Origin of the sequence: Colwellia sp. MB3u-8 (assembly GCF_014076985.1) — a bacterium.
Lineage (GTDB): Bacteria > Pseudomonadota > Gammaproteobacteria > Enterobacterales > Alteromonadaceae > Cognaticolwellia.
The window spans coordinates 1-49,038 of sequence record NZ_JACGVA010000071.1 but is presented as its reverse complement, the minus strand read 5'-3'; the positions used below and the strand labels follow the sequence as shown (position 1 = coordinate 49,038).

The 49,038-nt window shown below is 35.4% G+C and carries 36 protein-coding genes and 1 pseudogene; 11 read left to right on the top strand and 26 right to left on the bottom strand.

The features are described 5' to 3' along the window. Positions 1–219: 219 nt before the first annotated feature. From H4J54_RS15980 to H4J54_RS15970, 3 genes are all read right to left on the bottom strand, one after another. Positions 220–1,725 (bottom strand): YdiU family protein, encoded by a 1,506-nt coding sequence (locus H4J54_RS15980; RefSeq protein WP_182191997.1) that lies wholly within the window; start codon positions 1,723–1,725, stop codon positions 220–222. 275 nt (positions 1,726–2,000) lie between these two features. Further along, entirely contained in the window at positions 2,001–2,732 is a 732-nt protein-coding gene (locus tag H4J54_RS15975; protein WP_220464151.1) for an EAL domain-containing protein, read from the bottom strand. Then, on the bottom strand, positions 2,717–3,148 hold the full coding sequence (locus H4J54_RS15970) for a BLUF domain-containing protein (protein WP_182191996.1): 432 nt from the start codon (positions 3,146–3,148) through the stop codon (positions 2,717–2,719). The genes H4J54_RS15975 and H4J54_RS15970 overlap by 16 nt, the downstream gene beginning before the upstream one ends. Before the next feature lie 1,775 nt (positions 3,149–4,923). On the opposite strand from H4J54_RS15970, the gene H4J54_RS15965 reads away from it, so the two are divergent. The 6 genes from H4J54_RS15965 (at position 4,924) to H4J54_RS15940 (ending at position 11,727) form a co-directional block, all read left to right on the top strand. Further along, positions 4,924–5,289, top strand: coding sequence for a response regulator (locus H4J54_RS15965; RefSeq protein ID WP_182191995.1), 366 nt, complete (start codon positions 4,924–4,926; stop codon positions 5,287–5,289). After that, positions 5,286–5,915, top strand: coding sequence for a hypothetical protein (locus H4J54_RS15960; RefSeq protein ID WP_182136347.1), 630 nt, complete (start codon positions 5,286–5,288; stop codon positions 5,913–5,915). Before H4J54_RS15965 ends, H4J54_RS15960 begins: the two co-directional genes overlap by 4 nt. 5 nt (positions 5,916–5,920) lie before the next feature. Beyond that, complete coding sequence (locus H4J54_RS15955) at positions 5,921–6,871, top strand: diguanylate cyclase (RefSeq protein ID WP_182191994.1); 951 nt, start codon at positions 5,921–5,923, stop codon at positions 6,869–6,871. Positions 6,872–7,215: 344 nt separating this feature from the next. Next, positions 7,216–7,368 carry a hypothetical protein gene (locus tag H4J54_RS15950; RefSeq protein ID WP_182191993.1) on the top strand — a complete coding sequence of 51 codons (153 nt, stop codon included), beginning with the start codon at positions 7,216–7,218 and terminating at the stop codon, positions 7,366–7,368. A gap of 300 nt (positions 7,369–7,668) precedes the next feature. Beyond that, positions 7,669–8,367 (top strand): hypothetical protein, encoded by a 699-nt coding sequence (locus H4J54_RS15945; RefSeq protein WP_182191992.1) that lies wholly within the window; start codon positions 7,669–7,671, stop codon positions 8,365–8,367. Between the two features lie 150 nt (positions 8,368–8,517). Beyond that, a complete protein-coding gene (locus tag H4J54_RS15940; RefSeq protein ID WP_182191991.1) occupies positions 8,518–11,727 on the top strand; it encodes a DUF3427 domain-containing protein in 3,210 nt (1,069 codons plus the stop codon). 425 nt (positions 11,728–12,152) lie between these two features. Here the strand turns inward: H4J54_RS15940 and H4J54_RS15935 are convergent, their stop codons facing one another. From H4J54_RS15935 to H4J54_RS15925, 3 genes are all read right to left on the bottom strand, one after another. Continuing rightward, positions 12,153–13,433 carry a PrsW family intramembrane metalloprotease gene (locus H4J54_RS15935; RefSeq protein ID WP_182191990.1) on the bottom strand — a complete coding sequence of 427 codons (1,281 nt, stop codon included), beginning with the start codon at positions 13,431–13,433 and terminating at the stop codon, positions 12,153–12,155. Positions 13,434–13,437: 4 nt separating this feature from the next. Then, positions 13,438–14,568, bottom strand: coding sequence for an RDD family protein (locus H4J54_RS15930; protein WP_259366975.1), 1,131 nt, complete (start codon positions 14,566–14,568; stop codon positions 13,438–13,440). Between the two features lie 337 nt (positions 14,569–14,905). Then, positions 14,906–16,687 carry a methyltransferase domain-containing protein gene (locus tag H4J54_RS15925; protein WP_182191988.1) on the bottom strand — a complete coding sequence of 594 codons (1,782 nt, stop codon included), beginning with the start codon at positions 16,685–16,687 and terminating at the stop codon, positions 14,906–14,908. Between the two features lie 193 nt (positions 16,688–16,880). Here H4J54_RS15925 and H4J54_RS15920 point away from each other — a divergent pair, with 193 nt between their 5' ends. Further along, positions 16,881–17,087: a hypothetical protein gene (locus H4J54_RS15920; protein ID WP_182191987.1), complete on the top strand. Its 207-nt coding sequence runs from the start codon at positions 16,881–16,883 to the stop codon at positions 17,085–17,087. Positions 17,088–17,131: 44 nt separating this feature from the next. Then, positions 17,132–17,275, top strand: coding sequence for a hypothetical protein (locus H4J54_RS15915; protein WP_182191986.1), 144 nt, complete (start codon positions 17,132–17,134; stop codon positions 17,273–17,275). 469 nt (positions 17,276–17,744) lie between these two features. On the opposite strand, the gene H4J54_RS15910 is transcribed toward H4J54_RS15915, so the two are convergent. The 20 genes and pseudogenes from H4J54_RS15910 to H4J54_RS15815 form a co-directional block, all read right to left on the bottom strand. After that, a complete protein-coding gene (locus tag H4J54_RS15910) occupies positions 17,745–18,866 on the bottom strand; it encodes a hypothetical protein (RefSeq protein WP_220464152.1) in 1,122 nt (373 codons plus the stop codon). A gap of 333 nt (positions 18,867–19,199) precedes the next feature. Beyond that, positions 19,200–19,895 carry a hypothetical protein gene (locus tag H4J54_RS15905; protein WP_182191985.1) on the bottom strand — a complete coding sequence of 232 codons (696 nt, stop codon included), beginning with the start codon at positions 19,893–19,895 and terminating at the stop codon, positions 19,200–19,202. Between the two features lie 219 nt (positions 19,896–20,114). Continuing rightward, a pseudogene (locus tag H4J54_RS15900) lies at positions 20,115–20,213 on the bottom strand (tyrosine-type recombinase/integrase); the annotation flags it as partial. A gap of 138 nt (positions 20,214–20,351) precedes the next feature. Beyond that, positions 20,352–20,891, bottom strand: coding sequence for a DUF4157 domain-containing protein (locus tag H4J54_RS15895; RefSeq protein WP_182191983.1), 540 nt, complete (start codon positions 20,889–20,891; stop codon positions 20,352–20,354). A gap of 95 nt (positions 20,892–20,986) precedes the next feature. Continuing rightward, positions 20,987–23,584 (bottom strand): hypothetical protein, encoded by a 2,598-nt coding sequence (locus H4J54_RS15890; protein WP_182191982.1) that lies wholly within the window; start codon positions 23,582–23,584, stop codon positions 20,987–20,989. Positions 23,585–23,649: 65 nt separating this feature from the next. After that, positions 23,650–25,032 (bottom strand): ATP-binding protein, encoded by a 1,383-nt coding sequence (locus H4J54_RS15885; RefSeq protein ID WP_182191981.1) that lies wholly within the window; start codon positions 25,030–25,032, stop codon positions 23,650–23,652. A gap of 2 nt (positions 25,033–25,034) precedes the next feature. Next, positions 25,035–29,882, bottom strand: a complete 4,848-nt coding sequence (locus H4J54_RS15880; protein WP_182191980.1) for a contractile injection system tape measure protein — start codon at positions 29,880–29,882, stop codon at positions 25,035–25,037. Next, positions 29,869–32,409, bottom strand: coding sequence for a hypothetical protein (locus H4J54_RS15875; RefSeq protein WP_182191979.1), 2,541 nt, complete (start codon positions 32,407–32,409; stop codon positions 29,869–29,871). Before H4J54_RS15875 ends, H4J54_RS15880 begins: the two co-directional genes overlap by 14 nt. Positions 32,410–32,420: 11 nt before the next feature. Further along, positions 32,421–33,296: a hypothetical protein gene (locus H4J54_RS15870; protein WP_182191978.1), complete on the bottom strand. Its 876-nt coding sequence runs from the start codon at positions 33,294–33,296 to the stop codon at positions 32,421–32,423. 7 nt (positions 33,297–33,303) lie between these two features. Continuing rightward, on the bottom strand, positions 33,304–37,296 hold the full coding sequence (locus H4J54_RS15865; protein WP_182191977.1) for a hypothetical protein: 3,993 nt from the start codon (positions 37,294–37,296) through the stop codon (positions 33,304–33,306). A 9-nt stretch (positions 37,297–37,305) separates the two neighbouring features. Then, positions 37,306–37,725 carry a GPW/gp25 family protein gene (locus tag H4J54_RS15860; RefSeq protein WP_182191976.1) on the bottom strand — a complete coding sequence of 140 codons (420 nt, stop codon included), beginning with the start codon at positions 37,723–37,725 and terminating at the stop codon, positions 37,306–37,308. 3 nt (positions 37,726–37,728) lie between these two features. Next, positions 37,729–38,028 carry a PAAR domain-containing protein gene (locus tag H4J54_RS15855; protein WP_182191975.1) on the bottom strand — a complete coding sequence of 100 codons (300 nt, stop codon included), beginning with the start codon at positions 38,026–38,028 and terminating at the stop codon, positions 37,729–37,731. A 25-nt stretch (positions 38,029–38,053) separates the two neighbouring features. Further along, entirely contained in the window at positions 38,054–39,841 is a 1,788-nt protein-coding gene (gene vgrG, locus H4J54_RS15850) for a type VI secretion system tip protein VgrG (protein WP_182191974.1), read from the bottom strand. A gap of 8 nt (positions 39,842–39,849) precedes the next feature. After that, positions 39,850–40,545, bottom strand: coding sequence for a peptidoglycan-binding protein (locus H4J54_RS15845; protein ID WP_182191973.1), 696 nt, complete (start codon positions 40,543–40,545; stop codon positions 39,850–39,852). Continuing rightward, a complete protein-coding gene (locus H4J54_RS15840) occupies positions 40,546–40,728 on the bottom strand; it encodes a DUF5908 family protein (RefSeq protein ID WP_182191972.1) in 183 nt (60 codons plus the stop codon). A 2-nt stretch (positions 40,729–40,730) separates the two neighbouring features. Next, positions 40,731–41,219, bottom strand: coding sequence for a phage tail protein (locus H4J54_RS15835; RefSeq protein ID WP_259366973.1), 489 nt, complete (start codon positions 41,217–41,219; stop codon positions 40,731–40,733). Positions 41,220–41,286: 67 nt separating this feature from the next. Beyond that, a complete protein-coding gene (locus H4J54_RS15830; RefSeq protein ID WP_182191971.1) occupies positions 41,287–41,745 on the bottom strand; it encodes a phage tail protein in 459 nt (152 codons plus the stop codon). A gap of 41 nt (positions 41,746–41,786) precedes the next feature. Continuing rightward, positions 41,787–43,358 (bottom strand): phage tail sheath C-terminal domain-containing protein, encoded by a 1,572-nt coding sequence (locus H4J54_RS15825; RefSeq protein ID WP_259366974.1) that lies wholly within the window; start codon positions 43,356–43,358, stop codon positions 41,787–41,789. Between the two features lie 15 nt (positions 43,359–43,373). Next, entirely contained in the window at positions 43,374–44,276 is a 903-nt protein-coding gene (locus tag H4J54_RS15820; protein WP_182191970.1) for a hypothetical protein, read from the bottom strand. Further along, positions 44,276–44,851: a DUF4255 domain-containing protein gene (locus H4J54_RS15815; RefSeq protein ID WP_182191969.1), complete on the bottom strand. Its 576-nt coding sequence runs from the start codon at positions 44,849–44,851 to the stop codon at positions 44,276–44,278. Before H4J54_RS15815 ends, H4J54_RS15820 begins: the two co-directional genes overlap by 1 nt. A 593-nt stretch (positions 44,852–45,444) precedes the next feature. Here H4J54_RS15815 and sbcB point away from each other — a divergent pair. The 3 genes from sbcB (at position 45,445) to H4J54_RS15800 (ending at position 48,959) form a co-directional block, all read left to right on the top strand. Continuing rightward, a complete protein-coding gene (sbcB, locus tag H4J54_RS15810; protein WP_182191968.1) occupies positions 45,445–46,902 on the top strand; it encodes an exodeoxyribonuclease I in 1,458 nt (485 codons plus the stop codon). A 460-nt stretch (positions 46,903–47,362) separates the two neighbouring features. Then, on the top strand, positions 47,363–48,226 hold the full coding sequence (locus tag H4J54_RS15805) for an NAD(P)-dependent oxidoreductase (RefSeq protein ID WP_182191967.1): 864 nt from the start codon (positions 47,363–47,365) through the stop codon (positions 48,224–48,226). A gap of 250 nt (positions 48,227–48,476) precedes the next feature. Continuing rightward, positions 48,477–48,959: a glutathione peroxidase gene (locus tag H4J54_RS15800; RefSeq protein ID WP_182191966.1), complete on the top strand. Its 483-nt coding sequence runs from the start codon at positions 48,477–48,479 to the stop codon at positions 48,957–48,959. The last annotated feature ends 79 nt before the right edge of the window (positions 48,960–49,038 follow it).

Sequence of the window (49,038 nt, the reverse complement as noted above, 5' to 3'; positions counted from 1 at the left end):
AAAATCAAAAAAAATTCACAAAAAAAATCAAAAAAATCACAAAAAAAAGCCCAACTCCCACATCATCACCCGCAGGCCCTTTGTAGGGTGTACTTCAGTCCAACAAGTTAAATGAAATTTAACCGTCAATAGCACATTAACCATACTTGTCTGAGTTGTTACTCTTGGTTATTGGTTATTGGTTATTGGTTATTCATCATGCAAACCTTATAGCACAGCTTAGGTACCGCAATAGGTATGATAAGATTTATCGCCATCAACAGGTGCATCTTGATAGTGTTTAGTATCAGTAAGTTCTGTATAAGGTTGTCGCAATACCGCCAAAAATTTATCTAGCGCCGTTAAATCACCATTTTCTTGGCAAGACGCTAACAGTGCTTCAACATGATGATTTCTTGGAATAACAACAGGATTAGTGCTTACCATTAATGTGTGCGCAGCCGTTTTAAATAGCTCAATTCGAGCATACCAGCGAGGTAACCATTCATTAAGCATATCGGCTAGTGGCGCTTCAATTTCACTTTTGTTCAGTGCCTTGGTTAAAGCAGTAAAGGTTTGGGTGTAATCTAACTTCTGCTTTTGCATAATAGCCAGTAAATCATTAATCAACTGAGCATCACCTTGCTCTGGTTCATCAATGCCAATTTTAGCCGCCATCATAGTCAAGTAACCTTGCTGAATATCTTGATGAAATTGCGCTAATAAAGGCTCCATTTTCGCTACTGCATCATCTTCATCGCTAGCCACTAAAGGTAATAAGGTTTCGGCTAGTCGTGTCATATTCCACTGAATAATGCCTATCTGTTTACCAAAAGCATAACGACCATTACGATCAATTGAGCTAAAAACAGTGTCTAAATCATAAGCATTCATCATGGCACACGGGCCGTAATCTATGGTTTCTCCTGAAATAGTCATATTGTCGGTATTCATCACACCATGAATAAAACCCACCCTTAACCATGACAGTACTAAAGGTATTTGCTTTGACAACACAGCAGAGAAAAATTTAAGCACTTGTTCGCTACTAATATCATCAGCCGTTGTTTTATCATCAGGGCTTGTCGTTGTTGCTACCTTATGTTCAACCAGCAATGCTGGAAAATGTCGATTAATAGCATAATTTGTCAACTTTTTAAGCGAGTCAGTATCGTTACGCGCCGAAAAATATTGAAAAGTGCCCACTCTGATATGGCTTGTGGCAACACGGGTAACAACAGCGCCATCATAAGGTCGCTCGCGATATACATTTTCACCGGTAGTAACCACAGCTAAACAACGTGTAGTTGGCACACCCAGCGCAAACATAGCTTCACTCATCATATACTCGCGCAGCGCTGGGCCAAGCGCACAACGACCATCACCTTGACGTGAAAAAGAACTAACGCCTGAGCCTTTAAGTTGAATATCCCAGCGTTGCCCCTCGGTATCAGCAATGTCACCTAATAAATGTGCACGACCATCACCAAGATGCGGATTAAAGTTACCAAACTGATGCCCAGAATAAGCTTGTGAAACCGGCTTGCTTCCTTCAATTAATTGATTACCTGAGAAGTATTGTGCGATAAGTTCAGCATCATCTTTTTGACTAAAAGGGATAGTTAAGGTTTTTGCTAAGGTTTCATTCCACAATAATAATGAGGGCGCAGCCACAGGTGCAGGAAATGTTTGCTCTGAAAAGCTAGTGCCAAGTGCTTGGTAGTTATTAGACAGGTTTATAGTCATTTATCTCTCTGGGTAAAATTTTTATTCATGGGTTGATAACAATTAAAGATGCTAATTTACTATCAAACTTACTGCAAATTCACTGTAAATTCACTATGCCACCCATAATAACTATAAGCAATAATGGCGTACTGATTGGAGGGTTTTGTTTGCACTCAAACATACAACGAACACTAAACTCTCCTTGCTTTATAACGTCAGCTGTAACAAGCGGATTTGCAGTGAGCGCAGCGAACGAAAAACGCGTCCGAGTTAACGCCATTGTTCGAGTTTGCTTATCTTTTCAGATATTGAATTGAAACAGGCGGAAAGCACTCAAACCCTGGCTTTGAAAAAAGATATCCCTGATATAAGGACACCCCTAATTTATTTAAAAAGTCGAATTCCTCTTCGGTCTCAACTCCTTCAGCGAGCACATCTATGCCAAGGTCAAGACAGACATCAGATATAGCCCTGACGATTGATTGCCGTGGACCATTTTTATCAATATTCCTCAGCAAATACATATCCAGTTTTATCAAGTCAGGCTGCACATCTGCCAGCAAGTTTAAACCGGCATATCCTGCACCAAAATCGTCAATTGCGATTGTAGCCCCTATTCTACGCAACTTATTTAGTGCATTCCACAATTCACTGGAGCTAATAATTGCTTCGCCTTCTGTAATCTCTATGATGAGTTTTTTGGCATCTATACCGTGATGTTGAGAAACGGCAACTGTGTTTTCCACATATTTCCCGCCTTCAAATAAAATGGAACCAGGTGTAAAGTTTAAACTTAAACCGCACTCAAGCCCAAGGTTAGAAGCTAACTTTATAGCGCGCTCTCGACTGGCTTGATCGAATTCCATTAAGCGTGCAGTGGGCACTTGGTCAAAGATGAAACCGGGAGGTTCATTATTTTTTCCTCTCAACAACACTTCATAAGAAACCACTTTGCCAGCGTCAATATTAATGATTGGTTGGAATGCGTGAGTATATTTAATATCTTTGATTATTCCAATCTCCATCGCCCTTGCGCAAAAGCATCAAGAATCTTCTTTGCTCTACCTTTGCTAATATTGACCAGACACGTATTTTCAGTAAAAAAATCGTTTGTTCCGTCAATTTTCGCCAACTCCTGTCTCGATAGCGACGCAGCGCCCATGGTCCAATCATTAAATCGGCGCTCTGGTATAACTTCAGATATTATCTTTACAATATTGCCATGTCGACCGTCTCCGCTTATAGTCGAAAACAGTTGGTTTATGGTTTTTTCTTCGCCTTCTAAAACCTGCAAAAAACTACCGCTATCAGAGACTAACATTCCGGTGACATCCAGAGATTTGTTCTTATTCCTAGCTTTTTCCAACAAAAAAGCTATATCGTGTTTGGAAAAGTCGATATAAGCTTTACTTGCGTAGATCAAATGTATGAGTTCAGTCATTATTGCCTCCTGATTTTCTATTCGCTCTACACGCCAAATAACAGGCTAAGTAATGGTTAGCTAAAATTGTGTAACCAACTATTGCGTATTCTTGTTGATTTTATTGCTATATTTCGTACTCTATACCATGACTTGGTTACTGTAAACGCCAAATAATTTTCATGCTTCTTACTTGCTTGCAACACCTGAACTAAACAGGTTTATTCAAAAAAATAGTTCTTCCGGTACCTATCCTTCAATTGATCAGCATGCCGCTTCAGAGTTAAATAATGCTAATAATCATATCTGTAAAAGACACGGCTAGCCTGTGATTTCATTATTAATGGTTATGAAAAGTAAATGGATCAAGTTATGCAATTTATAGTGAACAATTTAAGCTTTGATAAAATTGACTCTTACGGAAATGATAAACCACTACATGTAAGCGTAAGGAATGAATCAGAAAGGCACTTATAAATCATGAATATCAGCGACAAGGGCAGGCGTATTCCTGGAAGAAAAGCTTACAGCAATGAAGCTAAAATATTAGCGGAAAAATTAATACAATGAATGGAGAAATTTACCGCAACTCTGGTATCTTCTCACACGCTTGTTGCAAAGAAATATCAGGACATCTGCCTAGTGTGCTGCGAGTCGCTTTATTATGATACCTATAACGATACTGAACAGTTAATCAAGATGAACTGAAATACGAATACTAAGTCTATCTCGGTCAGCTATTATATTGAAACGTTTAGGATGTTTTTTACTTAATAAAAACTTTAATTTCCAGTCACTTTTTTTAGTCACTTAGTGCCATTTTACTGCCCTATAAACTTTTATAACTGGGACACACAAAAATCATTTCCGCGGGTCACAACTGGCGACACTTTTATTTATAACGGTAGAAAACACTATGATACCCAAGGTTACACAACAACAGATAAAGCTGGGTTGAACGGTTGATTTATACAAACAAAAAAAGAGCGTAAAGTTACACAGAGTAACAAGATAAACCAGCCCAGTATTTTGTGGCACTATGATGAAAAATAGCCGCTATAACTAGCCTTTGAAGTACAACAACCTATTCTTTACACCTCCATATACACGTTTTTATTTAGTGCGGATTAAACAAGAGGTGAATGAGCTAATTCGGGCTGGATCGTTCTGCTTTTAATAAGCTGTGGGTAATATCGATTGTTTTTTTGAGTTCGGTCTAGTTCGGTCTAGACCGGTGATTTGCAAAAATGGCGTCCTCGGCGGGATTCGCCCCGCAATACATCGCCCTTAGCTTTTCCGCGCTTAGTGTTTTCCGCATTTATATAGAATGTTCATAATCACAAGTTAACCATTACTATAAAAATTTATTAATAAAAGATTCCTGAAACTACGGCAAATTTTTTCAGCTAGAACTCTGAATATTCAGTGTCAGCAACAGAACGAGATCAATCAATACTTATCTGCAATTATGCTGCCCTGTTAGATAGTAACCCATATTATTTAACCAATATTCCGACTGATTTTCTTACATTATGTACATAAAGTCATTGATTAACATGTTAAACGGCCTTAGTTTTATCTGAACTATGATTCAAAGCCAATAAAATCACCTATTTTCCACGTTGGGTGGTATTATGGCCGGTAACCTTACATTTATGCCTTCAAAACTAATTAGTAATTGATTTTTCATCTGTATATTAATTTTATTGATATCTAACTTTAAGACAATCTTGAGTTAAATCTAGGGGTTATTATAACCCTCTGCGCTTTTACTTTACGAACTCAACAGGATAAAAATGACAATTTCTATATTAATTTGTGATGATTCAAATGTGGCACGAAAACAACTCCAAAGAATACTTCCTGAAGGTTGGGCCGCAAACACACAACTAGTAAAAAACGGCCAAGAAGCACTTGATGTGCTTCGTACTGAGGAAATAGATCTTTTATTTCTAGATTTAACCATGCCGGTATTAGATGGTTTTAGCGTATTAAAAATAATGCAAGCTGAAGCTATCGTTATTAATACCATTGTTATTTCTGCGGATATTCAAGACGAAGCGAAAAAAATAGTTGAGGCCGCCGGAGCATTAGATTTTATTAGAAAACCTATTTCGGCAACCACATTAATAGAAGTTTTAAAAAAGCATAAGTTACTATGAAAAATAGTTTCAACTTTACCGAAGATCAACGAGACTATTTGCAAGAAATTTGTAACATAGGCATGGGGCAGGCAGGCAAATCACTTTCTGTGCTATTTGAGCAATATGTGACTTTATCTGTACCTTCGATTGAAATTTTTTCAGCGAAAAATTTAATTACGACATTAAAACGATTGATACCCGCTGAACAAATATCGGCGGTCCGCCAGGGGTTTTATACTCATGTAGTAGATCCTAATATTTGTGGTGAATCCATTACCATCTTCAGCAACACCGACTTCGAACAGCTGGCACAATTAATTGATTTAGATGAGGAAGTAACATTTGAAGTTGAGCAGGAAATATTGCTTGAAATTTCAAATATTATCAATGGTGCTTGTTTGTCCGGTATTGCGGAACAAATATCAGAACGTTTTTTTAGTACGCCGCCATCTATGATGGGGCAATCCATCATAATAGAGAATTTACTCAATCAAGATCACTTGATATGGGATCATGCGCTTTCTATAAAAATACAATACAGTGTTGAACAGCATTCATTTCAGTGCGACTTATTGCTTTTGATGCCAGATTCTTCGGTTGAATACTTACAAAATGTTTTAAACCGGCTTATTGATGAGTTGTAAATATTATGACTAATAAATTTTCTTACACTAATAATGTTATTGATTGCGTTGATAGTGGCGTTTTTGTTGTAGATAAAAATTTCACTGTGCATCTGTGGAACGACTACATGGCTATTCGTTGTCAGTTCACCTCTGATGATATTGTTGGTTTAAATATCTTTGATTGCTTTCCTAACTTAGCTCAAAAATGGTTTAAAAGAAAAATTAAAAGTGTGCTCATTTTAAAGAGCCCGTCTTATTCTGGATGGGAACAAAGAGCTTACTTATTTAAGTTTCCACATGGCCGCTCTGTCACCGGTGGTGTTGATTTTATGTATCAAAATTGCTGTTTTACGCCCATATTTGACCAAGATAATAATGTTGAGTATGTTTGCGTTACCATTAAAGACGTGACCGATATCGCAATAGCAACCATGAAACTCAAAGATACTGTTATGGAATTAAAGCGTATCAACAGTATTGATGGTTTAACACAATTGTATAACCGATCTCATTGGGAAAAATGTTTCCGAAATGAAGTGAGTCGAGTTAACAGATATGAACACCAAGTTTCTCTTATTATGTTTGATATGGACTTTTTTAAAAAAATCAACGATCGGTACGGCCATTTGTGTGGTGATGAAGTACTGAGGCAAGTGGCGATACGCTGTACTGAATCATTACGTTTAAGTGATGTTATAGGGCGTTATGGCGGTGAAGAATTCTGTGTATTTTTACCTGGGACCGATTTAAGTGGTGCAGCCTATATAGCAGAAAAGCTGAGGCATATTATTTCCGATACACCTGTTTATTATAACTCAATAGCCGTTTCTATATCGATCAGTATTGGTTTTACCTGCTCTCGTTCATCAGACAATAATTACGAAACACTTATTCATGAAGCAGACACAGCTTTATATGCGGCAAAAAACAATGGCCGTTCTCAATGTGTTGACTTTTTTGATTGCGATGTTTAAGTTAGCCACAAAAACTAACGGCTAGCCTTATTATTCGTCTAACAGATTAAAACAGTTAGCAGCTCCTCTTGACTCTTGATATATAGGGTAACGCACTAAAGCATAGCTCGCTAACATTTACCCTAACTCGTCATACAGCGCGCTCTATATTCAAAGGTTTTTCCTGTACTTATGACGGGCAGTAAGAGGTAAGTATTAAAAAACAGCTTAAAATTTTCTTTGCTGCTGTTTTTTTATATTTTCTTGATTACTAACTACTTTATCAAAAATATAAATCCTCATTTATCTCTTTCTTAATTTACTATAGCCTACAGCAAGTAAGCGTTTAAATTAAAAGGATTTTCATGAGCACCACAGGTATCTACGAGCAGTTAATTACGCAGTTAGTTGAGCAAAACTTAGATCGTGAATCCTTTTATGTTGTATACCTTTCCTCAGTAAATGAAAGTCAATCAGTGAATGGAAAACAGATGGCCATCGCGCTTTGGCGTGGTTGAATGATGAAGTTAATGCTGTTTCTAAGAGGAATAAAGGAGATAAAGTGCCTTCTTTACCAAGAACAAAAGCTTATCGCATACACCGCAGCTAACCTGCCTTTTAAGTTAACCAGACGAGTTTGTACTTTGAATTCACTACTGATTTAGGCCATTAAAATAAAAAATAATATTGATATAAAGTTTTATATTTTTCATTACTTACTTATTTTTACTTATGCCCTTTTTCCCTATGTTCACTATAGATTTAGTTACCATTTATTTGTAATGTAGTTATTATCTGACATCTCATATACTCAAGCTATGCAACAAGAACTATTATTTTCCTCTAAAGAATTCAAACAACTATTAGGTGTTTCAGATTGTGAACTGATGCACTTGCGAGTATCAGGTAAATTAATATTTGTAAAAAAAGGGCATACCTTTTTATACCAACTTGAGGATAAAAACGTATTACTGAAACATCCTTTAGCTAACCAACTGGTAAACTGGTATCGAGAAAAACATAATATATCCATAGATAACTATCCCAAAGAAGTTGAATCAATCAATTCTACTCTAGATCTTATCGAAACAGTTTTACTACCAGTAAGTAAAAATTTTGGTGATGTTAAAATCACATATGGCTTTGTCTCACCTGAACTAAACAGGTTTATTCAAAAAAATAGTTCTTCCGGTACATATCCTTCAATTGATCAGCATGCAGCTTCAGAGTTAAATAATGCTAATAATCATATCTGCAAAAGACACGGCTTAGCCTGTGATTTCATTATTAATGGTTATGAAAAGCAAATGGATCAAGTTATGCTATTTATAGTGAACAATTTAAGCTTTGATAAAATTTACTATTACGGAAATGATAAACCACTACATGTAAGCGTAGGGAATGAATCAGAAAGGCACTTACAAATCATGAATATCAGCGACAAGGGCAGGCGTATTCCTGGAAGAAAAGCTTACGGCAATGAAGCTAAAATATTAGCGGAAGAATTAATACAATGAATGCAGAGCAATTTAAAGAATTAGTCAACTCACTTAGTGTGGGTAAGAAGCTACCTGATTCACCTTTATCAAAAATATAAATCCTCATTTATCTCTTTCTTAATTTACTATACCCTACAGCAAGTAAGCGTTTAAAATAAAAGGATTTTCATGAATACCACAGGTATCTACGAGCAGTTAATTACGCAGTTAGTTGAGCAAAATTTAGATAGAGAAACTTTCCATGTTGGCGAACGGTTATTAGAGGCTGGCGAAGCAGCTACTTGGTTATCTCGTTTTTTAACCCGTCTTATCGAAATTGCTATGGACTCAGTGCCCAATGGCGAGTCTAGAATTCATAATCAAATAAATCTCGCAAACACTATTGTTCAGTGGCTTAGCACGCACATTAAAGATGAAGCCTTAATCACTGATAATTTACTTGATAGCCAAGGCAAAATTCTTACCGCGTTATTTGATAAATCAAACCCCATTGCTGCTGACCTACCTAAATACGTAGATGCGATTATGCCAATAACCGGACTCACGCAGAGTGAGTTGTTTTGCGGCAGTAATGTCGGTGTTTCACTAGAGACTGAAATTAAAAGAGAGATCCAATCGTCAGATAAAATTTATTGGCTGGTCTCCTTTATAAAATGGACTGGCATTCGAATATTTAAAAATGAATTAGCGTCTTTCGCCCGTAGCGGCAAACAATTAAAAATAATCACCACCTCGTACATGGGCGCTACTGATGCAAAAGCGGTAGAGTTTTTAGCTTCATTACCCAACACCGAAGTTAAGCTTAGTTACAATACTAACCGTGAACGACTGCACGCAAAATCGTATTTATTCATCCGCAATACTGGCTTTCATACCGGTTACATTGGCTCGTCTAATTTATCACATTCGGCCTTAACCAGTGGTTTGGAATGGAACCTTAAAATTACCTCACAAGAAATACCGCATATCATTGAAAAATCGCTCAGCACCTTTGAAACCTACTGGGAATCACCTGACTTTGAGCACTTTGATGGTAAAGCAGCAAGCCGTGAAAAGCTAAACACAGCACTGCAAGAAGCAAAAGGCACGTTCAATAACGCAACGCCAAGTTTTTATTTTGATATCAAACCACACTCGCATCAGCAAACCATATTAGAAAAATTACAGGTTGAGCGAAACTTGCATAATCGCTACCGAAACTTAGTGGTTGCCGCAACAGGCACAGGTAAAACCATTATTTCGGCTTTTGACTTTGCGCGTTTCTATACTAAAAATCCCGAAGCAAAGTTTTTGTTTATTGCCCACAGAGAAGAAATACTAAAGCAGGCATTGGGTGCTTATCGTGGCGTATTAAAAAATAGCGCTTTTGGTGAGTTGTGGGTTGGTAATAACAAACCCAGCAAATATCAGCACCTCTTTGCCTCTATTCAATCGTTAAATAATCAGCTTAACAGTCAAACGGAACAGTTAGCCTTAAGTGAAGATTACTTTGATTACATTGTTATTGATGAAGTTCATCATATTTCAGCGAGTAGTTATCGCACGGTATTAAAACACTTTAGCCCACAAATACTCTTGGGATTGACGGCAACCCCCGAGCGCCATGATGGTACTGATATTCTAAGTGATTTTTGTAACGTTATTGCCGCAGAAATACGCTTACCTGAAGCGATAAATCAACGCCATCTTTCACCCTTTCAATACTTTGGTATAGATGATGATACTGATCTGACAAAAGTAAAGTGGTCTAAAGGCCGTTATGATATTGCCGAATTAACTCATCTTTATACCTATAACGACCAAAGGGTTTTGCGCATTATACAAAGCTTACAAGAGGTAGTTACCGACATATCACAAATGCGCGCCCTCGCCTTTTGTGTTAGTAAAGAGCACGCAAAATTTATGGCACAAAAATTCACCCTGCATAATATTGCTTGTGGTGTATTAACCAGTGATAACAGTAAAGACCGAGAAATTCAGCAGCAGCGACTTAAATCAAAGCAAATAAATGTACTGTTTGTCGTTGATATATTTAATGAAGGTGTCGATATTCCAGAGCTAGATACTTTGCTGTTTTTACGCCCAACTGAAAGCTTAACTATTTTCCTACAGCAACTTGGTCGAGGTTTGCGCTTAACTGACAATAAAGAATGTTGCACTATTCTCGATTTTGTCGGTAATTCACGACCAGAATACGACTTTTCTAGCAAGTTTAGAGCCTTAGTAGGGAAAACTAATCAAGCCATTGGCAAAGAAGTGAAGCAAGGCTTTCCTCACTTACCGTTAGGTTGCCGCATTGAATTGCAAGAAAGAACGCAAACCATGATCTTGAAAAACATTAGCCAAGCGTCGCTAAACAGAAATAGGCTATTCAGCTTAATCATAAGTTTCCAGCATGGTACAAAATTACCGTTAACACTAACTAACTTTTTACATCTTAACGATAGCATTACCTTAGAAGATATTTACAAGATCAAAATTGGCACATTTGGCGGTTGGTCAGTATTAGTTGCTGCAAGCAAGAACAACGAAATAGCGCTAGAGAATAAAGCACTTTATGCGGCTTATTATCGAGCCATTAATAATAGACTACTCAACTGTTCTTCAATTTCGTATTTACGTTTTATTAAAGCGCTTTGCGATAACGATTTTTCAATACCAGCATTAAATAGTGATCATACAGAGACAAACGCCCAACAGCATCAACAACAGTTTGCCTTAATGTGTCATTACGATTTTTGGAATAAAACAGGTAAACAACTTGGCTTTAATGATTTATCAGAAAGCTTGCTAGCACTGAGAAACACAACACTGCTTAGCGAACTAGCTGAAGTTATTTCAATACTGATTGAACGACTAGAGTTTACTATGCCAAAAGTTAACAATATGGTAGTAGATTCATCACCACTTAACATGCATGTTCGCTACCCGAAAGAACATATTCTTGTGGCGTTTGGTGATAGTACCTTTACTAAAAAGTCATCGAGTCAAGAAGGTGTGTTAAATATTGCTGACGCTAATACCCAGCTGTTATTCGTTACCTTGAATAAATGTGAAAAACAATTTTCAGCCACCACCATGTACCATGATTACGCCATTAGCCCAACCTTGTTTCACTGGCAAACTCAGAACAGCGCACGACCCAATTCAGGCCGAGGTTTAGGTTACATCCAACAGAAAGAAACGAAGAAAATCATCCTGTTATTTGTCCGTGAACAGGGCAAAGATGAAAATGACAGAACTATGGGTTTTGTCAATTTTGGTCCGGTAGATTTTGTGAAATATGAAGGCAGTCAGCCAATGAATATTACATGGAAGTTAAAACATCCCATGCCAGCATATTTGTGGCATGAGACGGCTAAATTGGCGGTGGGCTGATTTATTTAATATCATTAAAAAGTTTCCATTATTCTGGAGCTCTTATTATTAGATGCCCTGATAATGGAGCGTAGATGTTCATACATAATGGGATTAGTATTTGAAATATTCACTTTTGCCACAAACCTGACCTAATTTAGTCGTGAAATTATCACTGTAAATAGTCCGCTTAGCCACCAGCCTGTGTGAAAACTATTTCGAACTTACGTAATTGGATAATATCAACGTAAAAAGGCTCCGTAGATTAAATTCTGTAGTATACGTTTGAGGTAAAACCACCTGTAAATTCACGTAGCGTCGCATAAAAAGTTTACTCTGAGAGTTTTTACACAGCCTGCCATCAAAGCTGTCGTTCACTTATATTACTTCAAAGTGATATTTCCTTAAATTTAGTATGATTTTGATATTTCAAAGTGGATGCTATTTTAAATAGGTAGATCACCTTTACTTTTTAAAAGCTTGATTTCATTAATTTCTATTAGCCCTTCGTTAATAAAAGAAAAAATCACTATCCAGCCAACTATTGCAATAAAAGGAGCTTTAATTAACCAAGGGAACATCCAATCTCCACTATTCCATAACATATGTGAAAGGACAGCTATCAGAAAAACCCTTATAAAAGTAAATTCAAACAACATACTTATATTAAAGGCTCTACCTTTTTTTACTTTCCACAAAGCAGCCCCTATCATTCCCGTCCAAACAATATGCCCAAACGGTGACAAAACCCCTCTCAATGTAATATTGTCTATCATAGACTCATAACCTTCATTCAAAAGAATTTCAAAAGCATACCCTGCACTTTCAAATGCACCAAAGCCACAGCCAACCGCTGCTCCAAATAAAAGTCCATTTAAAATATAAGGGTATCGCACTGCATTAGCAATCAATAAAAGGGCAATCAACTTTCCAGGTTCTTCAGCAATACCAGCAACAGGTGCTCCTAACCAATTTAGGTCAGAAGTTAATTGAAACATCAATAAAGATAAAATTAATGATAGAATTCCTCCTTGCAAAACCGATTTAAAAACTTTTATCAAAGAAATATTTCTAGGAAGATTAGTTTCAAAAAAGAAAACTAATACACTTAAAGGCATTGCAAAAGTCCCAACAAATATCAACCCGGGTAATAGCTTTAAATTCTCCCAATATTCAAACGAATAAACAAAGCCTAGATAGGTTAAGAGCATCAACCCAAATAGCCGTATAAATAACCAAGGTCTTGGGAATTCTGAAGTTATTGTTCCAATATTTGGTGTTGTAGCAATAGTACCCACTGAATAATATTCTTCCAGCTCCTTATCATTCCTTTTTTTAAATACGTCAGACAGCAGTAATTTTATGCTAAAACCAGTTATATCTTTAGTACCAGCAAAGGATGTTACATGCTGGCTCAAGGTTGTTCTTTCTTTGCTAACTGGACCGCTTTTTATCTTATTTTCGTTTAACACTAAACTATCAGCATTATTCCCATCCTGCTCACAGTTTAAATAACATATAACACCAATCTCCAAAATTTTATCATTCATGTAAATAGCTTTCTCTTTACATAAATTCGTCTTTAAGACATAATTTTTTCCATCAAAATATTTTTCAGCTTTAGCTTTTGATATTTTAAAGAGAGCAGCAAATGCACTTAGAACTGTTTTTAAATCTTTATCTGGAGCAATCTCTCCTTTAAAAACTAGCTTATAATAACTATCCATAGACTTATCTCGCAAACAATAACTTTACTGATGGAGTTACTGCTAAACTAATTTCCATCCCTACGCTTCTCATACTTTTGATACTTATTTTTTTCTGTAAATCAGCACTCATTTTTATTGCATTTACCAACATGGTCACAATAGGTTTATCTTTAACTTTCTCTTTCAATTCATCCATTGTTAGAGTTGTCTCATTATTCATTTTAACGATAACAATAACTTTAGGTGATACACCAAGTTCCATTTCTAATTCTGCTATCGTATAACCTGCATTTTCTAGATAAGGCATAGATGAATTTATTTGTACTACTGATTCTTGTAGTTTTTTCATTCCAATACCTTGAGCACGCTTTAAATGCTCTAATGCTACTTTCTGAGCTTTTTGTGTAAAAGCATTAGAGGCAAAGCTGCTCTCTTCCTCCTCAATTACATATGCACCAGAAATTAAATCATGAAAACCTCTTCGCTTAGGATTAAAAAATATACTTACTGCCGTAATTAGAAAAAAGGCAAAGCCAACTAAGAATAAAGCAGATCTTATAAATGATTTTGTGAAATTTAAAGGGCTGGCATTTTCATCTACAACTTTTACTTTTAAAAGTCTAGCTCCTATAGTTTTCCCATTAGACATATTTGCAGTCATCAATGTGAAATAAATAAGACTTAAAACAAAACCGAGGTATTCTAAATTCTCTACGGAGGCTGATATGAAAGTAGTGACCAAAAAACCGATTAGTAAGGCACATCCCGTAATTAGTAATTGATCAATAAAAAAGACTACAGATCGTTTCCAAGGTTTTGCTATTAACAGTTCATCTACTTTTAAGGTCTGACTTTCTTGATTTTTATTTGTTGTTTCTTGGGTAGTATCCTCTTCAACTTCTTCAATATTGAATAAATCTTCATTATTATTTTTAAATTGAATATCGGCCTTACCACCAAACTTAAGTATTGCTTGTTGAATCTTATTTGCTTTTTCTTCATCTACATCGCTAAAAAGAGTAAGATCATTTTGCTTCAAATATTTTACGATATCGTCTTTAGATGCATTGGGGAAACTACGCTTAATTATTCCAGCAAGGTTAGCAATATTTTTTGTATTACTAATTCCTTTGTATATAACATCACACTTCATCACGTACTATTATCCCTATAATTATTTAGTTTCAAGTTACCACCTAAAAACTAAGTTTCCATTGGTAAACATTACATAAACAGCTATTCAATTTTTTTATGAACTTATTATATATATATATAAATCAAAATCATAGATGCGATACTTCAAGTAATTGATATATTTCTTCTCATAGCCATAGTCTTTTATCTGGCAAAATTAGCCGTTTATATTTTACATCCCAAAGGCAATGAGCTTCAAGCCGACGTTAGGATTAACAAGTTGCTAACTTCCGCTCTAGCGCACCAAAGAGACATGTTAGTTAAAGAATAAATGAGGACAGAGTAAATTGAAACATTCACCATTCCCTCAACTGCTGCATTTCTTTCAATCGTCCACGTTGCATAACCAATGCCTCAAACAAGTCATCTACTGACGAGTTATCTGAACTTAACCCCGGCAGTGCAATATTAGCCTCAGCGAAAAATCGTTTCTGAATCTGATCTTCTGGTTCTAGCCAAGCAACTTGCCACCAATGTTGAATTCTTTCTTTAGCCACTTTTAATTTGTACTCGGTTGGTAATCTATCGCTTTTTTGATTATTCACTTGGCTATCCGTTGGCAATAAATTCCATAAATCGTTATTGGGCCAGCGAGCAAAAGGCATACTGTGATCAATATCGTATTTTTGTTTTAATGATTTAGCCGACCACACGCATTGTATTTTTTCGTCTTTTGGTAATGCATTTTGTATGAGTTCGAAACGTTTACGTACCTCAACAGTCGTGCGTTTAGGCTCTTCCCAATTTAGCGCTTGAGCTAATTTATATTGATTTTCAGGCGCTTTATATTGAGCATTACCGGCATAACTTGCCATGGTTTTTACCCATTCATTAACTAGTACAGGTTCAATCCAACAGGCGTAGCGATTAAACGCCAGCCAAGTCGATTCAGGCAGTGAAAATTCGCCCCACTGTTCAAGGGTTTGTAAATCAAGAAATATGCTGTCTTTGGCTTTTACGGTTTTGCTGGCTACTTCAAATACGGTGTTATCACTATTGGCTTCTCTATTAGGAAAGGTGATATAACGACATGGCATCGTTTTAATATTACTGACTGCCGCAGAGAGTGTTTTATGCAGCGCGATCGCATCGTCACCGGTAAATAGATTGCCAATACGATAATCTGACGCGCTGCGATGGGTTAATTTCTGCCAGCCATTCGCTTTCATAAACCCCATGTTGGGGCTTTTATTCGGTGTTTGAAATATATTGTGGCTATCAATTAAGTCTTTGTATTGATGACACCAATACAGCGCGACTAGGCCTACGGGTAAAATAACGCGATCGCCAAATGGTGATGGCTCTCGCCTTAGCACAGCGCCTGCATGACCATCGGCAATTCTTAATAAAACTCTAAGTAAGGCCAGTTTATGGGTTGCTGATTTGCCATCGTTTAGTGCTACATGGCGAATAAAAGGAAAAGCGCCCGTGCCATCGTCTGGCATTTGCAATACTAGGGTTTGCCACGAAACGTGATCACGTCCGAGTTTGTCTGATTCTTTTGGTGTTTCTAGTTTAGTAAATAGCCCAACATCGCTCGCGAGTTGTTTAATTTCGTCAGCGCACACGGTATGCATTTTACGTTCGTTGCGATCCTCAATGGTTTGCCCGTGCCTGAGAGAAATAACCAGTTTGCCACCAGGTTTAAGTAAATTAGCTAATTTACGTATTGAGCGCGCACGATCACTTACCGGGATATGCATCCAAACCGCGCTTAAGAGGATTAAATCAAAGCTGACTTCTTGCTTGGTGATAACGCTTAATGCGGGTAATGAATCTGTCAGCCACTTTACGTTTAGCCCTGTGGTTTGCCTTGCACCAAGTTCAGCCAATAGGTTGGCAGGTTCAACAGCCACTACTTGAACCTTGTTTTCGGTGCCGTGAGTTTGTGCGGCAAGTTGCGCTATATGTTTAGCATCGCGACCAGAGCCTGCGCCAATATCAAGAATACGCGCATGAGCATTTTTTATAACGGATGGCAAAAGTTGCGACCAACTTTGATGTACCTCATCAAATGATTTTGACAGGTATTGCTGGGCTAACTTATTGGCATTTTTATTATAAAATTGAGGAGGCAAGCGCGGGTTCCTTTCGCGTAGATATCTTTATAATTCCATTGTGACACAAAGCTTACCCACATTGTTGTTTTCTATCAATGCATTACAAATTAATACAATTATATATCTTCATGTAAATTAGAGAGTAAATTCAATCAATCATCTAATTCAGATTCATTTGATGATTGACAGTTATTACCATAAATGGCCATGATTGTTGCAACCATATCCATTAGCGCGCTTGCCCAACAACATAGCCAGACACTTAACGGCAATAAACCAAGATAGATTATCAGCTCCCTTTCAAAAACTAGCTCGTCATAATTTTTTAGATGGAGAAGACAGTATTTTCGATTACGGTTGCGGAAAAGGAGGTGATACCAAAGAGCTTGAAGCTCATGGGTTAAATATCAATAGCTGAGATTCTACTTATAAACCAGAGGGTGAAAAAAACCAAGTGATATAATGAACTTAGGCATCGTATTAAACGTAATTGAAAACGTAAACGAGCGCACCGAAACACTTCAAAAAGCATGGCAACTTAGTGACAAATTACTGGTTGTCTCCGTTATGTTAGCGGGCTCAGCAAAGCTAGAGCAATTAAATTAGCAACGGCCCTACTTTTATGTTCCTTGGCTTCTCTCTGTGTATACATAATTTAAATTCTTCTAATGTTACATTAATCTTTGTTGTAGGATTTTCTCAGTTGCCTATAACAAACAGCATTAGCCCACCAGATCTTCTGGTGGCGTTTATTTCAACTGTTTTATCAAAAGTGGCTCAATATGTATTAAATTTGCGATTATTAAGTCACTCCTTCGTTTACGATCAAGCATCTGTAAAATCTAATAGCGAACAAATATTGGAAAAACCTTTCGTCGTAACATGCATATAAATCGCCATTGTTTGAGAACTAGAATGACCTAATAACGCTTAAATATAGCGAAGGTCTGTACCCTGTTCTAAGAGGTGAGTCGCAAAACATTCATCACCGCTAACTGCTTTAAACAAAAATACCTAGGTCGGTAGGCTAGAATACATTCACGCAACAACACTAAACACTTATTGTGCAACAACCTCACCCAACCACCAACGTAATCAAAATCATACTCCCAAACACAACCGGCCAATAAGCTACCTTAGGAATAAGGTTATCCTTATACAAAATTATATTCCGCAATCCCGACGCCTGAATAGAAAACAAAAACGTATTAGCCGTCGCCAACACCAACAGGCCATACATAAAAATATAAAATAACTCAATGTAGACAATACTCGCCCCGGCGAACTGTTCTCTTAATTGTATATGGGCCAACATAACAACAAAGAACAAACCTGAACTTGTGCCAATGAAACCTGCGACGCTAAAGCCCAGTTTATGAGCGTGATTTTTATTCTCAGAAACGGTTAACAGCGCAGCGAATAACAATGCAGCCACCAAAAACAAAGGCAAAAGATAAACAATAAATGCGTTTTTAAATTTTCTCTTTACAACAAAGTTATACTGCAGCTCTGGAAAGTTCGATTGACCTACATAGTTATCAAGACCAAAATTAGTGTCGTAGTTAGACGTGTGATAATCGAAGTAGGTGTTCTCTCGAATCCAGGTGCCGAGGACGATACTTTTTTCAATCCCGAAGATATCTTCAAGCCCTGTCGCCTCATAGGCTTTATAGTCAGGTATCAAGATCACGTTTTTGGAAAAGTCTTTGGCCCACATTCGCACCCAGACAGTTTTGTGATCAAAGGGGTAGACGGAATAATCAAACGGTTGGCGTAAGGTGGCTTCGAAATACCAACCAATCACCTCTTCATCACCACTACTCACGCGATACACTTCGCGCGGATCAATACTACCGGTATTAACTTGTTCCGGAAAAATAAACCCTACTTCATCTTTACCGGGTTTAATGTCATCGTGTACATTGTTTTGATAGTGCTGCCAGATATAACCTGAAATATTTACTTCCATTGAGTTAAAAAATTGAAGTGACTGAATAAAGATTCCCGTTTTAATTTTAGTGGCAGGGGAAGTCTGGGTATTATCCCACTTTTGTATTTCGGCCAATGCGGCCTGCTCACTAACCAATTGAGTCGGTTCGACTTTATATTGATTCATTTTTACCCATAGCATCACCAGTATCACAATAAATACCATTGATATGATTGCCGATAGGAGCCACCAAGTCGTTTTCTTCATTCTAGGTTCCTCCACACTTTCTTTTATTGCAGTGCTTGTGCTGCCCGCTTCGGACGCTAACCTTGCCGCTTTCTTTGGGTAAAGGCCTCAGGTCGATTCTCTACAAACTAAAAAGAAGATCCAGCTTCGCTCTCCATTGGTGAGAAACCATAGGCAATCGATCGGCTTGCATTATCTTGCGTTTTGTCAGCGGGAAGATTCATAATTATTTTCTTTTCTGGATTTGGTCTATTGTCTATAATGTTATATGTATGGTGTTGTAGCGAACCCAATGGGTAGCTGTGCACTATACATTTTGTTATAGGCTTTATTCTTTTTACAACATTACATTATTTAATCATCGCTCCTAGCGCCTCGGAGTTGGGCATCTTCAAGTTTAGACTCGGCTTCAAATAATTCTTCACTTTTTTCTGACCCTAATAAACCTCCGTCTTCACCTGATTGATGATTATCATAACCAGCCTTAATTGCAGCGCCTTTTATAATGTATCCCACTCCTTTATTGAGTGGTGTTGTGACAGCTTTGGCTGGTGGGAAAAGATTAGCTGCCTTATCAAGTCCGCCCGTAACTTTAGAAAATTTATTTAAGGCATGTCCTGCTTTTGTTGAATCTACTGATTGTTCAGCCAGATCCTTCTTTTTCTTAAGCCCGACTCCGAATCGTTTTGCTTTTACAACGTTTGGTTTAGCCTTTTCCATTGCACTTGGACCGCTTCCTAGAAGAGACTCTTGTTCTTTTTTCTTCTTAGACCAAGGCCACATCATCTGTATTGGCTTCTCAGAAGATATTGATTTGAACTGAGTAACTTGACTATTTTCTTGGTTGCTGTTCGCCAAGTTTTGCAAAGTTTTCAACTGCTTTACTTGAGGGCTATTATTAGTAACCTCTTGCAGTTTCCTTTGAGCAACAGCATCTGGACGGTTATCCAAAAATTGAAAAGTAGACTTCCCATTACTCTGATTTTGTGAAATAGCATTTGCCACTGATTGGCTTTTATTTTTTTGTGTTTTGTCAGCGTGATTGTTCATGATTTATTTTTCCAGTTTTGGTCAATTGCCTATAACAATCTCAGAAAATCCACTATGGACTTTATTAAGACTATCTCTTTATCTACACTGGTCTTTTAACGAACTTTCTTAATATTAAAAAGCCACTCTTCATATAGTTATTTCATCGAGGGGGGATCGAATCCCTTTAAGACCTTTTGTCGACTTTTTTCACGCTCAAGGCTGCTGAGTATATATCTAGGTCGTTATTGAACTTGAATGTCCCAGCAAGGTTTGTATGTACCTAAGATCCGTACCCAGTTCCAAAAGGTGGGTGGCGAAGGAATGCCGCAAGGTATGCAAAACGCCTTTTTATCTATCCCCGAAGACTTTAGTGCTCGCTCAAAAATCTTACGCAAACTCGTCGCCGAATATCGATCGCCTCCCGCGCCTTCAAATAGATACTCTTTAGGGCAATACTACCTAAAATAGTTACTCTTAAATGCCTTGTTGAACTTTTTGCAGTGCTTTATTACCCATAGTGCTAGCTTCACTTTCTAAACCTGCATTGTCGTTAACCGCCATGCCGCTAACACTGGTGGTGGGTTGCACTCTTCCTTGCGCTTGTTGTACTACGTGTCCTAATTCGTGAGGTAAATGTTTTTCTTGTCCACTGGCTAAATGTATATCGCTACCTTGTGCATAGGCATGTGCTTGTACTGTTGCGGGTTTTGAAGAATTGTAGTGCACATTTACGTGTTCGAGCGACATGCCAGATAGGTTTTCCATGCCCGATTTTAAATTGTCGGGTAAGCCGGTTTTGTTTTCTTTTTTCTGAATGGGTGTATTGGAAGGTTGAAATGATGCTTTGTTTTGAATGCGGTTATTAGCAATTTTCTGAAGTTGAGACAATGCAGTTGTTTGTTGGCGATTATCAACAAAATTTGACGTTAATGAGCTGTTATGCTTTTGTTGCCTAACATTAGCTGAATTAATCGACTCTTTTTGTTCTGTTACTGGTGCAACAACTGCTTTCATGAGAGTTCCTTTCATTGTATTTTACCTGATACTACTTACTGCTATTCGATAGTTACAACCTTATGAATTACTGCTGACTTTGCTAACAACTGACATCACGGTAAGTGATCATTTCGCATCTTTATAATGTAGTTAGTAAATGTAATTAATACAATAATGATCAGTACGCCTAATACCGCTATATCAGCATTTTCTTGCCAATATTTGTCGCACCCTAACATTGAGAAAAATAGCAAAACCGCACTAGCCCAACTCATTAGATAACTTTTATAGTGATTATCAATAAATTGGCAAATATAGCAAGACGAGCTTTTTAAGAATATTGATGACACTAAAAATATAATCATTACATCGAATACAATTCGAACTTCCCAGCGTTGGGTACAAATAAAGTCGCAAACATTTTCAGGTAATATCGATTTTACTAACACTTCAATTTTGTTAACAATGATCGGGTCGATTAATACCTTGTTTATTTTTTCTTGTATTGCATCGAAATGCGCTTCGCCTTGCAGTGGTATTGGCCAAAAACCGACACCGCCAAAGTTATGCTTGGTATACACTAAATCGTCTTCTAATTGGCTAAAGTCTGCTGCAGCTGATAAGTCGTAAGGCATTATAATAGGCACAATTTTATTCATCATGGTGCGACGTGCTGCACCGGTAAAATTGTCTTCTATTATTTTACGTAAATGCTTTTTAGTTTTAGTGGTGTACTCTGGTAGATACATTAAAATGTAATCTAAAGTTTGTTCTTCAGAGTCTGTCATTTTACACACTGAATTATTTTTATCAGATTCAATAATACCGGCTATGGCGACATTACAAAGTTTAAAGTCGATAACATTTGAATGACTATTTTCGTCCTTACAATCAATGCCACTTGGGCATATATCTAAGTCTAATAGCACATTCACTTTAAAATTGGGTTTGCCATTTTTTAGTGATAAAAATGTTTGCGCAATGCTCGACAATGTATCGCTGTCTTCTGGTGTGAATTTAGGTAAATATAAGGTTATACCGTCTAAGTTGGTGACATTATCGTTTGACCATAACATGTCTTTTTCTTTTGGCGATTTTAGTAAACTATTTTTAACCGTCACGAGTGATTTTTTTATCACTTTGTCTGACCATTTTTGCCAGTTAATAAGCTCTATAACAATATCGGCTTGGGTGTAATGTTTGTGCGCTTGATTAATGAAATTTTCACGTAAGCTGTTCCATACGCCAATATTTTCACTACCGGTTACATGGCCATTCTTGTCGATACTAATACCTTGAAAACCAATTCGCGAAATATTGGTGTAATCAATTTTATTGCTTTTATCGTCTTCGCTTTTACCTTCGACTATTGTTTCAATAGTTTTTATCTTAGGTGACGGTAACCAACCCGGATAAATATTGTATATTACGTTATCGTAATACCTTTCTTTTACACAACCGCAATCGGCTTCATTGGCAATGGGGCTATTAATGTGTGGTTGTTGCTCTGCTAGTTGCATAATTTTATCGATTGAAAAAGTCAGTTTTTGGTTATTTATTGGTTCTTTGTCAGTAGCTATTTCTATCGAGTCTTTTGTGTCGCCTTCTGCTAAAAAAATACTGGCTAATGCATGTTTAAATAACATTTCAGACGGATAAGCTTTTTGTTCTAACAAGCTTAACTTTTTAAGATCTTTATCTGACACAGCAAAATTCATGAGTGATTTATTTTTTAAATCATCGAAAGAAGTGTTGTCAAAAACAAAGGTGTATAAAGAGGATGTTTCTATGACTTGTTCAGCTAATTTATTAATATATACAGCTGGTGTTTTGGCTAGTGTATTAGGTGAAACATCGGTTTTTTTAACCATAGCTTTCAGGGGGAATTCTGCAGAGTTACTGTTTACAGCTTTTGTTAAAACGTCAGCTACAGCTTTTAATAGAACGTCATTAGCACTATGACTTTTGTTTTTAAGGCTTTCTAATGCTGTTATGTATGGCGTTAATTGAGGATTAATAGCCAATCTATCAAATGAGCGCTTATTAAGTTGCAACGTATAGTTAGATTTAAGCGTGTCTAGTATTGCGTCTAAATAACGCTGTTTATTGGCTCCAAAATCTTCAAGCAAGGGCATAAAAAACTGTTCTGCATTAATTTTATCAATAAACGGCGTATTGATATGAGTGGCTAATACTACAAACAGCGCCTTGTCTTGAGCGATTAACTCAATAGATTCTTTAGATAATTGATAATAATGTGGGTCGTTGTCTTGCTCGCTTTCACTTGTTTGTTTATCACATTCTTTTAATAGATTGCTCACCCATTTATTACCATACTTTTTAGACTGACCATTAAACCATTGTTTTAGCATGGCTAAATTTCCTGTCGCTTTACAGTTGGGTTCTACTTTTTTAATTGATGAATATAAAAACAGAGAATCTATTACGTCTTTTTTGTGTGGTTCTGGTAAGTTTTCACAAAAGTCTGTTAACCACTTTAGAGTGACAGGCCCAACGATACTGTCTGATAATGGTTCTTTTTTCTCAGTAAAATTATCAACATAATGCTTATATCGATAATTAACGTGATATAGCCCCACTTGAATCAACATACTCTGCATTTTAGAAAAACTGGTTTTATTGAGCACTTGTTGACATGAAATAGCCTTAATTTGGCTTGCTTGTGCATTTTGTAAACATTGAAGCAGCATAAACCCGGCTATAATTAACCACGCTAGCATGTGCGCTGTTCGTCTATTGTTATCTTTACATGAGATCACGATATGATTTTCCCTTCTTTACGTAGTTCTCTAACCACACCTTGTGTTAAATCTTGCTGATTAATAGCCTCTCGCCCCATTCTTAACGCATAAATAGCCGCATACCGAATTACATTAATGATGGCCCCACCCGACATTTCATATTTTTCTGCAAGATCTTTTATATTAATGTCTTTGGCTAATTTGCATTCACTGCCGAGTATGTTTTTCCACAATTGTTCTCGTTGTTCTACGTCGGGCATTGGAAAATAAATAATAGATTGAAACCGTCGAACAAAGGCTTCATCCATATTAGCTTTTAGGTTAGTTGCTAAAATAATAATGCCGGGAAAGTCTTCCGTGCGTTGCAATAAATAAGCAATTTCTTGATTTGAATGACGATCATTAGAAGACGATGTATTTGAACGCTTGCCGAATAACGCATCAGCTTCGTCAAAAAACAAGATCCAATTTTTGTTTTCTGCTTGATCGAAAATATTGGCTAAATTCTTTTCTGTTTCGCCAATATATTTGGAAACAATAGCAGACAGATCGACTCTATAAACATCCATATTGGCTTTTTTACCAATAAGGGTTGCTGTTAATGATTTACCTGTACCCGGCGGGCCATAAAGCAAGGCTCGATAACCTGGTTTTATATTTTTAGCTAATCCCCAAGTGTGCATAATGGTGTCTTTTACATCAATCCAACGGGTAATTTGCTCTACTTCGTTGTGAACAGTTGGACATAAAATTAATTCTTCCCAATCGAGCTGTGAGTAAATACGTTTTGCCGGAAATGACATACTAAAGTCAGGTTTATGAACAATGCCGGTGGTAAATAAGTTTAAATATTCTGTCGTAATTCGCAGCGCACCAGACAAAAATGGTTCGTCTTTGTGCTCATTATCAACTTTTAATACCTTATTTTTTATTAAGTCACTTTCGTCATCAAATAATTGCAACACTTGGAAACGCGAGTAAATATTATTGCCAGATAAAACAAAAACTAATGTTTCAACCGTAGGTAAAAAACCACTGTGAGACTTTCCTTTCCAGCCACCAAATTCGGTATAATTTCGGTCTAAGTTGGCATTTTTGATAAAAAATGTATCAAGCAGTTCAGGTTTTATATGCGGCATTAATGCCATTAAAATGGTTATTCTTTCAGCTATACCAAAATTATTCTTTGAAATAAATTGTGAGTAAGCAGAATTGTCGCTTGCGATATCTGGTGGCGTAATCGTGCCAATATTAAACGCTTGGTCTAGTTCAAAATAATGATGGATACGTTGCTCTAGCACTTTTTGAAACCAAGTTATTTCAGACGCCATAGTATGCGAATTTAGCGATTGTTGATCGTCATCATGATTCAATATTATTTGTTGGGCTTGGATCATATTTATCCCCGCCACTTTACTTGGATCATTTCATTCATCCATGAATATTTAATGGTTGAAAAACTCCAAGGTAATTGGTCTAACAGCATATCGAAAGGTTTAGACATAACCTCTAAACGCCAATTATCATCATTTTTGTATAATGCGCCGTCACGCTGTATAAAAGCCTGTCTTATGCCATCTACCGATGTATTACCAATAGCTTTCCAATGTTCAATTACACCACTTAATAAACTATTTATTAGGTCCTTTTGCTCTTTGGTGATTGTGTAGTCTGTCGAAACAGGCTGATCTAACCTCACACCACACATTAATTTATTTAGGCTTAAGTCTGGTTCGTTATAATCATTATTGAATGACACCAGATATTGCAAAACATTTACGGCTTGCATGCGATGCATTTCGTCAATAAATTCACCATTTTTTGTTAATGAAAATAATTCAAACAATTTGGGAATGTACGGACTTAACAAGACTAAACCGGCGTTTTTCACAAAGGCCATTGAAGGGTTTTCAATAATGTTTTCTTGCTCTATTTCTTCTTTTATTAGCGATTTATCTGTTGATGGGGCGTTTACGTTTGTATCCTGTTTATTAGCCATGTTTACACTGGGCGTTGTAACTTTTTCAACATCTGTCGACAAAATTTTGATAAGTTGTTCAATAATATGGTCACTACTTACCGGTAGTAATAAAGGCTTAATAAAAGCAATACTGCTAATAGTGAATTCGATATTGTTGGTTAATTTTTGATAGTGAACCGGATTATATTTTTTAAGGCCGCTAATATACTGCTCAGTAAACCATAAATCGTTATAGACAAGTTCTTGTGTTAAAAAGTAACTAAATAATGTCTGCCACTGAAATAACTGAAGTTGTTTTGCAGATACATTATATTCTGCATAATGAAACACTAGGCTGAAAAATCTACAGTGTTCTATTGCTTGCACTAACCCTTTGGGATTAAAAAGGCTTAATATTGCTATCAACTGGCTAGGTGCCAATGTAGAGGTTAAAAAAGTGAATACTGACTTTTCAGTCAACACTGATATTAACGCGTGTTTGCTTTGTGGTGTTTTAAGTAATTTGCAAATTTCTGCGACAATGCTTGAAAAACTTTGTGATTTTATGGCGTTAAATAAGTGTTTAACACTATCCGATTCATCTATTGATTTTTGGCCTATTGGCAATGCTTTCGCATAATATTGCTGACTATTTCCGTGCGGGATAAAATCTTGCTCTGTGTATTCAATCGTAGAGACATCATCAGTGGCCGCGATATTGTCAATTTGTTCAAAGTTGACAAACTTATCTTTTACTAATCGCATTAAACATTGCCAAGCACAATATTTTGCGTTGTTTTTTGCTGAAACTAACGATGTTAACCGAGCCATATCATAATCTATTGATTCTTTTTCGCGCCCCAATAAATACAGGTAATTTTCTATTAAATTAAGTAAGTAATCGGTAGATAGCTTGCTGTATATGAATTGGCTATTTCTAGGATAAATTATACCTACATAAAGAATAAAACCGTTTAATTTACTTTGTTGCGAATAGTTAATTATTTCGTTAATCAATGCTTGATCAAAAGTCGTATTTAACATGCGTTGAGATAACTGTTCAAAATAGGATGTTTGCGAAATAAGCTCTGTTACTTCTGCTAAATTTGGAATGGTCTCTAACGCTGACTTTGTGTTTTTTTCAATGTCGAGTTGATTAATATAATTCAGAATATTTCTATTTATTTCAGATTTATTCGGCTTGTTTTTATTAGCCTGTGTTAACGATAAAACTATCGATTGAGCTAAAGGGCTTAGCTCAATATTTTTATGAATCATGTTTTTATTTAACGTTATGCCATTGTAATACAGTAATGTAATAACGTAGTTAATTGACTGCTCTCTATTGAAGTTTACGTGTTTTTCATGATAAAAATAAAAAAATAAACTGGTCCATATTTCAAGTTGAATATCGTTTAATTTAAGTTTCTTGGAAATATTTTTATCGAGTAAAACTTCGTTAAATACGGCGTTGATAAACAGATCAAACTTCTTGTTATAAAGAATTGAACAAAACTTTATTAAACCTTGATGAGATAAATTGTGGCAGAACACTTCACGATTATTTCTAGTAAAAGCATATTCTTGTATAAATTGTCTAACAAGCGCTAAATCTGCTGAGACTATTTTCATCACCACGTCAAAGCTTATATTGGCACTAGGCACTGTAAACAAATTAACCAGTATGTTTACAAAGTAATTATGTTCAGTTTCGCTTTGCTTTTTCTCAAATAAATTTATTGTGCGACTTTCTCTATGGTCATTAGTGTGTGCTTTATTCATTTCTTTAAGCACTCGCTCAAGCTTAGAATATGTTTTTTGGTTAATTCGATCTTTATATTGCGCGAACCTATTCGATAACACATTGCTAATAAACGCTTGATCTTTAGAAGATGATTTAGACAAAATGTTTAACCAAGCTTGCATGGCTATTGTTTCGTCATAGTAATTATACGGCTTAAATAGTTGCTGAAATATATGAAACCATTTTTGTTGATGAATTGATGAAGCGGTAAATATCTCGCTTTCAGATAAGAAATAAATCCATTCAAAATCTTGATATAATTGAGTGAAAACCTTCCCTTGCTTTATTGAAGCGATTTCGATTAGTAATGATTCATCAAGCTTGGCAATAAAATAATAAAAATCATGCTTATTTTTTATTAAGTTTTCAATAAGGTTGGCCAACACGTAAGGACAATGTATTAACGCTGATTTGAGCACAGTGTGTAAATTTACTTTGGGGTAAAAAGTGACATTCGAAAGTTGGACGTTAGCCTTAGATAATAACGTCAACCAATACTCAGTTTGCTTCTTCGATAATATTTGAGCCTTGTTGTTATCAGCAACTTGGTTAGATTGCATTGAATTAACTAACTCAACCTCATCGACAGTCTCTGTGGAATCAAACCTGTCATCTTTTCTGCCTACTGTTTCTTTATTTATTAGAGTATCTAAATCTATAACGTCCTCATTAACTAAGCTTTTTAATAGATTGATATAAAAAGATGATTTATTAAGTGCTTTATTGGCTGATATTTCTATTGATTGTAAGAACGATTTTTTATTATCTACGCTAACGTTATTTCTTATGATTAAGCCTTGTGATATTAAAAACTTGAAGACACTAACATCAATGTGCGGGTTAAAAGATAAATTTTTATTTAGGCTTTTTTGTAGCTCATTAAACAATTTAAAGAGTAATACTGGAGAACGTTTAATCAACAACGTGATGCTGTTAATTATTTTTTTATTATTCACCGCATTACTACCGCAAAGGTCGACCAAGATACTTTCAAAACTAACTTGATGATCAATTATTTCACCAGACAATGTCATTGAATTAATTTTTTGGTCTGCACCTGCTTCTGACACTAATTCATTAATAATTAGCCGTAGTGGCATATTGTCTGAAACACCAAGAAATAGCCTTTGGTAAAAGTACAGCAGGTCAATGTAGTCAAAAGAGTTATCGTAACTAAACGAATGAAATATATAAGATAAGTATGACTTTTTATTATAAAAACTGCCTCGTTCTACAAACAAATATGACAAGGTTACCTGCCAAAAAAATTCACTTAACAAACGATAATCTGGCGTCTCTATATCAGATGAATTGCCATTATTCGCGGTATCATTAATAGTTTTATGTTGTGTTGTCAGTATAAAAACTGAATAGACTGATGAATGATACTCTTGCCCGATATTCTCTATCATTCTAAATAATTGCGCATCATTCAGGGTTTCAGACAACAACTTAATTAGGTGATCTTTATTTGAATAATTAGCAATAAAACTGATGATGAATTGAGCATCATTAATGATTAATTTATCCCATAAATAACTAATTTCTTGCTTATTATTAGCTTTTATTGCTTTTGTAAATTGCGCCATATTTGTGTTTAAATGAATCGATATTTTGTTGTTATTTTCTACTTTTTTATCAAATACCAGCGCTAAGGATGAAGCAAGTATTGGATCTAAAATTTCGTCTAAATTAATCAATTTTTTAAAATCATTAAAAACGTGATTTTTTTCTAATGTCATTGATAATTGACTAATATTTTTATGAGTGGCACTGCCAATAAGCAAAGTATAAAGGCATTTTTCATCGGCTTTTGACGCTTGGTTTTCCTTTAAAAAAAATTCCACTTTGTCTAATAAAAATGTAAATAAAACTGGATTATTAATTTCACTACAATTAACCATAGTTTTACAATATAACAACAGTTCTTTGTTACTCACTAAATTAATTAATCTGAATAATATATTTGTTTGAACATTTGTAGCACTTCGAATGATAAACTGACTAACAGCATTTGGGTTTTTAGCCAACAAATCAATAAATAGCAGATAAACATCTTTGAATTGATTCGATAGTTGTTCATTCTTAAAATAGCCAGAAGACAATATCCAACAGATAACTTCCATCGAATCATGTTCAGAAAAATTATTGACTGTTTTATTTATAAGCTCTGAAAAATCAACTTGTTTGGTATTTAGTTGTGCATTATTAACTTTGGCAATAAATTGTTCGAGTTCACAAACTAACTTAAAAACAAATTCACTTTCAAAGTTATCTACATTGACCTCTCCAACATTTAATTCTAAATAATCAATAACGATGTTGTTTGATGTATTAATCTTATTTAAATGTAGATCAAGCACTGGCAATAATTTCTTATAGCAGAAGTTGCTAAAATTATGTTCGCATTCGTTTGCTGTTTTTTGCGAGCTATAACGAACATCAAAAACTGCTTGCTCAATAATACACTTAACATAAGTCATTATTTGCCCTCTGTTTTCTTTGCTGTTGTTTCACTAAAAAATCAGTTAATTCTTTGCTACATTTTTCAATATTGTCATTGTTTTTATCATGACAATTATCTTGTTGGTTACTCGGTGTTTTAATAACACCCAACCATTTTTTATATTTAACTTCAAAATGATACATGGCTTTTAGATCAAGCCATAAAAATGTTGGATAAATATGCGCAGGACAATTGATAGCAATAGTTTCTTCTGCTAAATATTGAAACTTTTCATCAGACATCCTTGCTGTCCAATTAGGCAAAACCACTGTAATTCGGTATTTAAAAAAATCCTTCGACATGGATGTTAAATAGTCTTGGTCGTTAATATGTTGACCAAGTAAATTATGCTCAACAATATGCATTCCTTCTGATTGTTGACTTGCTCTTTTGAAGTAAAACGATAATGTACTTGCCGCTTCAGATGCCGTAAGTTCATCTTCAAAGTTGTCAATTGAAAAGTAACAATTTTCGGTTTCATTAAAATAAACTAAACAAATTGGCTTATCTTTATTTGCATTGTCAGTTGCATTGTCGGTTGCATCTTCTGAATTACACACGCTGCCAATTTTTAAATTATTAATGTTAGTAATAGACTTTAAGAAATGTTGGCTGACACCTTGTTGTTTAGATATAAATTTTGTCTTGAAATATTTTCTTAAGTCTTCAATCTCGACATTTTTAACTTCCTGACAATAAACCGGTTTAAAATTTTGATTTATATAATCATTATCAAAACTAAATTCAGAAAAAGATTCTTGAAAATGTTCTGCTTTATTGGCACCAAAATTTATGTGAATAGAATTTCTAAAGATCCCGAAACTTAACGATCTAATTTCTAGTTTATTAAAATCTAATAAAATACTCGTTTTTAATTGCAACCCGCTAATATTGTCAGCATTCCACATAGCGGCTGATAAGTTGCTGGCTTTAAGTCGGTTCTTTGTGACTGCAACAATATGCTCGAGCAAACGAATTTTATTCAATAAAATTCGTTTTTCTAATTTTTTTGCCGAATAATAATAGTTAAACTGTATTAGTGAATGTTGACTAAACTTTTCGCCATAAAGTGCTAATAAATAATCTAAGACTTTATTGGCTTTTCGGTTATAACTGTCAAAGTCTTGATCTTGTTTAATCAAGTTTTGTAGATATTCGTCTGTTAATACAGACTCTACCTCGGGCACTATTTGATTGTTAAGCGCCTGAGACGGTTTTGATCTTAACCTTGATAGTAATGGTGAAAATAATTGTTTTATTTCGTCTATATTACTAATCTTTTTTAAAATAATTTGTTCAAAAATAGACAAATAGGCTTTCAATTGAAAGGCTTGTGACTGCCTTTCTAATGTTTCTGACTTTGGCACCCCGCGAAAACTAATACCATAATTAGCAGGAAACTGATTTTGTATCGATGAATAGGTATTAACCGAACGATTTTGTGGATTAGGCTGTTGATAATAATGCTCTGGCTGTACTTTAGTAGATCTCTTTGCCAAAGATTCGGTGATAATTTCTTCAAATTTCAAATCAAAATTTTCAAACAACACCTCAATTTCTCTAGCATTAGTTGATAATTTAACCCTTATTTCATCTTGTGATTGAGGTATATTTATTTTTATATTTTCTTTAAAACAATCAATACTGAGTTCATCAACTATTTCACCTTGTTCGTTTTCAAAATGCAGAGATTTAACGGTATCAACCATGGGGATATTTTGAATAATTGAAAAAAACGAAGAAATTGAAACTCGAGATATGGTGTCAAATTTATATTCTTTTTTTGTATGTAATGACTGCGGACCACTAAAAATTTGTTCCAACGAGGTATTATCAGGATTGGTTGATATCAAGGTTTCTTTATACCTGAGTTTTTTTAAACAGTTTATATAAATTTGCGCTAAAATTTCTTCACAAAAATGAACGCCAGCAATTTCAACTTCAGCAACTAATGTGTATGTTCTCGCGTTGGTAAAAAATATTTCATTAACATTTTCACCTAAACTTCTATTGTCTGAATAACATTCATATACTGCTTTTTTTATTGCTTCGCGCGATTTTTTTTTGTTGATTTCATGAGTAAATGAATTATCACTTATATATAAATCTATCAAACCAGAACAATGAGATTCATTTTGATAGTGAATATAGACACTATCAATTGATGGTATTTTATCTAATAAAACATATTTAAAATCATTAAACGTTGTTGGATGACAAGAGAATATTACTTCTGGTGGGATAAGTGATGATTTTTCCAAATCAAAGTTATTACTCTCTTCGACTAAAAAATCAATAACGGGATAATCAACACGGTAGGCAATGTCTGTTAATACATAACAAAGCTGTTCAAGTATTGTTACTCCTGGATCATGGGTATTATAATCAGTCCAGATATGGCCTGATAAATCCTGAGAGATTTTAATACCTTCTTTGTATAAGGCATCAAAACTACATGGGTCGGTTGCAGTTTTCCTTTTAATGAAAATAGGTTCAGCACTCATAATAATAGTCCTTATTCACCCTGTTCTGCTTTCTTTTCTGTAAAAGGCTCTAAGCAATCATCCATAAAATGATCATGCCATAATTCGGTAATGTGATACCTCACCCTCACTTTTAACTCATCATCCCCTTTGTGTTTTTGATAAATTTTGGAATAATTGCAATATGTGCCTAATTGCAGGTAAAACTTGCCATCTTTTTTCTTATACCAACGTATTTTTATACGATGTGAAAAAGAAGAATAATAGGTATGTTGCTTTTTAATGTTTTTATTAAAAGAAAATAAGTTTTTTACCCAATGATTACTCGCATTAAAGGTGCTCAATGCAACCGCATGAACAAGTGCATACATTCCGGTAAACTTAAGTCCGACACCAGCAACTACTTCTATAGCATGACAACCGTCTAAGCCTTCGGTAATATCATAAAATTTAGAATCTGCATAAACTACTTTTTCTTCTTCGCCCATTCTACCTGTTGATTTTGCTATGCCATTTATGTCGAGTGCTTTTTCAGGTAATGGGTTGTTAATTCCTATGCAACCATCGGGGTTAAGTGATAATAAAGGCGTATTTTTATCTGCAGTTTTTTTCTTGTCTTTATCTTCATATTTAACTTCTGGTTTGTAAACAATATCTAAATTTTGAATCGCGGTTTCATTAAACTTAATTGACCATATTGGATTAAAAAAGTCATTACGTTGGTACAAACTCATCAAAGAATTTTTATTAGCTAGGGTAGAAAGCTGCATCCCATCTTCGGCCGTTTTACTAAAACCATCTTCGCGCATATTAAGTGTTGAATCGATTAGATCAGAAAAATGATCAGATGATGGTAATGCGCCTTTTTGAAAGAATCGTTTTAGTGTCCCTCTGTCTCTTTTAGCCATACTATGCTTACGCTCCCACTATAAAATTATTTCCAACTTCCATCTCGTCAATTCCTGTTATATTTGGTGCTATTATTTGGGGTGATTCAATGACTTCAATGACATGGTTTTTATCAGGAATGGGTAAACACCATGGATATAAAGACGTTAATACGCTTGAGTTATGTTCTTTAAGTTCCACAGTGTCGTTTAATTCATACTGTTGCTCTGTTATTTCATTGATATGTAAAATAGAAAAATTGGTGATCGATTGTACTGTGGGTAATTCTCTTATATATGAGATCATTTCCCCACAAGTTAATTGCCAACCAAATAGCATTTTCTTGCCGGTTAATTTGTATGGGCTAAAGTATTCACAAATTTGTCTGTTTAATGCGATACAACTATTACCCGCTGTAACTTTATTTTTAAACGTTACTGCACAACGAATTTGTATTCGCTCGTATCGTGGATTTCTCACTTCTATATTAATAAATGGTGGTGATACTTTTTTTATCGCTCTATATATTTTTCTTAATATTGTGGTATCGACATTAATATTGTCTGCGAAGTTTTGATTCACTTTTAACGTTGGAATAACAATTATCAGCACATTGCCTGGTTGAGGTTCAACCGAATTTGAATTCATATGGCAAAAACATTTAACTAAGAACAAATCAGGGAAGTTATCTAGAATAAAATGTTCATAATCCCAAGCAGTCACCAACCTATTTTTATGACGCAGTTTTTCACTAGTAGCCATAATTAACTGACGTTTCCCCGCCATGGTATGATTTTGATTTTGCTGTAGAACGGCTTGAATATTTTTAACACCTGAGATTGGTTTCTCAGCAATCCAATTTTTTATTTTTGCTTCATCCGCGCTTTTAGATTGCCTTTGAACTTCTATGCAATTACATACCACGTTGGCAATTGAAGAAAAGTGCTCAATTGAGGCATTAACTGATACTCGTAGCCAATATAAATTATTAGGTGCTATTGAATGGTCGATAACCATATTTTTAGGCAGCTCAATGGTAACCACCCCCGCAACGGTTAAACCCTCTGTACTGTCGACTAATATTTTAGCTACAGGTAATATATTCCAACCATTTTTTGTATATATTGACCAAGTAATAGTAGGAGAAGAACCTTTTACCGCTAGCGTACTGTCATCTTCAAGTTTAAAATATAACGATAAAACCGAAGGTAAATTACTTGCTTTAAAACCAATAAACAAATAACCATATTGAGAAAAATCAGGGAGTAACGTAGGTAGAAACCCTTTACTAATGGATTGTGCTAAAACATTTGCTTTGCCATTACAATGATAAAACTGACACTTATCTTTATGCCTTAAATCAAAATCTATCGTTTCTGTTGATGTGTAATTAATAGAAATTGATTCTATAGCCGGTGTAAATGGCGGTTTAGGTAATGCTTTTTGCACCTTCAGTTTGCTGTTTATGGTAATAGCCGTTGCTAAGATTTGATTATAAGCACCATGTCCAAATGCTATTTCAGGCTCTGACAATAGCACTTTATAAAATCCATTTCTAATATGCTGATAGCCGTTAAATTCCTCTTCACTGATACTTTCTTTTATTGGAGTGACGAGTTCATCAGAATAGAACGTCCACATATCAGAGCGTAACAAAACATCGGTTTCGATTGAAAGTTCGAACATATTAATAGTGTCAATTGGTTTCCATTTACCATCTTTTAGCATTGACTTGGCTAATTTAAAATTATTGTTATCAATCGCTAAACCGTACTCCTTGTAATAACTATAAAAACCACCTAAATCTTTAGGTAAGCCTGCCCACTTCACGCTAACGGAATATTCTAAAACATTCTTTTTAGCCGGTTCATAGCTACCGACCATTAAATACGATTGATTTTTGGGTAATGGACCAAAAACAGTGAAAGGCTTTGTAGTATCGACTTGTCCATGTTCATTGTAAGCAACGAGCGATGTTAGCCCCTTAACCGCTGTTTCAATCTTTATTTTTGTAATATGGAAATCTTCAAATAAAGAATAGGCATAGAAATTTGCACTATTATTTAGTGATACTTTTAACAAGGGTAATTGAGTGCTAAAAATATCACCATGAATTTCAGGTTGATAAGATAAGACTGATTCTTCACCTGAAGAAATACTCAATTCGATAGTAAAATGACACTTGTTTTCTGAGAAATTTTCTATAGATATTTGATAATTATCAATCTCAGACCAACCGGTTTCAGTCGTTATTTTTAATTTAAATGAGTTATCAAGCAGTTGAAAATGTTGATATTCATTTTCATCACTAATGAAACTATAAATATCATTTAACGGCACAGATTTAAAAAGAGGTAAATCGGATTTTTGATCATGAATGCGTTTAATCTCGCATAAATCAAGGTTTGTTAACCATTTTTTAAACGACAGTAAATGGCGATTAAATATTTTTCCTACCGCAAAAAAATAATCATTTTGTGTTTGCGAAAGTTTAAGTAAGTTTAATAAAAAGAGTTTAACAATATTTTTTCTTTGAGTTTCAATGACACAATTAAAAAATTCATCAATAGCATATTTTCCCATCTGACACAGCATTTTTTCAATTGATAAATCAGGTTGATATTTGAATGATTTACAAAGTGAGTTAAAACATTGGTGTAAACACACTTTATTTTCGTTAGAACGTTTTTCACTGGTATATTTAGCAATATTCACAGCATTAATATTTAACCAATTAGCAATCTCCATCTGGCTATTGAACTTTTCTTTTAATGAAAAATTCAATCTGATTTTTCTTTCCCCTTCTTCTAGATAAAAAGAAGGGGAGGCAATAGCAAAACCAATACCGGCATCAACATCTTTAGCTTGGAATGAAGCCCCTTTTTTATGACCGAATAACGGCCATGTAATTTTAGGCGGCTCTTTTACTTCATTTAAAGCAATCTGCAATTCATTTAATTTAATTCTGGTGACATAGTTAAAAAAATATTCTGGCGAAATATAGCGATCTCTTTCTAAATATATTGTGAATAAACTTTTCACCTCAGCATGACTAATAACATAATCACTAATAGACTGATAAGGTTCGTTTATTAGTGTGTCTGAGTTAAATTTCCTATCCTTTTCAATAACGATTTCTGTATATTGCTTTTGAGGTTCTATTAATAAAATTTCACGATCTTTATATTCTTTTTCATTCATTACTTTTAGTAGCTCAAAGTAATAGTAATCTCGGTGGTTAGCACTGAATTGATTGATTTTATTTTGAACCCGCTGATACAATTTTAAAAACGTTATAAAAAGACCAATTGATGGTTCGTGATCTTTAGATGATAGCGACTCAACTAAATAACCTGAACAAAGTGATTTTAAATAAGAAAATCGACTTAATATTGAAAAATAAATATTATCTATTTGAAGCGTTAATTCTGCTGATGAAGGTGATTTATTTATTTTTGATAACACAAAAGGCTCATCCGTTTCCTTGGTTAATTGCCAAACTGCAGAAAATTGTTCTAAAGGTTTATCTATAGTAATTGTAATGGCGGAGTCGTTTTGATTAACAATAAAACCAAGTGTATGAAGCTCTTTTGCTACTTTATTTTGAATGATAGATTCTATTGCTTGGGTTAATGCCACACCCATTGTATTCTCTTTGTTTTGCAATCGTTTTAACCATTGTTCAAGTTTTAATGCCAAATCATAAGAATACTGGGCTTTATAAGATAACGAAAAATCATTTTTTTGATTGATACTTGACTCAACTTGTAAAGAGCAATAACTGATAATTTCAGAAATTGTGACAACTTCGTTGCTGTGAAATAAAGTAGACCAGTCACCAATATGTTGTAATTTAAGATTATAAAATTTAAATAGTTTTGAAAGCTCGGCACTATATGCAAGCAATTCTTCAAAAGAAGAATCGTCCACCAATGCATAATCGTCCTCTAACGCTTTGGGATAACGAGCGTTTTGCGAACTGATATTGCTTATGTTATATAATCTTTGATTTTTGCTCATAAGTCTCATCTAAACAGCTAAGTCTGACCCTTCGATAAAATAAAATGGGTACACCATATTTGTCCGGGTATTAATACTTCTTATGGTGTAATCCAAAAGAATGTCTATTCGACCTTCGTAAAAATCATCAATATTTACTTCTATTGAATTCAGCGTTATGCGAGTTTCAAAAAATAAAATTGCACGCTCTATTAAGTCTTTTATTTCTGTAATAGTGCTTTCAGATATTGATTCAAATATTAAGGTATTTAACGCACAACCAAAGGTTGGATGCATGATTCTTTCGCCTGGCCGTGTAGATAAAAGAATAAGTAAACTTTGACGAATATCATCAGAATACACAGCTAAATTTACCGATTTTTCCAACGCATTAAATGTGGGTGGAAATGACCATCCTTTACCGAGAAACTGTTGTTCTTGATTTGCCATTTGCTATCCTCCAATGATCACTGTGGGTAAACCTAAGGTAATCGTGCCTCCGTGAGCGGTACTGTCACCTATTCTTGCTGATGGCTTTTTACCAATCATGACCGTAGCAGAGCCTTTAATGATAGTATCTGGCGGGCCGACACATATTGCGCTATCACCCAAAACCGCAGCAGGAATACCACCAATTAAAACGGTAGGAACGCCCGGGCCAACAATAGGACCACCAACATGCGGAATAGGTGGTAAACCCGGCGTTACCATTGGGCACACATGAAGATCAGTTAGCCTTGAAGCAGGAGGCATATATATTCCTTTATTACATTACAGTTTAATTAATCATAACCATTGCACCTTTTACGGTGGTTTGTCCTGAGGCTGAAAGTTCAGCGGTTGCATTACCTTGTGCAGTAAAGCCAACATTAGCTTGGTTACTTATGTTTAAACCAGCAGTTGCAACATCCGCTTTAGACGTAATACTAATTTTATCAACCGCATCTAAGGTGATTTTTCCGGTTGCCTTAATAGTGATATCTTTTTGGCTATTTAACGTTATACCACCGGTTTCAAGTGCGATGGAGTTATCATTAACATCGGTCACTTTAATTGATTTATCCTCATCACTAAAAATGAGTGTATTTCCGCCTGGTGTTAAAATAGTGATCACTTTTTTATCATCGTCAAATTCAATTTTATGACCACTTTTGGTCACTAATGCTTTGATGAAATTATCGCTAGTTAAGTCATAAGGAGGAGTATGATTACTGCTATATAAACTCCCCAAAATAACAGGATTTGAAGGGTCATTATTGAAATAGCCAATAACCACTTCGTCTCCAATTTCTGGAATGAAAAAGTTTCCAAAACCAGAAGACGCATAGTATTGAATAAGCCTTGCCCAAACGCCCTCTGTTTCAGCTTGAAGTACCGGAATAGTAACTTGCACCCTATTTTGGCCTTCAGGATCTTCATCAAGTTGTTTTACAATACCAACCATTAAACCATCAACACCTGCCGTTAAACCCGCCGCAGATTCTGCATTAACATTTGTGGTTTCGGTAAACCATGAAGAGTCCATGCCAAACATTATTTCTGTGGTCCAATTGCCATTAATTATTTCATGACGAATGCCGCTAATAAAAACATTACCATTAAAGCGATCACCAACGCCTTTCACTTCAATTTGACCGGCAAGTTTGACTGAGGCGTTACCTTGAAATAGCATTTTTCCACAGATGGTAGATAAATATGATTTTTGCTGCTTAGCTGTTGCCCATTCTTTAAGGGCTGATGCAACCAATGGAACAGTTGTTTGTAATTTAAATATATCTAAACTCATAACTTGAGCTAATGTGTCAGCCGTTAAATTTCCCTGTTTATTGATAGTTACTGGTGTAACAGCTTGTTCTACTACTTTTAGCGTATCTAAATCCCAACCAACAGATTTAACTTGCTTATACACATTTCTAGCATCAACATCTGCTTCAAATTCCATAAGATCAATACCGTAGGTTACTGTTAATAATGGTTCTGAAGTCCCCGAAGGTTTTTTAACTGACACTTTGTTGTCGTCTACCAATACTAATAATCCACTTGATTCAGCTCTTGCTACGATATAATCCCAATCGGTAACATTAAACTGAACCAATTCAGGAAATTGAGTTGTGCTGTCATCGATATCTTTGGTTAAATCAGAATATTGACCAAGAATCAACGTTATAATTTCACTATTTTTCTTATCGACATAATTTGCATTTTTCCGACCTATTGTCATTGCGATGGCAGAATCTCGGCATTCAACCACTAAAGTTGAAGCATTTATGGCGATACTTATTCCATGACGAACAACGATTCCTTCATAAATTTGTTCTTCAGCATCACCATAACCCGCTTTAATCGTTATTTTTTTACCTGGCGCAAATTCATCAGAATCGCTCATTGGAAATTTTTGATTAGGTAAGTCTCCATCTTCAAAAGTTAAAACGGCTGAAGATATTTTATTGATGCATTTTTCAGTCACTATAGAAATTAAATTAAAAGATTCTTTTAGTGCATTTCCTTCACTAAATACTGAGCATTTCACAACGGCTGTTGAATTTAATTGTGGAGAATTAGCCATAAGTTCTATTATCTCAATGGAGGAAAATGAAGAGTTGAACCCGGGGTTAGATGACGAAAATCAATCAATTTATTGATTTTAGCTACCTCTGTATAGTAAGAGCTGTCTTTATAAACTCGATAACAAAGTAAAGGTAATGTGTCACCTGCTTTTACTTCGACTATATGTGATAAATCTGGTGAGGACTTGTTTGCTTTTAGCGCTGCCTCTTCTTTGCTTAAAAAGCCCGTAAAAGACAAATTTACTTTAGCCCTAAGAGGTTCTCCACTCGGTTTAAACAATGTATATTCAACAGACATTGATTCTAAACGCCCGAAAAATTTCAAACTTCCCCATAACAACCTAATTTGATTAGGTTCGTGATTTTCTCCATCATATTTATAAACAATGGTGTTAAGTTGTTCTATTTGTGTTTTTACATCGGGAGAGCCCACACCTGCTATAGGTAAATTAACAACACCGGTGCCATCAATCACCATATTAAAACTAATATTTTCAGGGCTAACAGAGCTAAATTTTGAATCGTTTCCTAATTGACCAAAAGTTTTCTTTTGGCTGTAACAAATAGAATGCTTGTGTGAGTAACTTGAAGGGTTGAGCATAACCTCAAATTTATTATTAACAATTGTAACTGTGCCATTAGTTTCAACTTTACACTCGTTAATTGTTAATTTCTTTTTTAAACCTGTACTTAATCCAGTCACTTAACGTTCCTTTGATTTTTTTAATTCTTCAATGATCATTTTTCGACACTGATTTAATAATTCAGATTTTATAGCGTCCATTTCACAACTAAGGTTTGTTTTTTCACCGGATGACGACTCCTGCTCTTCAGTGTTGTCTTTAACATCTGACTTAATTATTAATTGTTTAACTTCAATACTCATATTTACAACATTCGATTTGAGTAGTTATATCTCAATTCAATTTTTTCTATTGCCACTTCATTTTTTGTAGAATTAAAAGCTTCAACTTCCCAATTAACTGGATATGCATTAGCAAAAGTCCATACTCTATTCGGCATGCCTTTTTCATTCATTAAAAATACAAGTAATGGCATAGGTACAATGGGCAAAATAAAATCAGTTTCTAAAACACTTTTACACCATATAACTAATGGGCTACTTAATTTTGCGACACCACGCTTTAACACTAACTTTGGATGTTTTACTGCCTTAGGTAAATTATGGACATAGCGATTTTCTCCACCTTCTACATATTCTTCATTATCAATTTCTGAACCTATACCTGTTACTTCTTGGAACGAGGTATCTGCAAGTCCTAACGTTGCCGATAAAACAACTTTAAATTGAAATGCTGGTAGCGGATAATCATCCGCTTTTAATATTGAAGGTATCGATGGCATTGATAATTTCATATTGCGTATCCTTTCACATAAAAGTAACCAAGAGACATGGATTCTCTTGGTTACTTTTAGGTACCTATTATGCATTAGCTATAACAACGCCTTCATGAGCAATTTCAATAGACTCAATTGCCGCTTCATTTCCATCAGACTTAAGATCTGTACCGGTAATTTTAGTTGGCCAAGCATTAGCTAATGTCCATACCATTGTTGGAGCACCTGTTTCATCTAAAAGACTGATGGTTACTGGTACTCTTTTAATGGTGTTCATTTTAATTTGGCTAAACCAATCCCAAAATTTATTATCCGATTTAAAGACACCTTTTTTCATCGTAACGTTGCCCGACTTTTGAATACCTGGCATTTTTACTGTTGAAAATTGCTTACTGTCGCCTGCACGATATTCAATTATTTGTGATTCTAAATCTAAACCTGATACTTCTTGAAAAGACATTACTTCAGAATCCCATTTCACTTGAAAATGAAATTTTGGCATTGGCCATACCGTTGTTGATTGTGCGCTTCCATCATCAGCCATTATTTATCTCCTTAACTAAAAATTAATATGTTTGTAAAAAATTAAGATTTTTGCATTTGTTGTTGAAAAGTGATTTCAATAAATTCGGCTGGTCGAGTTATTGCAACCAAAACAGTGACACGTAAAATACCTTCCAAAATATCTTCTGATGTCATAGTTTCCCCCAAACCAGCGTGAACACTAAATGCATCAGTTGGGGAGGCTCCGGCTAAACCACCTCTTTTCCATATGCCTGTTAAAAAGTTACCAATCATACTTTTTATGGTGACCCAGGTTTGTGCGTCATTTGCTTCGAAAACATAGGCTTTAGAGGCAAGTTTTATTGATTGCTCTAGCATGACCATAGTTCTTCTAACATTGATATAACGCCAGTCAAGACTGTTTCCATCTAATGTTCTTGCCCCCCAAACGAGAGTTCCCTCACCAATGAATGAGCGAATGGCGTTAATTGATTTACCATTTACATCTACGTTTAAGTTTTCTTGCTCATCGTGAGAAATTTCAACAGAAGGAGATGTTACCCCGTTAATACTAACGTTTGCAGGAGCTTTCCAAACACCTCTAGAGTTATCTACTAAGGTATATAATCCAGCCATAGCTCCCGAGGGAGGCATTTTATTTAGCGATGCTTTAATCTCCTTAAGGACCATTTTGTATTCATCACTCATGGCTTTGAGGCTTTTATCAAGATCGTTGCTTTTTATATCGTCTTGAGCAACTTCATCATCAACCATACCGTTAACTTTTTCTAATTGTTGGGTTTGCTTGTCTGATAATCCATCTGCTGGAAAATTTAGTTCAGCTTTAATTAACTCTACTAATGCTCCAACACCAATTGCTTTTTCATCTTCTGTACGACTTAAATTTTTAAAGCTTAAATCTGAATCTTGAACAACATTTGTATTAATCCAAGGATAATAAGCGGCGGCAAAATCAAGACCATTAGTTCCTAGATCAGATCTAAAGTTTTTGACACAATCATTATCTTGTTCAGCGGCGTAACCGTCATAAATATCTAACAATGCAAACCGACTTCTCATTATTTGGCCACAATGCATCAACATTGATTGTTGTACATCAATACATTGAGCCGAATCCGCTAACGAGACTGCATCAGGGATAACCACCATAGTTGGCTCTTGTTCTTTAATGAGCTTAGCAACACCAGCTTTTAACTCTGTCGATTTAATTGCTTCTATCGCATCTTCGCCACTTTTATAATTACCTACAGAAACTATGTAACAAGGTCCTCCACCATTTTGGAAGAATAATTGCATACTGTAATAGAGTCGATATGCAGGTGAATATTTAGAATTATCGATGGTGTACTGAGTCTCTCCAATAGTAATATCTGATACTGTTTTTTTACCCGTGCCGTCATCTTTAAATTCATTTAAAACAAATGACGGTTTTGGACCCAAACCAAACATATTATGAAATTCAGCCATGGAGGTAATTCTCGTCGGCTTATTTGATAAAGATTTTTTATCTTTTACCGCTTTTTCGGTGTAACCAATAAACGCAGGTATTGCGGTTGCTACTTCCACAACAGAGTTAGGAAAAGCATTCTTTTCTACGATATAGACACCAGGTGTTTTCATTGTTCCCATCATTATTTCCTTTAATTGTTAAAGGGTTACGAATATTTCCGACACTGCTGTTTGCTTTCCATTCAATACAATCGTATTAACTTGCATTGTTGAAGCGACCGGTAATCTTTTTACTAGAACCCTATTGATATTGTGAGATTTATTCTTTAATTGAAATCGTTGTTCAAATTTCTCTTTAAGTAATATTGGTTTTGAAGACAAGTAAACTACTGACTCTTGTTCTCCAACAACCTCTTTACCTTGATACTGAAAAGTAATCTGGTTATCAGCATCGAGTACAGACAAATTTTCATACTTTTCATGACCAAAAATAAGATATTTCCATAAATTAATTTTTGCATTAAAAGAAATACTATATTCAACTTGTGACTTCATATTTATCAATGAATTATAGTGATTAAGTAAATCCTCTAAAAATATTTTCACAAAGACAATAGGTGTATTTACCCAATCAGAATGGTTAATTACTGTCTTAATATTTTTGTCTGAAAGAGCCATAGGTTTTTCATTTGAAAGGAATTCATTCTGATGTAAAGAATGGCTTTGAGTAAAATCTTTTAATTCATTGTGTACGAAATAGCAGTTTTGATTGGGTACAATAGATGTTGATGTGATTTGATTAAACGAAAACGATTTATCATATAACCTTAATAGTAAAAACGGTTTTTCTAACGGATTTTCATCGTCTGCCTCAAGATTTTTATCCGTATGATATTCTTCAATAATATCTTGAAATATTTCTAAAGTGCGACCTGTTGATAAAACCTGAATTCCAATACTATTATTTTTTACAATAGCATCAGCGTTTTCTAACAACCTTAAAGATTGCGAATCAAACTGATAAGAAAATGACTTAATATAACCATCAATATAATAATTATGCTTGGCCGTTAAAGTAAATAATGATTGGTATTGAATCATTAGCGACCTCCAACTGTTGTTGAAGGTGTATCAGTAGTAATAACTCTGCTAGAGATGTTGTCTGAACTCATAATGACAGTTCGCAATTTATACACAACTGATGGTAAATATTTACCTCCAATCATGCCCCACAAATTACTGAGAGCATCTAATGATAAATTTTCAAACTCTAAAATGAGCTTTTGTATTTGTCTGTTTAAATCTGGAGAATTTTGATGATCAAAAACGGGATGTCCATGAAAATAATTACTCGATGCTGATAATAACTTTAATGCTTCATTATAATTAGAAGCACTAAAATTGGCCGCTAAGACAATGTTCAAATTAATATGAAGAGGCGGTATAACGGCAGCCTGCCCTGAATGGCTAGGCTTAATAAAAGGTTGATTATTGAACGTATAGTCTTTTTCAATATTAAAAAGAAATATAACTATTTTGTTATTGATATTTGCAGGTACAGAACCATCGACATCAATCAAATTTGATACGACGACAATATCTTCGTCTAGATCAAATTGACGTTTTAAGTATTGGTTTAAATAAGTCGCAATGTGCGACAATGCAAGACTGAACAACGCATACACTCCATTCCATAGAATCTCTAATACATCCTGTACTACTTAAACATTAGAAATTTTTCTAAATTTAATTTAGTTACTTCTTCTAAATTTAATTTAGTTACTGTTATTATTTTTATGTCTCTTAAATTTTTTAAGAGACGATACAACTAACCTTAGTAGATAAATTTTTTAATGCTCAAAAATTTATCTACTAAACCAAATCAAAAAACAACCCCCTTATTGCAAACAATAATTACTCTCATTAAAAATAGTTGAGTTACATTTTAATATTAACCGCTTCAATAATAGGGCATGACATATTGTTATGACGCAATCTGAATTGCCAAGCAATTTTGCCTTTTGCAGAGACTCATATACTGATAGAGTCTCGATCAGCCACCTCGAAAGGTTTATCATGTATCTTATTATGATATTTCTTTAATATAGGATGTGATAGCTTCATCCACTATCTACACAAGGGTTATTTTTTTGTAGGTAACAGTGCAGACAAAAACAATGAATAAGCATAAATAACTTAGCTCGCAATAAAACAAAAAAAACACAATAAGTTAATCACAGGCCAATAAAAACGGGACAAAAACATACCAATGCCAACCAATCAAAATACACATACACAAGCAACAATCCTTTGGCACGATTATGAAACCTGGGGGATATCACCAAAATTTGACAAACCCTCTCAGTTTGCCGGTATTCGCACAGATCTAGATTTAAATATTATTGGTGAGCCTGAAATGTTTTATTGCTCACCACCCGCTGATTATCTGCCGCACCCTGAAGCTTGTTTAGTTACGGGTATTACCCCACAAAAGGCTTTGCGAGAAGGCTTAAGTGAGGCTGAATTTGCTGAGCGTATTCACGGACTTTTTTCACAAGCGAACACTTGTGTAGCGGGCTACAACAGTATTCGCTTTGATGACGAGGTAACTCGCTACTTATTCTATCGCAACTTTTACGACCCTTACGCACGTGAGTGGCAAAATGGTAATAGCCGCTGGGACATTATAGATATGGTACGCGCTTGCTATGCCTTGCGCCCTGAAGGTATTGAATGGCCAACCGTTGAACGCGACGGCGAACAAGTGGTTAGTTTTCGTTTAGAGTTGCTAACAAAAGCGAATGGTATTGACCATGAAGCGGCGCATGATGCGATGAGTGACGTATATGCCACTATCGCTATGGCAAAGCTAATTAAAGAAAAGCAGCCAAAGTTATATGACTTTATCTTTAATTTGAAGAACAAAAAGCAAGTGGCTGAGCTAATTGATGTTTACCACATGACCCCCATTGTTCATACCTCAAGTAAAGTCTCTTCTTTACATGGTTGCACTAGCTGGTTTGCGCCGATTTGTTATCACCCTATTAATAAAAATGCCGTAATAGCGGTAGATTTAGCGCTTGACCCATCGCCGTTATTTGCACTGTCTAGTGCAGAAATAAAAGCACGTTTATATACCCGTTATGATGAATTAGCAGAAGATGAATTGCCGATCCCGGTTAAGTTAATTCACTTAAATAAGTGCCCTATTGTCGCGCCAGCAAAAACCTTGTTACCTGAAAATGCCGAACGCTTAAATATTCCTCGCGAGCTTTGTTTAGAGAATCTAAAAAGCCTTAAGCAACATACTGAACTTAGAGATAAATTAACTGATGTTTTTGCCAGTAATGACTTTGGTGATGAACCGGTAGAAGCTGAATTTGCCTTATATGGCGGAAAATTTTTCTCGCATGGCGACAAAGCGCAAATGGATATATTGCACCAACTAGCGCCAGAGCAATTAGGCACACACCCTTTTCAGTTTCAAGATGAGCGATTAAATACCCTGTTGTTTAGTTATCGGGCGCGTAACTTCCCTTATACCCTAGACGACGGCGAGCAACAAAAGTGGCAGGCGCATTGTCAAAATCGTCTTCAGTATGGCACTAAAGGTTTATTGAGCGCTGATGAGTATATGATGAAGTTGGAAAACTTGGCCTTTGAACATGAAAACAACACCGAAAAAATGCAGTTATTAAAAGCCTTGTTTGAATATATCAACAAATAATATTGCTTGAATTGATTATACCGGTTTTATTTATTATCTGGCCTAATTTATCTCTAGCAAAAACAGCCAAATTCAAGGCGTTTATTTTAATAACGCCTTGTGCTGATGGTTAGCGAAATAGCGCTCTAGTGTTAGTGTTAGTGTTAGTGGCTTATTGAAACCAGGTAACACCATCAGAAAATTAGTGAGCTTGGTATTGTTTAATGAAAATTGTTTAATGAAAATAGTTTAATGAAAATAATTCAATGGCTATATACCCGCGCTACTTTTTATCCTTTACTTGGCATTTATGACTTAACTTGCAATGAAATTTTTAAATACAACCGCTGACTTTCGCTGATATTTAAGCGGTTAAAGCCCAGTAAAAATTTTACTCGCATATCAACAGCTATCAGCTAAAGCTAAGCACTCTATCTCTGCTATAAACGTTAACAAATTTAATTTTAATAGGTTGAACAATATGAAAAAAGTTTCTTTTATTGGTTTAGGTGTTATGGGTTTTCCTATGGCGGGCCATTTGCAAAAAGCGGGTTATGAGGTAACTGTTTATAATCGCACGACAACAAAAGCTCAACACTGGGTAGCGCAATATGGCGGAGCCATGGCTAGCACACCAGCAAAAGCGGTGAAAGATAGCGATATTGTTTTCGTTTGTGTCGGTAATGATGATGACTTACGCCAAGTGGTTTTAGGGCCAGAGGGCGTATTTTCAGGCATGAAAACTCAGGCTATTCTTGTTGACCATACCACAGCGTCGGCCACGGTTGCTCGCGAACTCGCTGAACAAGCTACTAAGCTTAATCTAGGGTTTTTAGACGCCCCCGTATCAGGTGGTGAGGCTGGTGCTGTTAATGGCCAATTATCAATTATGGTGGGCGGCGAGCAAAACACATACGCCGCAGCTGAAAGTGCGATGCAATGCTATGCCAAATTTAGTAAATTACTTGGGCCTGTCGGTAGCGGCCAATTGGCAAAAATGATGAATCAAATTTGTATCGCGGGTGTGATACAAGGTTTAGCTGAAGCTTTGCATTTTGGTCAAAACGCTGGGTTAGATTGTCAGCAGGTTGTTGAAGTGATCAGTCAAGGCGCTGCTGGGTCTTGGCAAATGGATAACCGCCATAAAAGCATGTTAAAAGGCGAATATGATTTTGGCTTTGCGGTTGACTGGATGAGAAAAGATCTCGACATTGCCCTAACTGAGGCAAAAAATAATGGCTCTACCCTGCCATTAACTGCGCTAGTAGATCAATTTTATGCCGATGTACAAAAAAATGGTGGTAAACGCTGGGACACCTCAAGCTTATTGACCCGCTTATCATAACTGATCAAGCGATATTTTAACGCTCAGACGAAATTTCACCTGTTGTTTTAAGCGTGATTTTCGTCTTTTTTAGCTGTTTTATAAACTATTGAGTGCCCGCTCGAGCAAACGCTAAACATCAGCCGCTTGCTAGCTATTATTATCCGCTAAATATACTTGCCTGCTAGATGTAAGTGCTGACGCGTGAATCTTGTTAATTTCACGCCTATACTTTATTCTGTTTTTACATTGATCCGACCCGTTGAGTATTATGACTAACGCTATTTACACCTTTGGTGCCAACAATTATAAAAATGAAGCCGTTGATTTTACTAAATATCAAGGTAAAACCCTGTTGATCGTTAACACGGCTAGTGCTTGTGGTTTTACGCCACAATATGCAGGTTTAGAAAAACTATATCAAGAATACAAAGACAAAGGCTTTGAAGTACTGGCTTTTCCTTGTAACCAATTTGGCCAGCAAGAAAAAGCTGAGAACAGTGAAATTAAAAAGTTTTGTGATCTTAACTTTAAGATTTCATTCGACCTGTTCAGTAAAATAGAGGTTAATGGCGATAGCGCTCACCCCTTATATCAGCACCTAAAAAATGCAGCGCCAGGGCTGTTAGGCAGTAAAAGCATCAAATGGAATTTCACAAAATTCTTGGTTAATAATCAAGGTAAAGTGATAAAACGCTATAGCCCAACCACTAAGCCCGCCGATATTGCCAGTGATATCGCGGCAATACTTTAACCAGTTTTAGTCGCCCAGAAAGACCGAGCCTAAGCCTGATAATCAAGCATTGGGCAATTTTTTAATTTTTTAATTTTTT

Bases quoted from the DNA above. Each gene is read 5' to 3' on its own strand.
- H4J54_RS15980 (WP_182191997.1), bottom strand. From the start codon at position 1,725: ATGACTATAAACCTGTCTAATAACTACCAAGCACTTGGCACTAGCTTT.
- H4J54_RS15975 (WP_220464151.1), bottom strand. From the start codon at position 2,732: ATGGAGATTGGAATAATCAAAGATATTAAATATACTCACGCATTCCAA.
- H4J54_RS15970 (WP_182191996.1), bottom strand. From the start codon at position 3,148: ATGACTGAACTCATACATTTGATCTACGCAAGTAAAGCTTATATCGAC.
- H4J54_RS15965 (WP_182191995.1), top strand. From the start codon at position 4,924: ATGACAATTTCTATATTAATTTGTGATGATTCAAATGTGGCACGAAAA.
- H4J54_RS15960 (WP_182136347.1), top strand. From the start codon at position 5,286: ATGAAAAATAGTTTCAACTTTACCGAAGATCAACGAGACTATTTGCAA.
- H4J54_RS15955 (WP_182191994.1), top strand. From the start codon at position 5,921: ATGACTAATAAATTTTCTTACACTAATAATGTTATTGATTGCGTTGAT.
- H4J54_RS15950 (WP_182191993.1), top strand. From the start codon at position 7,216: ATGAGCACCACAGGTATCTACGAGCAGTTAATTACGCAGTTAGTTGAG.
- H4J54_RS15945 (WP_182191992.1), top strand. From the start codon at position 7,669: ATGCAACAAGAACTATTATTTTCCTCTAAAGAATTCAAACAACTATTA.
- H4J54_RS15940 (WP_182191991.1), top strand. From the start codon at position 8,518: ATGAATACCACAGGTATCTACGAGCAGTTAATTACGCAGTTAGTTGAG.
- H4J54_RS15935 (WP_182191990.1), bottom strand. From the start codon at position 13,433: ATGGATAGTTATTATAAGCTAGTTTTTAAAGGAGAGATTGCTCCAGAT.
- H4J54_RS15930 (WP_259366975.1), bottom strand. From the start codon at position 14,568: ATGAAGTGTGATGTTATATACAAAGGAATTAGTAATACAAAAAATATT.
- H4J54_RS15915 (WP_182191986.1), top strand. From the start codon at position 17,132: ATGAACTTAGGCATCGTATTAAACGTAATTGAAAACGTAAACGAGCGC.
- H4J54_RS15910 (WP_220464152.1), bottom strand. From the start codon at position 18,866: ATGAAGAAAACGACTTGGTGGCTCCTATCGGCAATCATATCAATGGTA.
- H4J54_RS15905 (WP_182191985.1), bottom strand. From the start codon at position 19,895: ATGAACAATCACGCTGACAAAACACAAAAAAATAAAAGCCAATCAGTG.
- H4J54_RS15895 (WP_182191983.1), bottom strand. From the start codon at position 20,891: ATGAAAGCAGTTGTTGCACCAGTAACAGAACAAAAAGAGTCGATTAAT.
- H4J54_RS15890 (WP_182191982.1), bottom strand. From the start codon at position 23,584: ATGCTGCTTCAATGTTTACAAAATGCACAAGCAAGCCAAATTAAGGCT.
- H4J54_RS15885 (WP_182191981.1), bottom strand. From the start codon at position 25,032: ATGATCCAAGCCCAACAAATAATATTGAATCATGATGACGATCAACAA.
- H4J54_RS15880 (WP_182191980.1), bottom strand. From the start codon at position 29,882: ATGACTTATGTTAAGTGTATTATTGAGCAAGCAGTTTTTGATGTTCGT.
- H4J54_RS15875 (WP_182191979.1), bottom strand. From the start codon at position 32,409: ATGAGTGCTGAACCTATTTTCATTAAAAGGAAAACTGCAACCGACCCA.
- H4J54_RS15870 (WP_182191978.1), bottom strand. From the start codon at position 33,296: ATGGCTAAAAGAGACAGAGGGACACTAAAACGATTCTTTCAAAAAGGC.
- H4J54_RS15865 (WP_182191977.1), bottom strand. From the start codon at position 37,296: ATGAGCAAAAATCAAAGATTATATAACATAAGCAATATCAGTTCGCAA.
- H4J54_RS15860 (WP_182191976.1), bottom strand. From the start codon at position 37,725: ATGGCAAATCAAGAACAACAGTTTCTCGGTAAAGGATGGTCATTTCCA.
- H4J54_RS15855 (WP_182191975.1), bottom strand. From the start codon at position 38,028: ATGCCTCCTGCTTCAAGGCTAACTGATCTTCATGTGTGCCCAATGGTA.
- vgrG (WP_182191974.1), bottom strand. From the start codon at position 39,841: ATGGCTAATTCTCCACAATTAAATTCAACAGCCGTTGTGAAATGCTCA.
- H4J54_RS15840 (WP_182191972.1), bottom strand. From the start codon at position 40,728: ATGAGTATTGAAGTTAAACAATTAATAATTAAGTCAGATGTTAAAGAC.
- H4J54_RS15835 (WP_259366973.1), bottom strand. From the start codon at position 41,219: ATGAAATTATCAATGCCATCGATACCTTCAATATTAAAAGCGGATGAT.
- H4J54_RS15830 (WP_182191971.1), bottom strand. From the start codon at position 41,745: ATGGCTGATGATGGAAGCGCACAATCAACAACGGTATGGCCAATGCCA.
- H4J54_RS15825 (WP_259366974.1), bottom strand. From the start codon at position 43,358: ATGATGGGAACAATGAAAACACCTGGTGTCTATATCGTAGAAAAGAAT.
- H4J54_RS15820 (WP_182191970.1), bottom strand. From the start codon at position 44,276: ATGATTCAATACCAATCATTATTTACTTTAACGGCCAAGCATAATTAT.
- sbcB (WP_182191968.1), top strand. From the start codon at position 45,445: ATGCCAACCAATCAAAATACACATACACAAGCAACAATCCTTTGGCAC.
- H4J54_RS15805 (WP_182191967.1), top strand. From the start codon at position 47,363: ATGAAAAAAGTTTCTTTTATTGGTTTAGGTGTTATGGGTTTTCCTATG.
- H4J54_RS15800 (WP_182191966.1), top strand. From the start codon at position 48,477: ATGACTAACGCTATTTACACCTTTGGTGCCAACAATTATAAAAATGAA.